We start from the raw sequence: 44,245 nt of genomic DNA, 5'->3' as shown, positions 1-44,245 counted from the left end.
TTTGGTGGATGCCTTGGCATGCACAGGCGAAGAAGGACGTGATACGCTGCGATAAGCTACGGGGAGGTGCGAATACCCTTTGATCCGTAGATTTCCGAATGGGGCAACCCACCTTAGATTGCTAGAAAATTAAGCTGCTTTCATAAAAGCGGTTTAATTTTCTAGTAATCACAAATAAGGTATCTACACCTGAATAAAATAGGGTGTAAGAAGCGAACGCAGGGAACTGAAACATCTAAGTACCTGTAGGAAAGGACATCAAAAGAGACTCCGTTAGTAGTGGCGAGCGAACGCGGACCAGGCCAGTGGCTTAAGTTAAGAAAAGTAGAATTGATTGGAAAATCAAACCAAAGAGGGTGATAGTCCCGTATACGTAAATCTGATTTAAGTCCTTGAGTAAGGCGGGACACGTGAAATCCTGTCTGAATATGGGTCGACCACGATCCAAGCCTAAGTACTCGTGCATGACCGATAGCGAACCAGTACCGTGAGGGAAAGGTGAAAAGTACCCCGACAAGGGGAGTGAAAAAGAACCTGAAACCGAATGCCTACAAACAGTCGGAGCCCAAGATACGTTCTGGGTGACGGCGTACCTTTTGTATAATGGGTCAGCGACTTAGTCTAACGAGCAAGCTTAAACCGATAGGTGTAGGCGTAGCGAAAGCGAGTCTGAACAGGGCGTTCAGTTCGTTGGATTAGACCCGAAACCGAGTGATCTAGCTATGAGCAGGCTGAAGGTAAGGTAACACTTACTGAAGGGCCGAACCCGTATCTGTTGCAATAGATTGGGATGACTTGTGGCTAGGGGTGAAAGGCCAATCAAACTCGGAAATAGCTGGTTCTCCGCGAAATCTATTTAGGTAGAGCGTTAGTTTTATTCTCCAGGGGGTAGAGCACTGGATGGGCTAGGGGTCCTCACCGGATTACCAAACCTAACCAAACTCCGAATACCTGGAAGAAATAACTGGCAGACACACGGCGGGTGCTAACGTCCGTCGTGGAAAGGGCAACAACCCTAACCACCATCTAAGGTCCCCAAGTTATGGCTAAGTGGGAAAGGATGTGAGGATCCCAAAACAACCAGGATGTTGGCTTAGAAGCAGCCATCATTTAAAGAAAGCGTAACAGCTCACTGGTCTAAATAAGGGTCTTTGCGCCGAAAATGTAACGGGGCTCAAGCCATACACCGAAGCTGTGGATTTACTCTTATGAGTAAGTGGTAGCGGAGCGTTCCGTAAGCCTGTGAAGGGAGACTCGTGAGAGCTCCTGGAGGTATCGGAAGTGAGAATGCTGACATGAGTAACGATAAAGGGAGTGAGAGACTCCCTCGCCGAAAGTCCAAGGGTTCCTGCTTAAAGTTAATCTGAGCAGGGTGAGTCGGCCCCTAAGGCGAGGCCGAAAGGCGTAGTCGATGGGAACCACGTTAATATTCGTGGACCTGTGGGAAGTGACGGATTGCGTAAATTGTAAGGTCTTATTGGATTGATCTTGCAGTGAAGGAATTCCAGGAAATAGCTCCCACGTATAGACCGTACCCGAAACCGACACAGGTGGACAGGTAGAGAATACTAAGGCGCTTGAGAGAACTACGTTGAAGGAACTCGGCAAATTGCACGCGTAACTTCGGAAGAAGCGTGACCCTTTAGCGGGCAACCGTTAAAGGGTGGCACAGACCAGGGGGTAGCGACTGTTTACCAAAAACACAGGGCTCTGCAAAGTCGCAAGACGATGTATAGGGTCTGACGCCTGCCCGGTGCTGGAAGGTTAAGAGGAGATGTGCAAGCATTGAATTGAAGCCCCAGTAAACGGCGGCCGTAACTATAACGGTCCTAAGGTAGCGAAATTCCTTGTCGGGTAAGTTCCGACCTGCACGAATGGCGTAACGACTTCCCCGCTGTCTCCAACGTAGACTCAGTGAAATTGAATTCCCCGTGAAGATGCGGGGTTCCTGCGGTTAGACGGAAAGACCCCGTGCACCTTTACTATAGCTTTACACTGGCATTTGTGGCGATATGTGTAGGATAGGTGGTAGACTTTGAAGCAGGGGCGCAAGCCTTTGTGGAGTCGTCCTTGAAATACCACCCTTATCGACATGGATGTCTAACTGCGGTCCGTTATCCGGATCCAGGACAGTGTATGGTGGGTAGTTTGACTGGGGCGGTCGCCTCCTAAAGAGTAACGGAGGCGCGCGATGGTAGGCTCAGAACGGTCGGAAATCGTTTGTTGAGTGCAATGGCATAAGCCTGCCTGACTGTGAGACTGACAAGTCGAGCAGAGTCGAAAGACGGTCATAGTGATCCGGTGGTCCCGTGTGGAAGGGCCATCGCTCAACGGATAAAAGGTACGCCGGGGATAACAGGCTGATGACCCCCAAGAGTCCATATCGACGGGGTTGTTTGGCACCTCGATGTCGACTCATCGCATCCTGGGGCTGGAGCAGGTCCCAAGGGTATGGCTGTTCGCCATTTAAAGCGGTACGTGAGTTGGGTTCAGAACGTCGTGAGACAGTTCGGTCCCTATCTGCCGTGGGTGTAGGAATATTGACAGGATCTGTCCCTAGTACGAGAGGACCGGGATGGACGTATCTCTGGTGGACCTGTTGTGGCGCCAGCCGCATAGCAGGGTAGCTATATACGGACGGGATAACCGCTGAAGGCATCTAAGCGGGAAACCCACCTGAAAACGAGTATTCCCTGAGAACCGTGGTAGACCACCACGTTGATAGGTCAGGTGTGGAAGTATGGTAACATATGAAGCTTACTGATACTAATCGTTCGATAGGCTTGATCGTTCTCATTCCCTCTATTCATTTAAAAAAACAAAACAAATTAAAATAGCAATAAGACAACTTCTCTTTCCTTTCTATGCTTTTCGCTGACTTGGTGGTTATGGCGGAGCGCCTGCACCCGATCCCATCCCGAACTCGGCCGTGAAACGTTCCAGCGCTGATGGTACTTTGTCTTAAGGCACGGGAGAGTAAGTCGCTGCCAGGTCTGCTAAGCGCATAGAAAGAATTCTTCAACACTCTTCAAAAAAATATCTAAAAATCGTCGTATCCTTTCTGCGACAATTCTTCCGTGACGCGGGGTGGAGCAGCCCGGTAGCTCGTCAGGCTCATAACCTGAAGGCCGCAGGTTCAAATCCTGCCCCCGCAACCAGTCTCGGATCAATAAGTTTGTATCAATAAAATAATCCTTAAAATAAACGCGACAAGAGATCGGTAGGCGATCCAACACAAAAAAAGACTCCTTCCTCTTTGGAGCGGTGTTGTTGGGGGAATAATAAAAAACCACTGGAAAAAGATCCTTCTCAGGTGAGACATCCGTTTTGAAGGCATGATGCATCATGAGGGAAAATATCCAGGTCACTTCAAATCAATGTACTAGACGTCAAGAGAGAAGCGGGAAGAGGATCCGTTTCAGATGAGACGTCCGTTTTGAAGGCATGGATGCGTCATGAGGGAAAATACCCAGGTCGCTTCAAATCAATGTACCGAGACGCCAAGAGAGAAGCGGGAAGAGGATCCGTCTCAGATGAGACGTCCGTTTTGATGGCATGGTGCATCATGAGGGAAAATACCCAGGTCGCTTCAAAGAAAAAGGGTCTTTAATAAAAAAGCTGCACACGTGGTGCAGCTTTTGTAAAGCTGGTTTTACTTTGTAGAGTTCTTAAAGGTTGATCAGCCTCTTTTGTCTCAAAATCGAAATTTTACAATGTGTAAGAATGAGACCGTCTCTTATGACCATAATATCCAGAAATGCTGGCAATTACAGCACCAAGAAGGCTCGCAAAAAAACTCCACAATCCAATCTTAGAAGCTGTGCTTATGGCTTTATCCGCAATTGCAAAACTGTTTTGGGCTCCTTTATGAGTAGGAGCATTCTGCGAGAGAGCTTCTACCTGTTTGTTCAGTGATTGAATAGCTTCTTTAGTTTTTTTGTTCGCTGTTTGATAAATATCAATCGCACGTTCTGCAGTATTTTCTGCTTCAGCTTGTGATAGTCCATTGTTTGTCAGCTGATGGATGACATCGCGACGATCAATCTGGGTGTTCAGCTTTTTAACACGATCCGAAAGGCGTTCGCCGAGTTGTTTAACCAAAAGACGATAGTTAGAAGGATCATTCTTAAAAGATGTGATGGTAGAACGAAGGTCTTTGACTGATTCTCTATAAGCGTTATAGAGATTGTCCGGATTGAGGGCTGGAATATCACTTTTATTTAAAAGTGCCTGTAAGTCATTGCTGAGTTTGTTAAAATCAAACAGAGCATTCCTTTTATCGTTGAAAAAATCCTCAAAATTTTTACGGTCTGTGAGAGGAACAAGTTTGCCACCTTCTGAACTAAAATCACTGATCGCTTGTTTCGTTGTTGTTGCAACTCCTGAAACAGTCTTAGCGCCTAAATGAGCCGCGCCAGAAAGTAAAATTGCACTTTGGAGCGCCACCAAAAGCATAAAAAGGGCCCAGGTCAAAAAACCGTGAAGCGCCCCTGAGTGATCCGAAAAACGACCAGCAACATAACCTCCAAGACCAAAGCTTAGACAAAAAATAAAAATTGAACTCACCCCAACAGAGAGAAAACTCTTCTCTAGTGAAAAGGGAGAAAAAAAGGTCATTTGGTTTAAGCCTAAGGCTGCTAATAAAAATGAAAAACAAACCGATGTTGCTAAAAGCGTTAGTAATCCAGCAAAAATCGAGGACCAAGATAAAACAGACGGTCTATAGTGACAATTCTCCGTCTCTAAAGAAAATTCGCCTGTAAAATGTCGCTCTAAGGGATGCTTCGTTGGGATCCGCGTTTCCATATCTCTCTCTCCTTCAATAATTCTTAAACTTAAAATGAGAAAAACCAATGCAAGTTCCAAAAAAAATGAAAAAAGGAAAAAACAAACTGAAATCAAAATGCTAAAAAGCTTAAGAAGGAGACAAAATAATACGCAGCAAGTATAGCCTATCTCACTCCGCACTGTGAAAAAAGAAAATCACACAAACAATATTGCTCAGACTTCTTCAAAAGGAGAAACCATACAAAAAAACATAAAAATGAAAAAAAACAAAAACTGTCAACTCGCTGAGCATTTTAAAGTAAGCAACAGATAACAGAAAAATAATCCAAATATACAATAATTAAATATCAAATAAGAAATATACGTTCATTTGGTAAAATGACTACTTTCATCCAAACGTTCCAAAAAAATGTTTTTTACTAAAATAGTCAAAAAATAGTCATGAAGTTTTTTTAAAAGAAATTTCAAATGGATGCATGTTATTTTATTTTGGCTATGCTCAAACGATCGCTGAGAATTCCGTGTAGAGATTTAGCTGTAAGCTGTGTTATTTAGATAAATAATAGAAAAATAGATGGTGCAGTTTTGTGCCAAGCGGGAATGTAGGGGGGAGTTTTGAGAGCTTTTCCGTGATTGTATAGAGAAATCTACTTTTAGTAGTGGGTGTAATTTAGGTTATTTAATTGCTTTCAAAACTAAGCATATTAAGTGTGAAGCTGTAATCAATTTTCAAGAGTAGCACAAATCCTAGCATTGTACTCAGTCTATTGTGATTGCGCAATGTATGAGTCGATTAAACAAAAAGGAGGAGTTTTATTATGTATCAGATTGATTACAATAGTTATCGTTCTGTAAAAAGCTTTAATCGTCGTGTTCGTTTTCTCGTTATGCATTACACTGCAATTGATTTTAAACAGTCGGTTGCAATTCTTACAGGTACTAAGGTTAGCGCACATTATCTTGTTCCTGATCCTTTGGAGAAAACGTATATTGAAGCGGGATTTAAAGATATGCGTATTTTTAATTTGGTTGATGAAAATGAATGTGCGTGGCATGCTGGTGTTAGCTCATGGGCTGGGAGAAGCAATCTGAATGATACATCTATTGGAATTGAAATAGTCAGTGTGGTGACTGATGATATGAATGGAATGCCTATATTTCCTCCCTATAATCCTATGCAAATTGATGCGGTTAAAGAACTTGCATTAAATATTCTACAACGTTATCCCGATATTACGCCAATCAATGTTGTTGGTCATAGTGATATTGCTCCTGTTAGAAAAAGCGATCCAGGTGCAGCTTTTCCATGGAAAGAGCTTTATACAGTAGGTGTAGGAGCGTGGTATGATGATGAATTGAAGAATTGCTATCAAGCGCAATTCTGTAAGAGTCTTCCTGCTAAAGCGGATATTATTGCTAAATTTAAGCAATATGGGTATGATACTTCAATTGCAAAAACAGAAGATGGATATAAGGCATTAATCCGAGCATTTCAGCTTCATTTCCGGCAAAGCAATTATGATGGGATTTTGGATGCCGAAACAGCAGCGGTTCTTTATGCATTGGTAGACAAATATTTTTCTTAAAATAATTTAGTTCATTTTCATTCAAATATTTGCGATTACGATAACAGTGAGTTGAGGGGGTTAATTTATTGATATTTGGCGGAGAGAGAGGGATTTGAACCCCCGATAGAGTTACCCCTATGCCGCATTTCGAGTGCGGTGCTTTCAACCACTCAGCCATCTCTCCATATCTTAGGATACAATAAATTCTATCTATCTTGTTTAATTTAATGACGGTGTGATAATCTCCAATTTCTTCGAATACAAGTTCTTTTTTTGCTTTTTAATGGGCTTTTCTTGACATAGAATAGAAATTCTATCATATATATTTACGTTTGAGCGTGAAGTAATTTGCGCATATTTGTGTTTTGTAGGTGTTTTCTATACCTTTTGAAACCATTAAGACTGATAAAAAGCAGCCTATTTTCTCTGTTGATAAAGTAAAATAAGAGCTGGATCGAACGAAAGGATAAAAAATGTTCGCAGTCATTAAAACTGGTGGTAAGCAATATCGTGTTGCTGAAAACCAGGTCATAAGAGTTGAGAAAGTTATTGGTGATGTGGGGAGTGTTATTGAATTAAACAATATATTGATGCTCCATGAAGGCGATAACATGACTGTTGGTACGCCTGTTGTTGCGGGCGCTTTGGTGACGGCTGAAATTGTAGAGCAGGGCCGTGCGCGTAAAGTTATTGCATTCAAAAAACGTCGTCGTCAAAATTCAAAGCGTACTCGTGGTCATCGCCAGGAATTGACAACGTTGCGTATTTTAGAAGTTTTAAGTGATGCTTCCAAAGTGCAAAAAATAGCTGAAAAGCCCGTTAACAAGAAAGTAAAAGAATCAAAAGAAACGAAAGCTTCTGCTTCTCTTAGCAAAACTGCTAAAAAAACGACTGAAAAAAAGGCTACGACAAAAAAGGTAGCTTCCAAGGCATCAAAAGGTGAAAAGAATTAAAGGAAGACAGTTATGGCACATAAAAAAGCAGGAGGTTCTTCGCGCAATGGACGCGATTCGGAATCAAAACGTCTTGGCGTTAAAAAATTTGGTGGGGAAGCCGTTATTGCTGGAAACATTATTGTTCGTCAGCGTGGTACACGTTGGCATCCTGGTGATAATGTTGGTATTGGAAAAGATCACACTCTTTTTGCTCTTTCAAATGGAATAGTTTCTTTTCGCAAAAAAGCAAGTAACCGTTCTTATGTTTCAGTTATTCCTATGGCAGAAACTGCAAAATAAGCAAGATATAAACATATATAGGATTTAAGCTTGCACGTTATTTCTCTACAGGTAGAGTGTAAGCCTTTGGAGAGGTGGCCGAGTGGTTGAAGGCGCACGCCTGGAACGCGTGTATATGGGAAACCATATCGAGGGTTCGAATCCCTCTCTCTCCGCCAAATATCAATAAAATCATGTGTTATCTAAAGGCTAGGGACTTTTGATCTTACTCTGTTTTTTCTGTCCTATCCTTCATTTTAAATGGCTTCTCTTTGTTTTCTTAGACATTTGCATGTAGGGCAATGCTATGCTCTCTTTTGTTTAATAAAGATTGCTTCCATTTCGGAAACTGTAACACCAACGTTAGCAGGACGTATTGCTGCTGATTTCTCATTCCTGAATTGATTTTAAATATCCACTGCATTGCCTGTTTTACGCAATAAATTGCCAAAACTTTCTTTAACGAGCTTATTTCCATTTTTCTCACGCATAAATATTTTATTTTCTAATAGAACCATTTTGTCAATTCAGTGTGCAGTACTCTGAATGCTCTACAGAAATATTTTTTGTAAAAGGTAAGAAGCTAAAAATAGTAGTCTTTGGTCTATAAAATTGAGAGAGCATATTTTACGTCTATAATAAAATTATGGAAAGTTTGAGGGGCAGTTATGCTTTCTATATTGCTTGCATTCCTTGATATTTTCATCTTGCTGAAGATATTAAAGGTGGTTTAGCGCTTGATAAGAGGCATTTGGTTATGAAATCATAGGTGTTTCTTAGCTAAACTTCTTGGTGAATTGTTGGCCAATATGATGTTTCAGCAGATTTTGCCGACGAGGATATAGAGTGGTTTGATGTTGAGTCTATTAATCGAGAACTTTTGTTAATAAAGCGGAGCAAAATCTGATCTATATAGCTTGATGCAGCTTCGGTTTATGATCAAAAAGGAATATTCCTCGTGCTGACTTTATCACCAGAGGCATTTTACATATATTACGAAAATACCAGTTATTTTTTCTATTGTAAGGGAGGAAGTTTTGATGAATATCAGATTTATTGTTTCATTTGTAGGAACAAGATTATAGACAATATAGGTGGTTCATTGTGATCAATCACGTGCTTTCGATATAGGAAGTCCATCGTGAAAAGAGTAGAAACAGGCTCCTCTGTGATTATCAATGAAGTCTTCATCAAGCTATCGATATTCCTTCATTTCTTTATGCATCTATATAAATGATGCTAAAAAGACTCCATTATATTATATACTCTTTGAATGTCAGTACAAAATTGCGGTACCTTTTTAATCAGTTCACCATAAGAAGGCATAGTAATTGCTGCATCTATTGTCGATATTAGATCTGCTATTTGTGTTTTTGGAGTCATGCCATTAGGAGAAGTAAGGAACTTTTTTGCATACTGAAACATTGGGTTTGTAAGTTCATTGGACGTTTTTTGCGCCAAAACGAAAATATTTTCTTTCCAGTTATAATTATAGCGTAGCGTGTGTATGTGTGTTGGTAAATTTGCCCATGCCATCTCTTTATTATAATCACCTTGTAATAAGTTTGCATAACGCCCACACAAAGTCATAAGTATGTGACGGTGGCGCACGGGATGAAATCTTGAAAAGAAATCATCGTAACCACGAGAGTATATATATTCTGATGCTTTTTGCATCTTGTCAGCATGTTCGGAATTTTCGTATTTTGTGCTCACATACTTTTCGTAGAGTGCATCATATTGATCTAAATTATCTACATTCGTACATCCAAATAATATGAAAGTAGATAATAAAATTATAAATCTGACGATGTGTATCATGATACTCCCCCTTTTTTCTATTACATAATCGATTCGTTTAGCTGATACAATTATGCGTAGTTAGCGTTTAGAGGGGTAAATTGAGATATAAACACAATGTTTAGTGTTTTGTGTTGATGTTGAGAGTATGCTTTATTTAGTATTGAATGACTTTATTCCATTTAATCGTGTTGTCTCTAAAACTGAGTGTATTGATTCTGTATTTCTTGCAAATACAGCTTTTTTATTATCTATAGGGTGTATTTCTGATATCAGAAATACACCTTAGACTCCAAAATACCCCTTAAGCGCAATCTGCCAAAAGCGGGACGTGGCCGTGTCAAAAGCATTCCGAATAATATTACGCATATTTTGAAAGAGGCCGTGATTAAAGCCGCTGAGAATGCAGAAAATAAAGAATGATGGTATTTCTTCATTTAGAAAAACAAGCTGTCAGTTGCAGAGTCGTTTATTTATCTCTTCTTGGCAAGGTTTTATCGTTACAGGTTATGGATAAAAATAGTTATGCTATAAAATGATAGGGTGTGTAGCAATAGCTTCTTTGTTTAATGATGACATGGCGAATTAAGATTGTTCTTAAGCTTATTCCTATTTTACAGGTAAGATATTGGTTTGTATAGCTTGGGGAGGTAGAGAATTGGGTAAGATCAGCTTCTTTGTTTGATAGCTGTTTAAAGAGCTGTCAGTTTATGATGGGTGGATTTCTGGCACTATTCTGTACGCTCGTTAGTTTTAGAATTCTCTTGATGAGAGTTTTTGGAAGAAATTAAATCTGCGGTAGAATCCTATGATTTTTAAAGGGCTTATTATAAGCGAGGTGAGTCATCGATTCAGTCGAAAGATGATCGTATAGATTTTCAGTTTTGTGGGTTTGATTGTAATGTCGCGGCTATCAAATTGATAGGTTGATTTTTGCGGAGTTGGGTTGATGAGATCGAGTCTGTTAAGGATACAGCTTGGTAAACGCTGATAGCAACTTTGCATGAAGAAGGAGAAGGATAACGTGCAGAGTTATGGAGCACATGGATCCTTTATGGGAATATGCTTCTGTTGAGAGACCGTTGCGCTTTTTCGAACGTGAGGCTGATGTGCATGCTGCATCTTGCCTCAGTGGATGTACAATTAAATATGCATTCTATACTGGCTCTTCTTTAATATATCTGGAGAGAAAAAACTTTATTGTTATCAGTCCAAATTTGGAAAGACGAATTTTAAAGCATAAAAAACAAAGTGAATACTTATTTCTGCAAAAAGATAGTTTACAAATAAGGTAATCAAGATTAATAAAAAACAGATTGATTATAATAAAGGCAGTTTTAAGCTCAAATTCGATTTTTGATTATTAATAAGTCGCCTTATACAATTTATTGAGGAAAGACATGGCAGAAAATTCAACTTTTAATCCTACATTTGAAGAAGAAAATGTTGTAACAAGTAAAATAACGAATTCTGTCGAAAGCCGAAAAGAAATTGGGAGGTTAGCAGAGCGTGTTTCTGGAGATCCGAAAATATTAGCTTCAGATCTAGATATGATACAGAGAAGTTTAGCTCTTGGTGAACGTGATGAACGAGATAAACGTTATATGGAGCATGTTGTTAAGTCTTTAAAAGCTCGATTAAAGGAAAAGTACCAAGTTGAAGACGATTCCAGTCTTTTTAAAGAAATTGATAATTATGTTAGTTTGGTTAGACAAGAACAGAATGAAAAAGTAGTTGCAGCAAAAAGTATAACGAGGAACTCTATTGAGAGTCGAAAAGAAATAGAGAGGTTATCAAAACGTGTTTCTGTGGATTCGGAGATATTAGCTTCAGATTTAGATATGATACAGAGAAGTTTAACTCTTGGTGAACGTGATGAACAAGATAAACGTTATATGGAGTATATTGTTAAGTCTTTAAAAGCTCGATTAAGGGAAGAGTATCAAGTTGAAGACGATTCCAGTCTTTTTAAAGAAATTGATAATTATGTTAGTTTGGTTAGACAAGAACAGAATGAAAAAGTAGTTGCAGCAAAAAGTATAACGAGGAACTCTATTGAGAGTCGAAAAGAAATTGAGAGGTTATCAAAACGTCTTTCCGGAGATTCGAAAGCTTCGAAAATATTAGCTTCAGATTTGGATATGATACAGAGAAGTTTAACTCTTGGTGAACGTGATGAACAAGATAAACGTTATATGGAGTATATTGTTAAGTCTTTAAAAGCTCGATTAAGGGAAGAGTATCAAGTTGAAGACGATTCCAGTCTTTTTAAAGAAATTGATAATTATGTCAGTTTTCTGAGACAAGAGCATAGTGAAAAGGTAGTTGCAGCAAATGAAAGTCGCAAAAAAATTGAGAGGTTATTAGAACGTCTTTCCGGAGATTCGAAAGCTTCGAAAATATTAGCTTCAGATTTGGATATGATACAGAGAAGTTTAACTCTTGGTGAACGTGATGAACAAGATAAACGTTATATGGAGCGTATTGTTAAGTCTTTAAAAGCTCGATTAAGGGAAAAGTATCAAGTTGAAGACGATTCCAGTCTTTTTAAAGAAATTGATAATTATGTCAGTTTTCTGAGACAAGAGCATAGTGAAAAGGCAGTTGCAGCAAAAAGTATAACAAGGAACTCTATTGAAAGTCGCAAAGAAATTGAGAGGTTATCAAAACGTCTTTCCGGAGATTCGAAAGCTTCGAAAATATTAGCTTCAGATTTGGATATGATACAGAGAGGTTTAGCTCTTGGTGAACATAATGGACGAGATAAAATTTATATGGAGCATATCATAAAGTCTTTAAAGAATCGATTAAAGGAAAGATATTACGTTAAAGAGAATTCCAGTCTTTTTAAAGAAATTGATAATTATGTTAGTTTGGTTAGACAAGAACAGAATGAAAAAGTAGTTGCAGCAAAAAGTATAACGAGGAACTCTATTGAGAGTCGAAAAGAAATTGAGAGGTTATCAAAACGTCTTTCCGGAGATTCGAAAGCTTCGAAAATATTAGCTTCAGATTTGGATATGATACAGAGAAGTTTAACTCTTGGTGAACGTGATGAACAAGATAAACGTTATATGGAGTATATTGTTAAGTCTTTAAAAGCTCGATTAAGGGAAGAGTATCAAGTTGAAGACAATTCCAGTCTTTTTAAAGAAATTGATAATTATGTTAGTTTTCTGAGACGAGAATATAGTGAAAACGGAGTAAAAATTTCTAGTCAAGCTGAGAGAAATGCCAACGTATCGGCAAATAGAGAACGCAGAGTTGGTAATTTCAAAGTAAAAATGCCTTCTTGTTTCAGGTAAAAATGTAAAATCCTACATTTTTTGTATTCATGGGGGGCAAATACTTTTATTTATTTCGATTTTAATAATCTAAAGCGTAATAATTCTTTAAATAAAAATTGATTTATAATATGCTTTATCAAAAGGTATTGCGAAATCTTATTTGCATCCCTTAAAATTAGTAAAAACAATAAGTTATATGTTGCTAAAAAGCACACGGTGCCCAAAAGAGGATTCGAACCTCCACGCCTTGCGGCACAGGTACCTGAAACCTGCGCGTCTACCAATTCCGCCATTTGGGCTATAAAATTCATCTAAGGTTATGAAATTCTTCTGTCAATGTCATTGCACTTAAATTTTGTCAAATCTTTCAAAAATAGTTTCATTTGCAGTCTCTTGGGGTAACTTTATATACTTTTTTAGATCTCTTATATTTTATGTGTTCTTGTAAAAATGAATTGAAAGATATGTATTTCATGAATTCTAAAATAGAGACCTGCTTCTACTTCAGAAATCAAATTCTTCAAGGGTATCAAGAAGAATGAAGCTGTGCAGAAAAGTACTAGAAATGCTTTGGAAATCGGTACAAGGTATTCTTAATATATTAGGAGATATTGATCTAGAAATTTTAAGTTTCGATTCTTTATTTTACAAACCCTTTTAGGATTTTATAGGTCAAATCAAACCTCTCTTTCACTAAGCAAGTCTAAAGTAATTGATAATAATTATAGGGATTTGCTCAAAATATTAGCATATCATTCAATAAAGCGAGACAAATTACAAAAATTATTAAGAAAACCAAAGAAGTGTGTCAGAAACGAAAATACTCCAAGTTCATTATTTAAAAACGATGGCTACGGTTTTTAAAAGTAAGGTTTATATTTTTTATAGTCATGGAGAGAGCTGTTATTGGACATATTCATTTGAAAGAATTTTCTCTATATGCATTTTAGGAGTTTAAGGCATAATGATTTCTTTTGATTTAATTGTTGAATCACTATTGAATTCATAAATAATAGGAATTCCGGTTTCTAATTCCTGCAACATGATTTCTTCATTATTGAGACCTTCAAGTGCCATAATAAGAGCACGAAGAGAATTACCGTGTGCTACGATAAGAACAGTTTGAGAACGTAAAATATGAGGTTGAATATGATGAAGATAATAGGGCCAAACACGTGCACCAGTATCGCGCAAACTTTCTCCATTAGGGGGAGCAATCGTGTAAGAACGACGCCAGATGTGCACTTGTTCGTCTCCCCATTTTTGACGTGCTTCATCTTTATTCAAGCCGGACAAATCACCGTAATCTCGTTCATTCAATGCTGTATTTTTCACTAAGTGAAGATTTGATTGCCCTAATTGTTCTAAAATATGCTCTGCAGTTTTTTGAGCACGCTGTAAGACAGATGTATAAGCAGTATCAAATTTAAATCCGGCTGCTTTTAAATTTTTCCCTGCTGTTATTGCTTCTTTATTGCCTTTTTCTGTCAACGCTGGATTTTTCCAGCCAGTGAAGCGATTTTCTAGGTTCCATTCGCTTTGTCCGTGACGAATTAATACAAGTGTGCGCCCCACGTTGAAATTCCTATAATGATTGTTGATTATGAAAATTAATCTTTTAATCCTAGAACATCAAGCATTGAATAAAGGCCATTTTTACGTTCTTTTGCCCATAGTGCTGCTTTTAATGCACCATAAGCAAAAATAGAACGTTTTTGCGCAAAGTGTGAAAGAACAATGCGTTCATTTAAACCTGCAAAAGTAACACTGTGATCGCCAATAACTGTTCCTCCTCGTGAGCAGATAAAGCCAATAGTGCCTTTTTTACGTTTACCTGTATAGCCATTGCGTTCGCTAATACTGACATCTTTAAGTGTAACATTGCGTCCTTTAGCTGCTGCATCGCCAAGAAGAATGGCAGTCCCAGAGGGAGCATCAACTTTTTCAGCATGATGCATTTCATAAATTTCAATATCAAAATCGTCAGCCTCTAACGCTTTAGCTGCTTTCTTTACAAGATTGGCTAAAAGATTAATGCCAAAACTCATATTTCCAGATTTGACAATGGTTGTGTGTTCTGCAAAGGCAGCAATTTGTTCTTCCTCTTTTTTATTAAATCCAGTCGTTCCAATAATGTGGATAAGACCTTTTTGGGCTGCATAATCTGCATAAATGATAGTAGCTGCTGGTTGAGAAAAATCTAAAATACACTCTGCCTTAGAAAAGGCCTCTTCAAAATCATCAGTGATGCGAATGTTCAGTGAGTTTGAACCAATCAATATGCTCGCATCTTTTCCTACAAAAGGTGATCCTTTGCGTACAATTGCAGCACTCAGTTTTACATCTTGCCTACCTTGGAGCGCTGTAATCAGTTCTCTTCCCATTTTTCCATTAGCACCAACGACTGCAAGGCGCATATTTTTCTCCTTATAATATTCTACTTTTAAATTATAGGCAAAGTTTCTTTTTTTTCAACTGTTTTTTTATTTATATAAGGATAAGGAAACATCTTTATATAGTGTTTTATTACAGATTGCTGAGTTATTTTTTCTCTTATTTTGTTATTTTAGTTGTTATAATGATACCCTAAATTTGCTTTTGAAAGATTATTATTTCCTTTTAAAAAAGGGAATCTTCATTTGATATTAAAGAGATAGAAGTTTCCAATCTTTTTAGAAAGAATGGTAGTGAAACAATGATGAGAGTTTCAGAGATAAGCTTTGCATAAAAGGTATAGGATTGTTTAAAGCGGATAGAATATTTATGTATTACAACGGATCTAAGCGAGAAAGTAATCTCTCGTTAATAATGAATATATGTTTTTCAATGATTGATTTGATTTATACTGTTGTTTTCATAAGCGCTTTTGTTGGAAAATTGAAGAAAAACTTTCTTTATATGAAGGCAGTTTTTAAGAATGGTATGCAATGGTTCAATAGATATCACTTTTAATAAAAGATTAGACTATATGCTTCTAGTTAAAAGTCGAGATCAGTATAATGAGAACTAGGCGCAATTCCCCGAATGCGATCCATTAAAAGAGGTCGAAAAGAAGGACGAGATTTAATTCGCGTATACCATTCACGAGCTGCAGGAAAAAGTTTCCAGTCAATTTCTGCTAAAAAGTCAAGTACTGAAATAGAAGCTGCAGCTGCTAAATCGGCATAAGATAGTTCAGATCCAGCAAGCCAATCACGGGATGCACAAAGCCACTCTAGGTAATTCATATGTGGCGGAATATTAGCGCGAGCATTGCGTAAAATTTGCGAGTTAGGTGCTCCACCACCAAGAGTTAATGGCATTTCACGTTTATAGATTCGTTCTCGTACAATATGGCGGGTCGCTTCATTTTCAAATTTGTTTAAAAACCACTCAACAAGGCGGCGTACTTCGGCTCGCTCTAAAGAAGTTTCGGGGAAAAATCTCTTTTCTTGCCGTAAACTACCACGTGTTTCGTCTAAATACTCGTAGATTACAATGGCACCTGATAATGGAACTTCACGTTCAGCAAGAAGGACTGGTAAATGTCCTGCTGGATTAAGTGCAAGAAACTCACTCCTCCTTGCCCATTCATGTTCTTCAATGAGTTGAGTAGCCACAACATATTCTTCAAGAACAATGCGTATAAAACGGGAAGCAGAAGAGAGAGGATAATGGAAAAGTGTTAGCATAATTTATACGATCAGATAAAGTCGATGGATTCTTTCAAATAATAAAATATTTTTATAAAAACGTTTGGCTATAAGCGCAAGACTATTAACCATTACTAGCTATATTTATAATACATTGATTAAAGATATATTGTTATGTAATGGCTTGTATAATAGCTGCGCGTAATTCTTCTAAACCAGAAGCTTTTTCCGCTGAAGTTACTAGAATTTCAGGATAAGCTGCTGGATGTTTAAGAAGTTTGGTTTTTGTCATTGTTATTAAAGCTTCAAGCGTATTGAATTTTATTTTATCACTTTTTGTTAAAACAATTTGATAAGAGACCGCTGCTTTGTCAAGGAGATTAAGGGTGTCAGTATCGTTTTTTTTTATTCCATGACGTGAATCAATCAAAACATAAACACGTTTGAGTGTTGTACGACCGCGTAAATAGTCAAAAATTAAATGTGTCCATGCATTAATGAGATTTTTTGGAGCTTCAGCAAAACCATAACCTGGCATATCTACAAATGCTACAGGAGGAAGATTGTGTGTTTGTTCATTAAAACCATCGGGTATGAAGTAATTTAATTCTTGGGTACGTCCTGGTGTATTAGACGTACGCGCTAAATTTTTTTGTTGAACTAATGCATTGATAAGAGAAGATTTTCCAACATTGGAGCGTCCTGCAAATGCAATTTCTGGTGGTCCTTCGGGTGGTAGAAATTTCATTGTAGGTACACCACGAATGAAAATCCAATTGCGGACAAAAAGTCCAGAAAGGTCAGGATATTGCGTCATTTGTTTATTTCTTTTTTAGAATCTTTTTGCACAATAGCTTTCAGATTATCAAAAAATTCAATTTTGACGCCTTGACATTTCATGATGATACTTTGCTGAATAATTGATAATATATTGTTCCATGCCCAATAGATGACAAGGCCAGCTGGGAAAGAAGCAAGCATAATGGTGAAGATAATCGGCATCCATCTAAAAACGATAACTTGTGTTGGATCTTGAGGAAGCGGATTCATCTGCATTTGTAGGAACATTGTTATCCCCATAATTAAAGGCCATGCTCCTAGAATAAGAAATGTTGGTACAGCATAAGGCAATAAGCCAAATAAATTAAAAATAGAAGTTGGATCAGGTGCTGCTAAGTCTTGAATCCACCCAAAGAAAGGTGCATGTCGCATTTCAATGGTAATATAAAGAACTTTATAGAGAGCAAAAAATATAGGGAATTGAATCAGTATGGGCCAGCAACCTGCAAAAGGATTAATTTTTTTAGTTTTATACAATTCTATGATTGCTTGTTGTTGTTTATTCCGATCATCTGCGTACTTTTCTTTAATTTCTAGCATCATTGGCTGTATAAGTTTTAGACGTGCTATAGACTTATAAGATTTATGAGCAAGTGGGAATAAAAGTATTTTTAAAAGTACTGTGATAAGAAGGATAGCAACCCCAAAATTTTCTGTATATTTATAAAGTATGTCAATAAGAGCAAACATCGGTTTGGTAATGAAATCGAACCAACCCCAGTCAATGAGAAGACTAAATTTATTAATTTTTAATTGATTTTGATAGTGATTAATGATTTCAACTCGCTTTGCACCAGCAAAAAGACGGTTGGTAATGGTTTTTGTTTCATGGGGTGGAACTGTTAAGAGCGCACTTTGCAGATCAGATTGATAATGGGTATTTAATCGATCAAAATAAACAAAACGGCTTGTATATTCTGTGTCTTGTGGAGGAATAACTGCTACAGCCCAGTATTTATCGGTTATACCAATCCACCCTCTTGTAATGTTAGGGAAAATCACACTTTTCTGACCATTTTGAGGATTAGGGCTAAGTTCTGCTAAAGCTGTATATTTTTCAGTTTTAAGCGAGTCACCGGCAATACCAATCATACCTTCATGAAGTAAATAGGTTGCATTTGTATCTTCTGGTGGAGCAGCGCGTGCAATTCGAGCATAAGACGAAAGATATACAGGGCTACTACTTTCATTGCTAATAGAATCTTTAATGGTAAACATGTAATGTTCATCGACTGAAAAAGTGCGGTGAAAAATTTGTCCCTGTCCATTATTATAGACTAAGGTGATGGGTGTTGAGGGTGTTAATGTTGTATTATCACCTTCAAGTTGCCATTTTGTATTGGATTGTGGCAAGGCCTGTGCTGGTAAGGATGAACTCGTAAAACCGAATTCAGCAAAATAAGTTGTTGGAAGCCCGTTAGGATTCAACAGAATAATTTCAGGTGATTTTTTATCTACTTTGAGGCGATATTTTTTGAGCAGAAGATCGTCAAATTTCCCACCAACAAGATTAATAGAGCCTTCAAGTTCATTGGTTTTGATCAAAACACGGTTTGTTTTGGCTAATTCTGCTTTACGGACTTCAGGTGTTATAGGACGATTGGCTACAGGTACTGTGTCATTTGTCGATGCATTATGAGAAAAATATGGATCATTTGTGGGAAGTGCTGCATTATGGTTTGATAATTTTTGTGTAGTTATTTTTGATTCTTGTAATTTTGCTTGTTGAGGAACAATGTACAAAAAATGCCATGCAACGAAAACCACAAAAGATAGCCCAATGGCGATAAAAAAATTACGATTATATTCCATCTATATTATCCTACTGCCGTTGTGTTTTTCGTTTTATTCGTCGGCTTAATTCATTAATGAGAGATGTGAAAGGTGCATGGAGAACATTACGATGGCCAATAATAACATAATCAGTTCCTGCTTCCATCTCATTTACTAGTCCAACTCGAACAGCTTCGCGCAGACGTCTTTTAATACGATTACGTTGGACAGCGTTGCCATTTTTTCGTGTGACAGCAAAGCCTACACGTGCGGTAAGAGGACCTTTGGTTTTTGCTGTTTGTTCACGGGGCTTTATTTCAAGTAAAAACAAAGGACCACGCCGCTTTTCTCCTGTGCGTGCAGCCAAAAAATCTACTCTCTTGCGAATGCGACAAGGGTGCTTTTGTTTCATATAAAAGATTCTTTGCAGTTTTGCTAAATGCTTATTCTATAAATCTGTATATTTGATCTTTATATACAAAAGCAAATATTCTGGTTCATTGGTGAAATTGATAATTAAGCAGATAGCCGCTTGCGACCACGAGCACGCCGAGCTGCAATAATTTTACGTCCACTAGCGGTTGCCATACGAGCACGGAAACCATGACGACGTTTACGAATAAGCTTAGAGGGTTGGTAAGTACGTTTCATTTATTTAAATACCGTGGTGTACGGCCCTTCTTGGTTCTATTATATACTTGATAAATAAATTCATTTATCAAAAATTTCTAAAGTGAACACCGTTTTCAATAAAAGAAAACATGAAAAAAGTCAATTGTAGAGTCTTTGTTAGAAATGTGAAAACAAACTGTTATTGAATGTGCATTGAGTTCGTCGTTTTATCGAGAAAATGATGATATAATTTGGATATGCAATAAATTCACGTGCATTTATAATGCGTCCTAAACGACCAAGAGTCGAGAGTTTAACAAGTTTTTCTACTTTTTCAGATAAAAGTTTATCAAATTTTAAGCAGCAGAAAGATTATCTTGTGCTCTTATTGACGTATCTTTTTGCGATCAGCATATGCTCTTTGTGTCCAAATAAGCTTCATAGATTATTTATTTCTATTTAGTTTACTTTGGTTGCTAGGCACCATTTTTCTGCTTCTGCTTTGAAGCCTTCAGAAGATATTATAGGGCCTGCATTAGTAGAATTTATTCTAAGTTGCACCTGTTTTCTAAACCATAAATTATGTGCACTTTTTTCTTTTTGTTCTTTTACAATATCACGCATGTAATCTCGCAACAGTTGTACATCAGATCTATCATATGCTTTTGCTGCTTTGGAAAATTTATTTTTTAGTCCATCATCAATGGGAAAGTTCACTGTTGTTTCAGTGATTTCACTCCTACGTTCTGTAGGACAATATAATTAAAATGTAACACATTAGAATATGATCAAAGAAAATGATCAATTATCCTATCATTAATTTATCTTCGTTTTTATATGATAATGAAAAATTGAAATAATTGAAATGTAAGATAAATTCTGTATTGTTTTTGTATTAAGAAAGAAGGATTTTATTTTTCATAGTTTTATATTTTAAAATTGTTTGTTTTCAAATTATCGGATGCATTGTGCTTTTGAATACAGTATCATTGTTTTTAATAAGAGAGAAATTAGGTAGGCGGTTAATTTGAAAATTTTTCATCCTTATTGCCGTATTATCTAGCATTTGTACAGAGAGGAAAGAGCGTGGTTTCTATTACACGCGAGGCAATCCGCAAAGAATTACATAAAGTTAAAGGCCCTAATTTTGAGAGTGATATTGTATCATTAGGACTTCTTTCAGAAATATTTATTGTTGATGGAAAGGTCTTCTTTTCGATTACTGTTCCTGATGGATGTCTGCAGGAATTTGAATCATTGCGTTGTACTGCTGAAGAAGTTGTGTCTGCTATGGAAGGCGTTAAAAGCGTTATAGTTACGCTTACAGCAGAAAAAAAATCGAAGACATTTTCTTCTCAGGTCAATAAAAATACAACTGTTCATGGGCCAAAACGTAAAGTAGGTGGTGCTTTACTCAGGAAGACACCGATAGAAGGTGTGCGACATGTCCTTGCAGTTGCTTCTGGAAAAGGAGGCGTTGGTAAATCTATAATGGCGATGAATATTGCATTAGCTTTACAAGATGCTGGTTTTAAAACGGGGTTAATGGATGCAGATATTTATGGTCCCTCTCTGCCACGTTTGACAGGACTTGTTAATCAACAACCAGAAATGATTCATGGTAAAAAGCTACAACCTCTTGAAAAATTTGGTCTCAAATTAATGTCGATGGGTTTTTTGATTGAAGAAGAAAAACCGATAGTATGGCGTGGGCCTATGGTAATGGCTGCGGTAACTCAATTACTGAGAGATGTTTTATGGGGGCCTCTTGATGTTTTGGTAGTTGATATGCCTCCAGGGACAGGAGATACGCAATTAACGCTTGTTCAACAGGTTCAGTTAACAGGGGCATTGATTGTTTCGACTCCACAAGATTTGGCTTTGATTGATGCGCGTAAGGCTATAGAAATGTTTATGAAAGTTGAAGTTCCTATTTTAGGGGTTATTGAGAATATGAGTTATTTTATTGCTCCTGATACTGGAAGACGCTATGATATTTTCGGTTATGGTGGAGCACGATCAGAAGCAGAAAGTCGGGGAATTCCTTTTTTGGCAGAAGTACCACTTGATCCAGTTTTACGATCTTCTTCAGATGATGGGGTGCCCATTTTTGTTGCTGATCCTGGAGGAGAACATGCCCAACTTTATCGTACAATAATTCACCAGGTGAAAGATAAACTTTCTTGAATTTTTATTTTTTCGTATGGTTCATTGAGACCGAATAATGATGAAACCTAAGGGAGTATTTTTATGAAAGCGACAGTGGATGGACGTCTTATTGTTGGGTTAGATGTTCCAGATATGAAGCAAGCAGAAAAAGTAGTTACACAATTAGGTGATTATATCAGTTTTTATAAAATTGGTTATCAATTTGTTTTTTCTGGAGGGATGGAATTCGTTAGAGATCTTATTCAAGCGCGAAAAAAAGTCTTTTTTGATATGAAACTCCTAGATATTGATTATACGATTGCGAAAGCTGTAGAAAATATTGCAAAATTGGGCGTTTCAATGCTAACGATTCATGCTTATCCAACAGCTATGCAAGCAGCTGTTTCAGCTGCTCAAGGAAGTGACTTATGTTTGTTGGGGGTGACGGTATTGACATCAATGGATGAAGTTGATCTGAAAAATGCCGGTTATAAAGAGAATATAGCAGATTTGACAGTTAAAAGAGCTGAACAAGCTCGAGAAGCAAGGATGGGTGGAATTGTTGCATCAGCCCGTGAAGCAGCCAATTTGCGGAAGATTATTGGAACTGATATGGCCTTAGTAACGCCAGGGATTCGTCCTGCAGGAAGTGATAAGGGTGATCAAAAACGTGTGATGACTCCGAGGGAAGCATTAGATGCTGGTGCAAGCCATCTTGTGGTAGCACGGCCGATTGTTCAGGCGATTAATCCTTTAGCTGCCGCTAAAGCAATTTTAGCAGAAATGGCTGGTCATCATCAGTGAAAGCTATCGGTGTAATCTTGTAGAATAAGAGAAGACCTAGGCTAGGATAAAGGAAGAGCATGAGTGAAAAGGCGTATTTTATAGGTTCTCACGCTTATTCTGCACCTGTTATGGAACAAGGGCTTTATTTGGTAGCAACCCCTATTGGCAATCTTGCAGATATAACCATTCGTGCTTTACAAGTTCTTGCAGGAGTTGATCTTTTAGCTTGTGAAGATACACGAGTAACGCGTATTTTATTGGATCATTATGGTATTCAGAGAAAACTCTTTCTTTATCATGAGCATAATGCACAAAAAGCACGATTGAAGTTGTTAGCAGCGTTGGCAGAAAATAAAACGGTGGCACTTGTATCAGATGCTGGAACTCCTCTTATTTCTGATCCTGGATTTAGATTGGTAGAAGAAGCACGGAAAGCAGGTCATAAAATTATTCCGATTCCTGGTGCATCAGCTCTTTTAGCAGCGCTTATAACGACAGGTCTTCCTACGGACAGTTTTTTCTTTGCAGGCTTTTTGAGTACAAAAAAAACGCAACGTCAGAAGCAGTTAGAACGATTAAAGGCTGTGCCTGCAACTTTAGTTTTTTATGAATCGCCTCACCGCCTTTTAGAAGCGTTACAAGATATGGTTCTTATTTTTACAGCTGATCGTCCAGCGGCCATATGTCGTGAATTAACCAAAAAATTTGAAACAGTGGATGTTTCTACTTTAGGAAATTTAGTTGAAAACTATCAAAAGAAAGATCGTATTCGTGGGGAAATTGTTGTACTGGTTGGAGAAGAAACCAATTCTTTCGAAGCAATAAGCCCTCATGAAATTGATAAGATATTGCTAGACTTAGCAGGTGTTCATCCTGCAGCCAAAGCGGCTGCTTTAGCTGCAAAAAAAACAGGGTATAAAAAACAGGAACTTTTTCAGCGTTTAACTCTTTTAAAGGGAAAAAGAGATGAATCAACAAAAACGTAGACGAGTCTCTTTTTATTGGGGTATTCGTGCAGAAAAATTGGCAGCTTGGTGGTTGCATTTGAAAGGATTTCGTATTGTTCAAAGGCGTTTTAAAACAAAATGTGGTGAAATTGATTTAATAGCAAGACGTGGAAATCTTGTTTTAATTGTTGAAGTTAAAGCACGTTCAACATTGGCTGAAGCAATGACTGCTGTTTGTCGAACAAGTGAAAAGCGTATTGAGGCGACAGCTGATATTTGGCTTGCTCAACAAAAGGATCGTTCCCTTTTATGTGTGCGTTTTGATTTGATTGCAATTTTGCCATGGTGTTGGCCTCATCATGTGCCGGCATTTTTTGAGCCTTCTCAATAAATATATTTCACCATAGTTGCCAAAGCTATTCTGTCTTATATGCCTATAGACTGAGAGAGAAGAAGAGATATTTCTCAAGATGAGGACAAGTATGGATGATTATGAAAAGTTTGCAACGGGATTACTCGTTGTTTTTGGAATGCTGATTATTAGTGGTTTAATGGCAGCGCATATTGTGGCTATGAATAAACCGGGCTTTTTGTTTGCATTATTGGCGGCTATTATTGGTTGGTTTTCTGCTTTTTCAATTTTATTAGATAAACCTAAAATTTATTTAGGAATGATTATTCTTGCTATTTTATCTGTTGCTGCTTCTATTGGCTATTATATTCAATGAAACAGATCACGCTAAAGTGATTTTTATGTGTATGCTCGCCTATCTGTTAGGATGCATTGTATACACAGATAAGAGATTTTTAAAGATAGGAACAGAAAAAGAGTATGTTCATTTTTTCATCACGCTATAATGTTTAGATTAAGCTATAGAGGTTTTTATAGAACAAAGTTTGTTTTCGAAGAAATGATCTATTTTTATTGGAAAGAACTTTGCGTGAATCTTGGGTAGTAATAAGCTTTATTTATGATGACGAGGATGAGAAATAGAAATGAGAATTGGTTTTCTTGGGACAGGTACAATTAGTGCTGCAATGGTGGATGGTTTAATGGCAAGTACTTTTGATGTACAGTCAATTATCGTTTCTCCGCGTAATGCACAGAGGGCAAAGCATCTTGCGCGTATGTATGAGAAGGTGACAATTGCAGAAAATAACCAAAAATTATTGGACGTGAGTGATTGTGTTTTTCTGTGTTTGCCCAATCAAGTTGCAGAAGAGGTCTTACGTAGTCTTTCTTTTCGTTCGAATCAGCTTGTTGTGTCTGTTCTTGCGATGGCGCCAATGGCAGAAGTTGAGGAATGGATCAATCATAAAGTTTATCGTGCTGTTCCTTTGCCTTTTATTGCAGAATGCAAAAATGTAACGCCATTCTATCCGGACCATCCGTTTTTACGCACGATGTTTAATGCGTTAGGGCGCGCGCTCGTCCTTCATGAAGAAAATCAGTTTAATCTTTTCATGACGGCAGGCTCATTGATGGGGGTTTATTTTAATTTTATAGAAACAGCGCATCAGTGGTTGGTAAACAAGGGATTAGATCCGCTTTATTCAGCAAATTTTCTTGCCATGATGTTTGGTAATCTTTCCGATGAAATGCGCAAGCAAATAGAAGACAATCATTCAACAGCTGTTAATTTTTCTTCCTTTGAAAGAGAGTTTTCAACGAAAGGAGGAACCAATGAATTTTTATCAAATTGCTTTTCTCATCATGGTGGGCAACATGCTTTAACAATGGCTCTTGAGAAAACTTTGCAAAAAATAAAAGCTTGTTGATAAACTCAATAAAAACTTGATTAATCATTTTTTATTTGATACCAATAGCCGCAGTGATAGGTTGAATTCTATTTTATTTATTCAATAGGCATGATGTCGCTCTGTCACTCGCTGCGTAGAACAGCATGTCCCTTTTTTATTTTTTCGTTATGGGGACGATATTATGGGTACAAGTTTACTTACAAATAAATCTGCAATGACTGCATTGCAAACTTTACGTAACATTGATGCTAACTTAGATCGCTCGAAAGATCGCGTTTCGACAGGATTGCGTATCAACAATGCTTCTGAAAACACTGCATATTGGTCGATTTCATCAATGATGAGACATGACAGTAACACGATGAGTGCTATTGTAGATGCAATTAATCTGGGTAAAGAACAAGTTGGTATTGCTGATACAGCAATTGGTCTTACCAAAGAAGCTCTTGATGATATTCAAAAATCAATGGTTTCTGCTCGTGAAAAGGGTAGCGATGACATTTCTAAGATTCAAGACTCTGTTATAGGAAATATGAAAAATATTTCTAATGCAGTTCAATCAGCTTCTTTTGGTGGAAAGAATATTCTCTCCAATGGAGGTCAGACTGTTGGTATGGCAGGAGGGTATCGTCGTGAAGGTACCGCTGTTTATGTTGATATGATTGATGTTGGTGGTCCAGAATTGAATTTTGGTGTTATTGGTCCTGATGGTGCGATTGATATGACTCAAGGTGTCTTGTCAGGTATCTTTGGAACCAGTGAAGGAGATGCCATTGAGAAGGGAATTGAAACCTTCGGTACTGCGCATACTAAGTTTAAGGAATTAGAAGATGTTGCAGTGAAGGCAAAGACTGCTCTTGCTAAGGCAGAAGCTGTGCTTGCTGCCAATCCTGAGGATGAGGCTGCTAAAAAGGCTGTACAAGACGCTAAAAAGGCTGTAGAAGACGCTGATAAGAAGGTGGGTGAGGGCAAAAAAGAATACGATAAAGCAAAAGGTGTATTCCAAAGTGTGCTTCGTGGTATGACTTTAGCTGATTTTACTGGATTGAAAGGTCTGGGTGAGTTGCACTCAGATATACAACGTATGATTTTGACGAGCGTTCAGAATACAGTGCGTGATGCAGTTAATGTAACTTTGACTGCAGGTTCTAAAATTGGAGCTGCTGTTAATTTGGTGAATATTCAGTTAAACTTTGTTAAAAAGTTGCTTGATAATATTGAAGTAGGTATTGGTGCACTTGTTGATGCTGATATGAATGCAGAATCTGCTAAATTGGCTGCTTTGCAAGTTCAGCAACAGCTTGGTATTCAGGCTCTTTCCATAGCTAATCAAGGAAGTCAGAATATTTTAGCTTTGTTTCGTAATTAGTAATTCATTGAGTAGAGTTTAGTAAATGTAGAGTAGAAAGGCCATGCACTGCATGGCCTTTTTTATGTCTTTTAAAGAGAGACAATAATGAAGTTGGGTTGATTACGAGCACTTATCTAAAGCTTATATTTGAAGATATGATGTACAATGTTATTCGCTTTGTTTTAGGAATTGAGTTTATCAATCTTGCACTATTAAAAATATTAAGAATTTTTTTGAATAAAATGCATTCTTAATTGAATTTAGAATATCCAATTTTTCTGGCAGAGATCTTTCATTACATATTTTTATAAATAGGTCCTTCATTTCCCTGTGGACAGGTCCAATGGATATTTTGATTAGGATCTTTTATATCGCAAGTTTTGCAATGTATGCAGTTTGAAGCATTAATCATATAAGTTTCATGATCATCCTGTTTGATCCATTCATAGACGGCGGCAGGACAGTAGCGTGTTGAAGGACCTCCATAGATTGCATATTCAGAGTTTTTTTGTTTTTCTATGGAAATTATTTTGAGATGGCAAGGTTGGTTCTTTTCGTGGTGTGTATTTGAAAGAGCGACACTAGAAAGACGATCAAAGGTTACAATACCATCTGGTTTAGGATAAGCAATAGGATAAAATTTTTCTTCGGGTTCAAGACATGCATAATCTTCTTTTCCATGAGGAAGTGTTTTAAATAAAGAAAAACCGAAAAATTGTTGCCACCATAAATCAAGACCCGCTAGCATGATACCATATTTTGTCCCGTATTTTGTCCAGAGTGGTTTAACATTCCGGACTGTATAAAGATCTTTGCCAATAGGACCTTTGCGCCAGTGGTCTTCAATTTCTGTAACTTCATCATGGGCCCGACCTTGGGTAAGAGCTGTGGCGATTTTTTCAGCTGCTAATATCCCAGATAATATAGCATTATGTGAACCTTTGATACGGGGTACATTGACGAAACCGGCAGAACAGCCAATCAGCGCTCCACCAGGAAAGGTGAGTTTTGGAACAGATTGCCATCCTCCTTCACTGATGGTGCGAGCACCATAAGCAAGACGTTTTGCACCTTTAAAAAGCTCATAGAGTTTAGGATGCGTTTTAAAACGTTGAAACTCTTCAAAAGGAGAGAGATAAGGATTTTTATAATCCAAATGCACAACAAAACCAACAGAAACCAAATTTTCTGCCTGGTGGTAGAGGAAGCCTCCACCACCAGTATAATTATCCAATGGCCAACCGGCAAAATGTTGAATTAAACCAAGTTTGTGCTTTTGAGGATCAATTTCCCATAATTCTTTAAGTCCGAGACCAAATTTTTGTGGTTCCCTCTCTTTGCTGAGATTAAATTTTTGTATAAGTTTCTTAGCAAGGGAGCCACGTACTCCTTCTGCAATGAGGGTATATTTTGCCAATAGAGCTGTACCTGGTATATAATTTGTTCCAGGAGTTCCATCTTTTTCAATACCCATATCTGATGTAAGGATACCAATAACAGCTCCATGATCATTGCAGAGAATATCGGATGCTGGAAAGCCAGGATAAATTTCAACGCCCAATTCTTCAGCTTTTTTGCTTAGCCAACGACAGACAGTTCCGAGCGAAACAATATAGCATCCATTATTTGATAAAATTGGAGGGCGGAGAATATTGGGAAATATTTGGGCATTTTTTGATGTAAGTAGAAAAAATTGATCTCTACTGATCGGTGTTGTGAAAGGGTGATTTTGTTCGTTTCTCCATTCTGGCAAAAGTGTATCGATTCCAATGGGATCAATCACTGCTCCTGACAAAATATGTGCTCCGATTTCTGTGCTTTTTTCAAGTATTATAATAGAAAGTTCAGGATTGATCTGTTTTAGACGGATAGCAGCAGAAAGTCCTGCTGGCCCTCCACCTACGATAACAATATCGCATTCTATTGTTTCACGCTGGGTATGTCTCTCTGCACTCATGATTTACAAAGCTTTTTCCAGTTCAGGAATAATATGATGAAGATCACCTACAAGAACGTAATCAGCAATATGCATAATGGGTGCTTCCTCATCATTATTAATAGCAACAATGGTTTGCGCATCCATTATTCCCGCTAGATGTTGGATAGCACCAGAGATACCAATAGCAATATAGAGCTTAGGAGCAACGACTTTTCCTGTTTGTCCGATTTGCCAATCATTAGGGGCATAGCCTGCATCGACGGCTGCTCGGCTTGCTCCTAAGGCAGCACCGAGCTTGGTTGCAAGCGGTAAAAGGAGTGCTTTAAACTGTTTTTCCGAACCGAGACCTCGTCCACCTGATACAATAATACGTGCTGACGTAAGATCTGGACGATCACTTTTGTTTATTTCTTCTTTGACAAAGAAAGAAAGATTTGGATGAGGAGCTGGTATTATTGTTTTAATAGGGGCAACATTTCCTTTAGGTGTTGGCGGGAAAGAAGCTGTACGCACTGTTATAATTTTTTGACGATCATTTGTACGTACAGTTTCAATAGCATTACCAGCATATATTGGTCGCTTGAAGGTATCAGGTGAGACAACAGCGATAATGTCTGAAATTTGCATGAGATCAAGAAGAGCAGCGACGCGCGGCATGACATTTTTTCCAGTGGTTGTTGAAGCTGCCATGATCACGTCATAAGCAGGTGCTTGTTCAACAATTGTCGCTGCCATGGGTTCAGCTAATTGATATGCTAAATAGTCAGCTTCGGCGACAAGTACCTGTCGAACGCCAACCAATTGAGCACATTGTTCTGCAACAGCATGAACTTTCATACCACAAACAAGAATGTCGATATCATTCCCAATGGATTGAGCAGCAGTGAGAGCTTTCGCTGTTTCTTCTGCTAAGGAATGATTATTGTGTTCAGCTAATAAAAGAATTGCCATAAGTTGTTGCCCTTTTATGCGTTATTACTTTTGATCATTTGTTAGCGCATTTTAAATGCAATTTGTTTTTTTGAGTGCACTAATAAGTTCAGTGACATTTGCTACTTTTATACCAGCTTGACGGGGTTTGGGTTCTTCAACACTGAGCGTTGTGAGACGCTTTTGCGTATCGACACAAAGATGAGCAATATCCTTTTGTTCAATGGGTTTCTTTTTAGCTTTTATAATATTAGGCAGGGAGGTATAGCGTGGCTCATTAAGCCGTAAATCAACAGTCATAACCATGGGAAGAGGAAGGCAAATAGTTTGTGTGCCGTTATCTACTTCTCGGGTGATTTGAGCTTGTCCATTTTCTATATTTAAATATGAAGCGAAAGTTGCTTGTCCCCAACCAAGAAGGCCTGCGAGCATTTGGCCAGTTTGATTGCATTCATCATCAATGGCTTGTTTCCCTAAAAAGACCATATCTGGTTTTTCTTCAAGAATAATAACTTTTAAAGTTTTAGCAATTGCTAAGGGTTCGAGTATTTCATCAGTTTTTACGAGAATAGCGCGATCTGCTCCCATTGCAAGTCCTGTTCGTAAGGTTTCTTGCGCTGCCTCTGGCCCAATTGAAACAAGAATAATTTCTGAAATTTTTCCAGCTTCTTTTTGTCGAATTGCTTCTTCTACAGCGATTTCATCAAAAGGGTTCATAGACATTTTAACATGGGATAAATCAACACCTGTGCTATCAGATTTAACACGTATTTTGATATTGTGATCAATAACACGTTTGACAGCGACAATTATTTTCATGATGATCCTCTTTGTTTATATGCCTATGAGTTTATAGTAATAATTATGGGAAACCAAATCATTTAAAATTGAATTTTATCATAGCTCTTTTTATTTATATAAGCTTCTCTGTATTTATTTGTATTTTTCTCTCTATTTTTAACGCATAGTTTTTGTTTCGTCTCAATATTTATTCTATTTGGTTATAAAAATAGGTTTAGCCTCCTTAATTTTATACAATTATTTTCAATTTTTTTACTATTCTTAAAACTCTATTTACTAAAATAGGTCACATTTTTCATTAATTAATATGATTCATATTGAATGTAGGTAAGGGGTGGGATCTGTGAGTATTAAACACGATGTTCTGAAGCCAGTTAAGCATAAACATTGTTCTCCTTCTACTGTTAATAAAATTCAGGAAATACAAGCACCTTATGGAATAAGAATGTCAGATATTTCTGCTAAGTTACGGTATGTTTATGAAAAAATGCAGATAAAAAAAGCGCATAATCGGTTGGCTAAGCAGGGCCCTGTAGATGATAGTATAGAGTCTTATTTAAATGAAATTAGTCGGGCTATTTTGGCTGAGCATTACGCTCGAAATCAGAAAGAAGAAAAACTTTTTGAAGATTTAGAGCAAATTAAAATACTGGTTCAAACTCTTCTTTGTGAAAAAGAAAATTTACAAAAAACAATCATAAAACAATGTAAATCCTCTTCACAATCAATTAATGCAGTTGTGTACTATCTTGCACATATAGTGCGTGAAAAAAATAAGAATTCTCAATCTTATGAAACGTCCAATATTTTGAAAAAAGATAAAATGCAGCCAGGACAAAAAAATACCGATGATGTATCAGAACAAGAGGATATAAGTTCCTTATCAACGAGTTCTACAGAATCATTGAAAAATTCTCTAACAGATAAAAATTCATCCGATGTTCACTTCTTAAGTGGTTTCTTTACAGGGGTTCGGCGTGCATTTTCTTTCAAAGAATAGTTTTTAGAATATACTTTTACGTTATTATGTAATCTTGTCTATTATTAGTTTTAGTGTGTTGCTCTTCAGTTACATGAAGAATATAAGAGATGTGTTATGAACGCTCATGTATATCTTTGCGGCAATATGTATGATGTCAAAGTTGTCTTATAAAGATAAAGATAAAAAATATTGAAAGAAAAAATTAAAAACAAATCTTAAATTTTTGAATATTTTGAATTAGTGAGTATTTATTTACCAATTGCTGAATTGTCATTGAGTATGCTGATTTTAATTAGCATGGGGGCGGTCGTTGGTTTTTTTTCAGGTCTTTTTGGAATTGGTGGTGGTTTTTTAATTACGCCTTTATTGATTTTCTATAATATTCCTCCTACCATTGCTGTTGGAACAGGAGCTAATCAGGTAATTGCGTCATCTGTAACGGGAGCAATTACGCATTTCAAAAAACGTACTCTTGACATTAAACTTGGTATTCTTTTGGTGATTGGAGGAGGAATTGGATCTTTGGTCGGTATTCAAGTTTTTTCTCTTCTCAGAAAATTAGGGCAGTTAGACTTTATGATTTCACTTCTTTATGTCTTCCTTCTTGGAAGTATTGGAAGTTTGATGATGGTTGAAAGTTTATGTGCTATGATGCGACGATGCAAAAAAGAAAAGGTCACTTCTCATTCTCCTCGTTATTATAATTGGATCGATCGATTGCCATTTAAAGTTTATTTTCAAGCGTCGATGATTTATGTAAGTATTATTCCAGTTTTAGGAATTGGTTTTGTTGTAGGGTTATTGTCTTCCATTATGGGCGTTGGTGGGGGATTCATTACAGTGCCGGCACTGATTTATCTTTTACACGTTCCGACCAGTGTGGTGGTTGGAACTTCGCTTTTTCAGATGACATTTGTATCAGCTTTTACCACCGTTCTGCAAAGTGTAAGTAACCAGTCGGTTGATATTGTTTTAGCTTTTTTACTTACGATTGGAGGGGGAATCGGAGCCCAATACGGAATAAGGACTGGACAAAAGTTAAAAGCAGAACAATTACGTCTGGCACTTGCGTTTCTTGTTATAATTGTGTGTATGCGCTTAGCTTTCCAGTTATTTATACGCCCTGATAATCTTTTTTCTCTTGTTATTCTTATGGGATGATAATGGATAAATTTTTCCTCTTATTTATCATGTCAAGCTGGTTTTGTGTTGTTTCTTTCTCTATAGAGGCACAGGGCAGTGAGGAAGTTGGATCAGAAGAGAAGGAGGTTATGCAGATTATTGTTACAACAAATACGATTACAGTTGGGGCAAATTTTTCTGGTCATGATCTTTATATTGCTGGTGTTTTGGAAAATATGAATCCGTTATTCCGCCAACAAAATCGTTACGATGTTATAGTTAGTTTAGAAGGGCAAACTCGATCGATCATTGTAAGAGAAAAGAAACGTAAGTTAGGAATATGGGTTAATGCAGATTCCGTAACTTTTAAAAATGCTCCTCTATTTTATTCAATGGCAACAACGCGTGAAATAGAGAATATCACTGATGCTGAGAGTTATAAACGTTTAGGTCTAGGATTACCTTATTTTTTTCTTTCAACCAATGAAAAAGATCAAGAAAAAATACAAAGTTTTCGTAGTGAGTTGATAAATTTGCAGAAAGCTAAAAATCTCTATCATGAAGAAGTGGGTGGTGTTTATTTTGGTTCTGGTTCCTTATTTACAGCACATTTTCAATTGCCTGCAAATGTTCCTGTTGGACGTTATCATGTGAATGCTTACCTTTTCCGTGATGGGCAGTATGTAAGTAGTGCGACAACTACTCTTGAAATTGTTAAAGCACATGTTGTCTATACCATTTTTCATGAAGCACGCAAACACAGCTTTTGGTATGGAATAGCTGCTGTTCTTGTTGCTGTCATTACAGGATTTTTGTGCCGTTTTGCTTTTCGGAAAGAGTAGAATAAAGAAAAAACTGTAAGGCGTTTAATTTTTCTGTTGAATGATGATATAAGAAAAAAGATAATAATATTTTATTGCTTAAATATAAACTTCTTTTTCTGAACAATGCTTCCATCAATCAATATTTGTATGCGATAAGAGTGAATGTGGTGTTGATATTAAAATAACATGGAAGAAATTTAAAAAATTATAATTCCTGTTGTCGGTAAAGATTTAAAAGTCTATCTTTCCTAAAAAAGATGAAAAGGGTTTCATCCAAGAAGATGTGTTATGGACAAAAAGAATGAAAACATATGTCATCTTATCAGTATAGTTTAGTCTATCATCAATATAAGCGAATTGAAGAATACGATGGATTTGTTTCTTGAAAAATCAGTAGCAACAAATGCGGCAGAGTTTAGTGTTTCTGAAATAGCAGGAGCTTTAAAACGTATTGTTGAAGAAAAGTTTGGTTATGTACGTGTGCGTGGCGAAATATCAGGTTATCGTGGTGTACACGCTTCAGGGCATGCCTATTTTGCTTTAAAAGACGATAAAGCTCGATTAGAAGCTGTTATTTGGCGAGGTGTGATAGAAAAACTCCAATTTCCTCCTGAGGAAGGAATGGAAGTGGTTGCTGTAGGTAAGTTAACAACTTATCAGGGATCATCAAAATATCAAATTATTATTGACTCTCTTGAGCCAACAGGGGTTGGCGCTTTGATGACTCTTTTAGAAAATCGTAAGAAAAAATTTGCAGACGAAGGCTTGTTTGATGAGGCGAAGAAAAAAAAATTGCCTTATATGCCTCGTGTTATAGGAGTCGTGACGTCACCAACAGGAGCTGTTATCCGTGATATTATTCATCGTATATCAGACCGTTTTCCTTTACATATTTTTGTTTGGCCTGTACGGGTCCAGGGAGAGACTAGCGGTCAAGAAGTAGCTGCTGCTATTGCTGGGTTTAACGCTCTACCTTTAGAAAGTGCTATCTCTAAGCCTGATCTTATTATTGTGGCGCGTGGTGGGGGCAGTTTAGAAGACCTATGGGGATTTAATGACGAAGCAGTTGTCCGTGCTGTTAGTGTATCTGCTATTCCAATTATTTCTGCAGTTGGGCACGAAACAGATTGGACACTCATTGATTATGTTGCAGATTGGCGAGCACCAACTCCTACAGGAGCAGCGGAAAAAGCTGTACCAGTTAAATTCGATCTTGAAACACACTTAGCTTCACTTAGCTTACGCTTTCGCGTAGGAGCGGCGCGTTATTTTAGTTTTTATAAACAAAAATTATCTGCTGTTGTACGAGGTCTTCCTACTGCTGATCAGTTATTTGCTTTGCCGCGGCGTAGTTTTGATGAAATTTCAAGTCGGTTACAACGTGCTCTTTGTGTTAATTATGATAAAAAACGTTTTTATTTTTATACACTTGTTATCCGACTTTCCCCACGTTTGTTGAATACTAAAAAAGCACAACAAAATACAAAAGAGTATACAGTACGCCTTCATCATGCTTTTTTACGTAATGTTGAAAAAAAACGTGCCCAAATAAAAATGGCATTTAGACTTTTAAAAAGTACATCTTATCAAAGTATTTTAGAGCGTGGTTTTGTTTTAGCCTTAAGGCAAGAGAATAAACCAATTAAACGATTAGCACAGTTTCCTAAAACAGGACAGATAAGCTTACGATTTTTTGATGGTGAAATTAATGTTTCAACTTGTAATTCTATGTCTAAGAGCGTTCCAAAACCGAAGAAGCGATTAAAACAGTGGCAGGATGATGATCAAGGAACGCTTTTTTGATAGGGTGAATATTCATGCTTGATAAAGGTCTTCTTATGGGTAAAGATGGAAAAATTCGTTGTTCGTGGGCAGGGACTGATCCACTTTATTGTGCTTATCATGATGATATATGGGGAAAGCCTGTTTTTGATGATCGTCTTTTGTTTGCACAAATTTGTCTTGAAGGCTTTCAAGCAGGACTTGCTTGGTTAACAATTTTAAGAAAAATATCCAATTTTTATGATGCTTTTGATGGTTTTGATTTTGAAAAGATTGCACAGTATGATGAAAAAAAAATAGAAATATTGATGCAAGATAAAGGCATTATTCGCCATCGAGGTAAAATTAGATCAGTTGTTAATAATGCTCTCAAAGCTCAGGAAATTATAGCAGAATGGAACAGTTTATCTCATTATTTTTGGTCTTTTCAGACACTACAGTCTGAACAATATGAGAAGACAGATTGTCAGACATGGAAAACTAATTCTGTAACGCCTGCGTCTATCCGTCTTTCTAAAGATTTAAAAAAGCGTGGTTGGATATTTGTTGGCCCTATTACTTGTTACGCTTTTATGCAGGCAGTAGGGATTGTTAATGATCATCTTGAAGGATGTTTTTGTCGATAAATTTGCACAATATTTAAATGTTTATGTAGGGTGTATGAGATCTTTTCAGTTGATAAATTAATATTTTAAGAAGAAATTTTGCATCTAAGCTTAAAAAAATCTCTCTTCACTAGAGTGCTTAATTAGGGGAGGGATATTGATGTAGTGCATAATTTAATATTTAGAATTTTATGATATTTCTGAAAGAGAATAAATATTAAAATTAAAAAGAGTATGTTTTTGTGAAACTCTATGATAAATTTATTTTTCAATGAATAAAATACATTGAATTGTATGTTGTTTTTTGATTACGGTAATTTGGGGAAGTGATCAGAGAGATTGGTGTTCTGTATTTTATAGCGTTTTGAAGACTTAAAATGCAAAGATGGCTTGTTTTTTAGTTTGGTCTTTAAAAGTTAGGTCGCTTTTAGTCGAAGCAGTTATTCAAAAAGATTTGATATATTTACAATACCAAAATATCATGCTACGGTCGTGCTTAATTATCAAAAAGAGATTTGGATATGGTGAGTAAAGTGTTTTTTATAATGCAATGAAGAAATAAGTTTTATTGATTAAGAAAGTAATAACTATGTATACAGAGATACTTGTGTTATGTTTACTTAGTGTTTTCTGATGTAAATTCATTGATTTATATGTAAGCGGCTGATCTATATAATAAAATTCTGGAAGGAAAGTCCATGAATATGAAAAAGAATATATTGAAAGCGAGCTGTTTTTTTGTTTCTGTTCTTGTATCTATAAGCATTTTTGAGCAAAAAACACTAGCAAAAACACCTGTTGATACGTTTGTAATGGCTTGGAATCTTGATGCAATTAAAACGTTTGATCCAGCACAAATCAATGATGTTTATAGTCATGAAATTATTCTCAATATTTGCTCTAGTTTGGCTGATTCTTCTCCCAATGATGCAACTAAGATTATTCCTAGTTTAGCAAAGAGTTGGGATGTTTCAGGTGAAAATAATACAGTAATTACCTTTCATTTGCGTGATGATTTGAAGTTTTCTGATGGTCGATCTGCTAATGCTCATGATTTTGTTTGGAGTATGAAACGGATTGTTGAATTGGATATGGCAGGTGCAACGGCATTTAAAGAGTATGGTATTACCAAACAAACAGTTGATGATGCTATTCAAGCATTAGATGAAAAAACTGTCGTGATGAAATTTGATAAGCCATATTCAGCAGAGCTCATTCTTAATAGTATTGCTGCTAATCGTGTTGCTCTTTTGCTTGATCGTGAAACAATTCTGAAACACGAAAAGAATGGTGATATGGGCAGCCAATATCTAGCGACTCATTCAGCTTGTGTTGGACCCTATCAGTTAATCGATTGGCGTGCAGGAGAAGCAGTATTGTTAGGTGCTAATCCTCATTATTGGGGGGGAAAAACCGAAACTCAAAAAAATTCTGATCCGCCATGTTGCTGAGCCAAGTACACAACGTTTATTGCTAGAAAAAAAAGATGTTGATGTCGCTCGTGATTTGACGGTGGATATTTTAGAAGATCTTCAAGAAAAAACAGATGTTAAGGTTGAAAAAGTATTGCAGTCAGCCATGTTTTATTGGGGATTTAATATGACACATCCTATTTTATCCAATGAAAAAGTGCGTTTGGCTCTGCGTTATCTTATTGATTATGAAGGGCTTGGTAAAACAGTGTTGAAAGGTACTGGTATTCCTCGTGCTAGTTTTATGCCTATCGGAAGTTTAGGTGCTTTAAATGAAAAAGAAGGATTGCCTTTTAAGCTTGATCTTGAAAAAGCTAAGCAGCTTCTAACTGAGGCAGGGTATCCAAACGGATTTGAAATAAGTGTTCTTATAGGAACTTCTAATTCTTTGCAGATTGTTCAATCCATTCAAGATAATGCAGCAAAGGTTGGTATTCGTCTGAACATTAAGCGTCTTGCAGGAACACAGCTTTTTTCAAAAGCTTATGCACGTGCTTTTGAAACAATTATTTTGGGATGGAATAGTGAGTCTGTAGATCCTCATACGACAGCTTCACGGATTGTTTTCAACCCTGATAATCAGTTTGAGTCTAAAAATACAGCTTATCCTAGTTGGCAACATGGGTATTTTGATGAAGAGATGAATCAAAAAGTTCAAGACGCTTTGTTTGAAAAAGATCAAACAAAACGGGCACGAAGATATGTCGATTTACAAAATGAATTTATGCAAAAAGGACCTTATGCTTTTCTGTATCAGAAATATAATGTTGTAGCCATCTCCCCTGTTATTAAAAAATGGAGTTGGAATAGTGCATCGCGCATTTTCTATCATACAATTGAAAAATAAATACATATTGGATTATGCGATGTGTAAAGGGTAAGTAATTCGCGCAATCGAGTAAAAGTATATTTCTCTATACATAGAACCTGAAAAATAAGGTGCTGTCTTATAATTGAATAATCATCATCGATTTTTGTTTGAAAGGGTTGGTACAATAAAAAATGCAAACTGAATGGCTGTATAAGAAAATGTTTAAGAGAATTTATGCTTTATTAGGATCAATTGTTTTTTTTAGTGGATTAATGCCAATAATGTTGCATGCATCCCCTAAAAATACATTAGTGATGGCATGGAGTATTGATTCGATTACCAGTTTTGATCCAGCACAATCTGTAGAAGTTGTAACGAGTGAGTTATTGACGAATATTTGCAGTGCATTGGTACAGTATGATCCACATAACTCTACAGAAATTCAGCCTGCTATGGCCAAATCTTGGGATGTTTTGGATGATGGGAAAAAAATCATTTTTCATCTTCGTGATGATTTAAAATTTGATGATGGAACATTAGCAACTGCACAAGATCTTGCTTGGTCAATGCAACGGGTTGTTAAATTAGGATTGAGTTATGCTCAATCTTTAAAAGATTACGGATTTACTGAAGATAATGTTGAAACAAAGATCCAAGCTCTTGATGATAAAACTTTACAAATGCAATTTGATAAACTTTATCCTTTGCGTCTTATATTGACTGTAATTGGACAATCTTATGCTTCTGCTTTGCTGAATCGGCAGAAACTCGAAATGCATGCTGTTAATAATGATATGGGAAATAAATATTTAGCGACTCATTCAGCGTGTGTTGGGCCTTATAAATTAGTACGTTGGGCTCCCGGAGAGCGCGTTGTTTTAGAAGCAACACAACATTATTGGGGAGACGCGCCGAAAATTGAGCGGATTTTAATACTTCATGTGGCTGAATCAGCAAGTCAGAGGTTCCTTTTGGAAAAGGGTGTTGTAGATATATCCCGTGATCTCTCTTCAGAAGATATATTGGATATTGAGAAACAAGAGGGGCCTCTTGCAATTCATCGTGTTTTACGTCCACAGTCTGTTTATCTTTCGTTGAATAATAAGAATGTAATTTTTGCCAATGAAAAAGTGCGTTTGGCATTTCGTTATCTAGTCGATTATGATACGCTCGGTAAAACTGTTTTAAAAGGGATTGCTATTCCTCGTGCAAGTTATATGCCGTTGGGGATACCAGGCGCTTTAGATGAAAAAGAGGGTGTGCCATTTAAGTTGGATTTGAAAAAAGCAAAACAGTTAATTAAAGAGGCGGGCTATGTAAATGGCTTTAAGGCCAATCTTTTAATTGGCAGTTTGTCCTATATGTCATCTGTTGCACAAATTATTCAAGAAAATGCTCGTAAAATTGGGATTGAACTTTCCATTGAAAAAATGTCACAAGCTCAATTATTAAATCGTGTTCGTGGTGGAAATTATGATATTGCTATTATGAGTTGGAATACAGCTGACCCTGATGGGCATGCATCTTCATGGCATCATGTTTTTAATCCTGATCCGACATTTACTAAACCGTATAATATGCATTTGGCTTGGCGGGCTGGATATTATGATGCAAAGGCAAATAAAATGGTGATGGATGCTTTATTTGAAGAGGATAAAAGTAAACGCTTCGAGCAATATCGAGAACTACAAAATTATATTTTAAATCACGGTCCTATGGCTTATTTATTCCAGACATATTATACTATTGGAGTAGGACCTGCAGTGAAAAAATGGGTCTGGAATAGTTTCAGGCTTTATTATAATAAAGCTGAAAAATATATGTAATCAAATGATGAACGAAGTCATATGTAATGTATGGTTAAAATTTATTTGACTGTAGGGCGAGAAATATCGCTAAACTTATGTTTCATAAGTTGGTAGGGAAATATTATGATAACTTCATCATTGTCAAAAACGGATATAGCAGCATCGCCGAATCAGAAAAATTTCTATATGTCGGCCTTTTTTTTCAAAATTTTTAAACTTTTTATTTCGGTATTTGTTACGTTAATTGGCTTAATAACCATTACTTTTTTTATTGGTCGCCTTCTTCCTTTAGATCCTGTTATTGCTATTCTTGGAGATAATATTAGTCAAGAAGCTTACGATAAAATGTTCTATCGTTTGGGCCTTGATAAGCCATTGATCATTCAATATTGGACCTATCTTCAAAATATTTTTTTGTTTGATTTTGGAGATTCTTTGATTTCAGGGCGTCCTATTTTAGAAGATATCATGCATGTATTTCCTCCAACGCTGGAATTAGCAACAGTTGCTATTATTATTGGTACAAGCTTTGGTATTCCATTTGGTATCATTGCAGCAATGTACCGTAATTCACCCATTGATTATTTTGTACGTCTTTTTACACTGTGTGTTTACTCAACGCCAACTTTTTGGCTTGGATTGATGGCGTTATTGGTATTTTACAATAAGCTTGATTGGATTGGTGGTCCAGGACGTATTGATTTTATTTATGAATATTCTTTTGAAGCTAAGACGGGGTTTTTTCTTTTGGATACTGCAATGCAAGGGCAATGGGAAGCTTTTGGCAATGTTTTCAGTCATATTATTATGCCTGCTTTAATTCTAGCTTTTGGTGCTATGGCTTATATTAGCCGTATGACACGTGGATTTATGATTGAACAACTCAATCAAGAATATATTATTACTGCACGTGTTAAAGGATTATCATGGCGACAAACAGTTTGGAAGCATGCTTTTCGCAATGCTGCTGTTCAGATTATTACTGTTGTTGGACTTTCTTATGCTTTTTTATTAGAAGGTGCTGTGTTAACAGAAACTGTTTTTGCTTGGCCTGGATTTGGACGTTATTTAACGAGTGCACTTTTGGCAGGTGATATGAATGCGGTTGTAGCTTGTACACTACTTATAGGGTGCTTTTTTATTGTTATTAATTTACTTTCTGATTTATTTTATAATATTTTCGATCCAAGGACACGTTAAATTATGGCAATATTGCACAAAAACGAACCCCAATTAAAACATTGGTCAAATAAGCCTGTTCCACAGTCAGTTATTCAGGCAAATATACAAAAATTTTATTATTCGTTAATCCGATTTTTTCGTAATATTTCTGCTTTATTGGGTTTTATTATTATTTTTTCTATTATTGTATGTGCGATTTTTGCACCTTGGATTGCTACCCATGATGTTGTAAGCAATGATCTTGCTCATCGACTTCTTCCACCATCTTCATCGCATTATTTAGGAACAGATGAATTAGGACGTGATATTTTTAGTCGCTTAATTTTTGGTATGCGTATTACCCTTTATATTGTTTTTCTAACTACCATTATTGTGGCACCTATAGGACTCATTGTAGGGACAACAGCCGGTTATATAGGAGGATGGGTTGATACTATTTTGATGCGTATTGTTGATATTTTTCTTGCTTTTCCAAGTTTGATTTTAGCACTTGCTTTTTCGGCTGTTTTAGGACCAGGTATTGAAAATGCTGCAATTGCGATTTCAATTGCAGCATGGCCACCAATTGCACGTTTAGCGCGTGCTGAAACTTTGACAATACGCTTATCTGATTATGTTTCTGCCGTTCGTCTACAGGGAGCATCTTCTTTTCGAATTATTCTATTCCATATTGCACCGATGTGTATTCCCTCGGTAATTGTACGGTTAACGTTGAATATGTCTGCGATTATTTTAACGGCTGCCGGTCTTGGTTTTTTAGGATTAGGCGCTCAGCCACCCAGTCCTGAATGGGGAGCTATGCTTTCAACTGGTCGTGAATTTATGATGACAAGTTGGTGGTTGGCGGCAGTTCCCGGTTGTGCAATATTGCTTACGAGCTTGGGTTTTAATCTTTTAGGTGATGGACTTCGTGATATATTGGACCCGCGCAATGAGTAAAAAATTATTAGAGATAGAAGATTTACACATTTCATTTCCTATAACAGGTGGTATTTCAGATGTTGTGCGTGGTGTTAGCTTTTCTGCTGTGAGAGAAAAAATTGGAATTGTTGGAGAATCTGGATCCGGAAAATCAATAACTGGACGTGCGATTTTAAAACTAAATCCGAAGTCAGCAATCGTTAAAGCTAAAAAAATGCGTTTTGATGATATAGATTTGTTATCTGCGAATGAGTCTCAGATGCGTACTATTCGGGGAAAACGTATTGCAATGATTTTACAAGATCCAAAATATTCGCTTAATCCGTTAATGCGAATTGGGGATCAGATCATAGAAGCTTACCGTGTTCATTATCGTGTTTCAAAAATGGATGCGTGGAAACAGACAATTTCTATGCTCGAATCTGTTCATATTCGTAATCCTGAACATGTTATGCGGTTATTTCCTCATGAAATATCAGGTGGAATGGGGCAGCGGGTTATGATTGCTATGATGCTTATTTCAAAACCTGATTTAGTCATTGCTGATGAGCCAACATCCGCACTTGATATCACAGTTAGATCTCAGGTTTTAACGGTGCTGGATGAGCTTGTAACAAAATCTGGAATGGGACTTATTTTCATTAGTCATGATTTGAATGTGATTGCTAATTTTTGTGATCGTGTTTTGGTTATGTATGCTGGTCGTATCTTAGAAGAATTGTCAGCATCTGATTTATCTCGTGCACGTCATCCCTACACAAAAGCTTTGTTGGCAAGCTTGCCACGGCTTGATAATCCAGTTGATGTTTTAGCTGTTCCTGAGCGAGATCCTAGTTGGTTAGATGGGCCTGCAATTGTTCATGGTGTTGAAAGAGGTTAGTATGACCAATTATGAAAATATTGTTGATGTTTCTGATTTATCTGTAACCTTCGGACGTGGTTATCGAGCAACGCCAGTTGTGAAAAATGTTAATTTTCATATTAAGCGTGGTGAAGCTTATGGTTTGATTGGTGAATCAGGGTGCGGTAAATCAACTATTTTAAATGCATTAGTTGGGTTAGTTCCCTGTTCGAGTGGACAGGTCATTTTTGATGGAAAAGAAGTACCGCAGAAAAAAGATAAGGCTTTTCTACGTCGTATTCAAATGGTCTTTCAAGATCCTTATGCATCGCTTCATCCACGAAAAATGATTTATACTGCTCTTTCTGAAGCTCTCTCCATCCATAACATGGATAATAAAGAAGAACGGATACAGAATGTTTTGGATTCTGTTGGTTTAGGTTCTTCATTTTTTTATCGTTATCCACATGAATTATCTGGAGGTCAACGTCAACGTGTTGCTCTTGCGCGTGCTTTGATTATTGAACCAGCAGTTTTGTTACTTGATGAACCAACATCTGCATTGGATGTATCTGTGCAGGCTGAAATTTTAAATTTATTAAAATCATTACGACAAGAAAAACATTTGACTTATTTAATGGTTTCTCATGATCTTGCTGTTATTGCACATATATGCGATCGTGCTGGGATTATGCACAAAGGTGTAATTGTTGAGGAGTTAAGCAATAGCGATTTGCGTCATTTACACGCAAAAGATGACTATACAAAGATGTTTTTTAAATCCAGTATTGAGGCTATTGTTCATAGAGAAGAGAGAGCATTATAAGTCTTATGAGGAGATCAACTTTCTTTTTTAGATAGCTTTTTTCAAAACTAGGAATTTTAAAAGTATAGGGTGAAAAGTTAATTTGAATGATCAGGTTATGTTCTGTGTATATGATTATACATGACTTCATTATAAATCCGAGCAATTAATTCTGAACAACTCGTATTATTCTTTGTGCTCATACTGCTTTTAATCATTTTATTATAAAAATTGAAAATAAAAAATACAGAAAAATAATTGTTTCATTTTTCCATATAATTACATTAAGTCCTTGAGTGATGAAAGAATAGTATTACTATAAAATTTTTTTAAGAAAAATTTATGTATTTTTTATTGCTTTCTATTCATTGATTATAAAAAGTTATTTATAATAATTCAGCAAAATTAATTGGAGTTATATGATGAAAATTTTTCTAAAAAATGTCATAAAATAAATATTGGTAGCGGAGGAGGGATTCGAACCCCCGACACAAGGATTATGATTCCTCTGCTCTAACCTACTGAGCTACTCCGCCAAAACAGATAAATCTGATTAAGTCATTTTATCTTTTGTGGATACTAAGAGGTAGAATAGTAAGATGTCAAGCATCGTTTTTAAGCTTTTCTCTTGTTATTCTGTTTCATCCCGGATATGGAATGAATTGAAAGTATAAATTTTATATAATTGACAAAATAAGGCATAAAAAATGGCGCCACGTGTAGCGGTTTTAGGGTGCGGTTATTGGGGTAAAAATCATATACAGACCCTTCAAACTCTTGGAGTTTTAGCAGCAGTTTCTGATACTGATGCTGATCGCGCTGCACATTTTGCAAATACGTATGGTGTTATAGCTATTACACCCGATGAGCTTTTTACTCATAAAGATATTGATGCACTTGTTCTAGCTTTACC

General features: G+C 36.8%; 34 protein-coding genes, 5 tRNA genes, 2 rRNA genes and 2 pseudogenes (2 of these 43 only partly in view). 27 read left to right on the top strand and 16 right to left on the bottom strand.

All coding sequences use genetic code 11. The features are described from left to right. The 3 genes from BA1379B_RS04930 to BA1379B_RS04920 form a co-directional block, all read left to right on the top strand. Positions 1 to 2,791 (top strand): 23S ribosomal RNA (locus BA1379B_RS04930) (it extends 20 nt beyond the left edge of the window). Between the two features lie 87 nt (positions 2,792 to 2,878). Continuing rightward, positions 2,879 to 2,993: ribosomal RNA gene (gene rrf, locus BA1379B_RS04925) — 5S ribosomal RNA — on the top strand. Positions 2,994 to 3,081: 88 nt separating this feature from the next. Continuing rightward, a tRNA-Met gene (locus BA1379B_RS04920) sits at positions 3,082 to 3,158 on the top strand. Positions 3,159 to 3,708: 550 nt separating this feature from the next. Here BA1379B_RS04920 and BA1379B_RS04915 read toward each other — a convergent pair. Continuing rightward, positions 3,709 to 4,806, bottom strand: coding sequence for a TIGR04086 family membrane protein (locus BA1379B_RS04915; protein WP_078692454.1), 1,098 nt, complete (start codon positions 4,804 to 4,806; stop codon positions 3,709 to 3,711). Positions 4,807 to 5,606: 800 nt separating this feature from the next. Between BA1379B_RS04915 and BA1379B_RS04910 the strand changes: the two genes are divergently transcribed. Further along, entirely contained in the window at positions 5,607 to 6,374 is a 768-nt protein-coding gene (locus BA1379B_RS04910) for an N-acetylmuramoyl-L-alanine amidase (protein WP_035006829.1), read from the top strand. A 76-nt stretch (positions 6,375 to 6,450) separates the two neighbouring features. Here BA1379B_RS04910 and BA1379B_RS04905 read toward each other — a convergent pair. Next, positions 6,451 to 6,540, bottom strand: a tRNA-Ser gene (locus tag BA1379B_RS04905). A 289-nt stretch (positions 6,541 to 6,829) separates the two neighbouring features. Between BA1379B_RS04905 and rplU the strand changes: the two genes are divergently transcribed. The 3 genes from rplU to BA1379B_RS04890 all read left to right on the top strand — a co-directional run bounded on the left by rplU (position 6,830) and on the right by BA1379B_RS04890 (position 7,749). Continuing rightward, positions 6,830 to 7,309 carry a 50S ribosomal protein L21 gene (rplU, locus tag BA1379B_RS04900; RefSeq protein ID WP_078692453.1) on the top strand — a complete coding sequence of 160 codons (480 nt, stop codon included), beginning with the start codon at positions 6,830 to 6,832 and terminating at the stop codon, positions 7,307 to 7,309. Between the two features lie 12 nt (positions 7,310 to 7,321). Then, positions 7,322 to 7,591: a 50S ribosomal protein L27 gene (gene rpmA / locus BA1379B_RS04895; RefSeq protein WP_035006833.1), complete on the top strand. Its 270-nt coding sequence runs from the start codon at positions 7,322 to 7,324 to the stop codon at positions 7,589 to 7,591. Positions 7,592 to 7,659: 68 nt separating this feature from the next. Next, positions 7,660 to 7,749 (top strand) — tRNA-Ser (locus BA1379B_RS04890). 1,060 nt (positions 7,750 to 8,809) lie between these two features. On the opposite strand, the gene BA1379B_RS04885 is transcribed toward BA1379B_RS04890, so the two are convergent. Beyond that, positions 8,810 to 9,391 (bottom strand): hypothetical protein, encoded by a 582-nt coding sequence (locus BA1379B_RS04885; protein ID WP_035006835.1) that lies wholly within the window; start codon positions 9,389 to 9,391, stop codon positions 8,810 to 8,812. A 1,379-nt stretch (positions 9,392 to 10,770) separates the two neighbouring features. Between BA1379B_RS04885 and BA1379B_RS04870 the strand changes: the two genes are divergently transcribed. Next, positions 10,771 to 12,675, top strand: coding sequence for a hypothetical protein (locus BA1379B_RS04870; RefSeq protein WP_078692452.1), 1,905 nt, complete (start codon positions 10,771 to 10,773; stop codon positions 12,673 to 12,675). Between the two features lie 199 nt (positions 12,676 to 12,874). On the opposite strand, the gene BA1379B_RS04865 is transcribed toward BA1379B_RS04870, so the two are convergent. The 9 genes from BA1379B_RS04865 to BA1379B_RS04815 all read right to left on the bottom strand — a co-directional run bounded on the left by BA1379B_RS04865 (position 12,875) and on the right by BA1379B_RS04815 (position 20,231). Beyond that, positions 12,875 to 12,956: transfer RNA gene (locus BA1379B_RS04865), tRNA-Leu, on the bottom strand. Between the two features lie 655 nt (positions 12,957 to 13,611). Beyond that, on the bottom strand, positions 13,612 to 14,232 hold the full coding sequence (locus BA1379B_RS04860) for a 2,3-bisphosphoglycerate-dependent phosphoglycerate mutase (RefSeq protein ID WP_078692451.1): 621 nt from the start codon (positions 14,230 to 14,232) through the stop codon (positions 13,612 to 13,614). Between the two features lie 35 nt (positions 14,233 to 14,267). Next, the gene (gene dapB / locus BA1379B_RS04855; RefSeq protein ID WP_078692450.1) at positions 14,268 to 15,074 is read right to left on the bottom strand and encodes a 4-hydroxy-tetrahydrodipicolinate reductase; all 807 of its coding nucleotides are present in this window, start codon (positions 15,072 to 15,074) and stop codon (positions 14,268 to 14,270) included. Positions 15,075 to 15,635: 561 nt separating this feature from the next. After that, positions 15,636 to 16,328: a glutathione S-transferase family protein gene (locus BA1379B_RS04845; protein WP_078673954.1), complete on the bottom strand. Its 693-nt coding sequence runs from the start codon at positions 16,326 to 16,328 to the stop codon at positions 15,636 to 15,638. Positions 16,329 to 16,461: 133 nt separating this feature from the next. Next, positions 16,462 to 17,106 carry a ribosome biogenesis GTP-binding protein YihA/YsxC gene (gene yihA, locus BA1379B_RS04840; protein ID WP_035006852.1) on the bottom strand — a complete coding sequence of 215 codons (645 nt, stop codon included), beginning with the start codon at positions 17,104 to 17,106 and terminating at the stop codon, positions 16,462 to 16,464. Beyond that, on the bottom strand, positions 17,103 to 18,941 hold the full coding sequence (gene yidC, locus BA1379B_RS04835) for a membrane protein insertase YidC (RefSeq protein WP_078692449.1): 1,839 nt from the start codon (positions 18,939 to 18,941) through the stop codon (positions 17,103 to 17,105). The genes yihA and yidC overlap by 4 nt, the downstream gene beginning before the upstream one ends. Before the next feature lie 10 nt (positions 18,942 to 18,951). Then, positions 18,952 to 19,314 (bottom strand): ribonuclease P protein component, encoded by a 363-nt coding sequence (gene rnpA, locus BA1379B_RS04830; protein ID WP_035006856.1) that lies wholly within the window; start codon positions 19,312 to 19,314, stop codon positions 18,952 to 18,954. 104 nt (positions 19,315 to 19,418) lie between these two features. Beyond that, a complete protein-coding gene (gene rpmH / locus BA1379B_RS04825) occupies positions 19,419 to 19,553 on the bottom strand; it encodes a 50S ribosomal protein L34 (RefSeq protein ID WP_078673950.1) in 135 nt (44 codons plus the stop codon). Between the two features lie 420 nt (positions 19,554 to 19,973). Then, positions 19,974 to 20,231, bottom strand: coding sequence for a hypothetical protein (locus tag BA1379B_RS04815; protein ID WP_236829042.1), 258 nt, complete (start codon positions 20,229 to 20,231; stop codon positions 19,974 to 19,976). Between the two features lie 369 nt (positions 20,232 to 20,600). Between BA1379B_RS04815 and BA1379B_RS04810 the strand changes: the two genes are divergently transcribed. The 7 genes from BA1379B_RS04810 (at position 20,601) to BA1379B_RS07095 (ending at position 26,525) form a co-directional block, all read left to right on the top strand. Next, a complete protein-coding gene (locus BA1379B_RS04810) occupies positions 20,601 to 21,701 on the top strand; it encodes an Mrp/NBP35 family ATP-binding protein (protein ID WP_035006860.1) in 1,101 nt (366 codons plus the stop codon). A gap of 63 nt (positions 21,702 to 21,764) precedes the next feature. Continuing rightward, positions 21,765 to 22,466, top strand: coding sequence for an orotidine-5'-phosphate decarboxylase (pyrF, locus tag BA1379B_RS04805; RefSeq protein WP_078692447.1), 702 nt, complete (start codon positions 21,765 to 21,767; stop codon positions 22,464 to 22,466). A gap of 59 nt (positions 22,467 to 22,525) precedes the next feature. Next, on the top strand, positions 22,526 to 23,434 hold the full coding sequence (rsmI, locus tag BA1379B_RS04800; RefSeq protein WP_078692446.1) for a 16S rRNA (cytidine(1402)-2'-O)-methyltransferase: 909 nt from the start codon (positions 22,526 to 22,528) through the stop codon (positions 23,432 to 23,434). After that, a complete protein-coding gene (locus tag BA1379B_RS04795; protein ID WP_078692445.1) occupies positions 23,415 to 23,786 on the top strand; it encodes a YraN family protein in 372 nt (123 codons plus the stop codon). The genes rsmI and BA1379B_RS04795 overlap by 20 nt, the downstream gene beginning before the upstream one ends. Positions 23,787 to 23,877: 91 nt before the next feature. Continuing rightward, positions 23,878 to 24,123 (top strand): hypothetical protein, encoded by a 246-nt coding sequence (locus BA1379B_RS04790; protein WP_078673945.1) that lies wholly within the window; start codon positions 23,878 to 23,880, stop codon positions 24,121 to 24,123. Between the two features lie 268 nt (positions 24,124 to 24,391). Next, a complete protein-coding gene (locus BA1379B_RS04785) occupies positions 24,392 to 25,174 on the top strand; it encodes a pyrroline-5-carboxylate reductase (RefSeq protein ID WP_035006868.1) in 783 nt (260 codons plus the stop codon). A 163-nt stretch (positions 25,175 to 25,337) separates the two neighbouring features. Further along, complete coding sequence (locus BA1379B_RS07095) at positions 25,338 to 26,525, top strand: flagellin N-terminal helical domain-containing protein (RefSeq protein ID WP_078692444.1); 1,188 nt, start codon at positions 25,338 to 25,340, stop codon at positions 26,523 to 26,525. A 277-nt stretch (positions 26,526 to 26,802) separates the two neighbouring features. Here the strand turns inward: BA1379B_RS07095 and BA1379B_RS04775 are convergent, their stop codons facing one another. Genes BA1379B_RS04775 through BA1379B_RS04765 form a run of 3 tightly spaced genes read right to left on the bottom strand, consistent with a single transcriptional unit; the run spans position 26,803 to position 30,195 of the window. Continuing rightward, complete coding sequence (locus BA1379B_RS04775) at positions 26,803 to 28,464, bottom strand: electron transfer flavoprotein-ubiquinone oxidoreductase (RefSeq protein WP_078692443.1); 1,662 nt, start codon at positions 28,462 to 28,464, stop codon at positions 26,803 to 26,805. A gap of 3 nt (positions 28,465 to 28,467) precedes the next feature. Beyond that, positions 28,468 to 29,397: an electron transfer flavoprotein subunit alpha/FixB family protein gene (locus tag BA1379B_RS04770; protein WP_078692442.1), complete on the bottom strand. Its 930-nt coding sequence runs from the start codon at positions 29,395 to 29,397 to the stop codon at positions 28,468 to 28,470. Between the two features lie 51 nt (positions 29,398 to 29,448). Further along, positions 29,449 to 30,195 carry an electron transfer flavoprotein subunit beta/FixA family protein gene (locus tag BA1379B_RS04765; RefSeq protein ID WP_035006877.1) on the bottom strand — a complete coding sequence of 249 codons (747 nt, stop codon included), beginning with the start codon at positions 30,193 to 30,195 and terminating at the stop codon, positions 29,449 to 29,451. Between the two features lie 325 nt (positions 30,196 to 30,520). Here BA1379B_RS04765 and BA1379B_RS04760 point away from each other — a divergent pair, with 325 nt between their 5' ends. The 11 genes and pseudogenes from BA1379B_RS04760 to BA1379B_RS04710 all read left to right on the top strand — a co-directional run bounded on the left by BA1379B_RS04760 (position 30,521) and on the right by BA1379B_RS04710 (position 43,353). Beyond that, positions 30,521 to 31,177 carry a hypothetical protein gene (locus BA1379B_RS04760; protein ID WP_078692441.1) on the top strand — a complete coding sequence of 219 codons (657 nt, stop codon included), beginning with the start codon at positions 30,521 to 30,523 and terminating at the stop codon, positions 31,175 to 31,177. Between the two features lie 222 nt (positions 31,178 to 31,399). Continuing rightward, the gene (locus tag BA1379B_RS04755) at positions 31,400 to 32,320 is read left to right on the top strand and encodes a sulfite exporter TauE/SafE family protein (RefSeq protein ID WP_078673938.1); all 921 of its coding nucleotides are present in this window, start codon (positions 31,400 to 31,402) and stop codon (positions 32,318 to 32,320) included. A 2-nt stretch (positions 32,321 to 32,322) separates the two neighbouring features. Continuing rightward, positions 32,323 to 33,123, top strand: coding sequence for a TIGR02186 family protein (locus BA1379B_RS04750; RefSeq protein ID WP_035006880.1), 801 nt, complete (start codon positions 32,323 to 32,325; stop codon positions 33,121 to 33,123). Between the two features lie 351 nt (positions 33,124 to 33,474). After that, positions 33,475 to 34,908 (top strand): exodeoxyribonuclease VII large subunit, encoded by a 1,434-nt coding sequence (gene xseA, locus BA1379B_RS04745; RefSeq protein WP_078692440.1) that lies wholly within the window; start codon positions 33,475 to 33,477, stop codon positions 34,906 to 34,908. Further along, positions 34,886 to 35,513: pseudogene (locus tag BA1379B_RS04740) on the top strand (DNA-3-methyladenine glycosylase I). The gene xseA and the pseudogene BA1379B_RS04740 overlap by 23 nt, the downstream one beginning before the upstream one ends. A gap of 677 nt (positions 35,514 to 36,190) precedes the next feature. Continuing rightward, a pseudogene (locus tag BA1379B_RS04735) lies at positions 36,191 to 37,811 on the top strand (ABC transporter substrate-binding protein). Positions 37,812 to 37,993: 182 nt separating this feature from the next. Beyond that, entirely contained in the window at positions 37,994 to 39,601 is a 1,608-nt protein-coding gene (locus BA1379B_RS04730; RefSeq protein WP_035007378.1) for an ABC transporter substrate-binding protein, read from the top strand. Between the two features lie 168 nt (positions 39,602 to 39,769). After that, entirely contained in the window at positions 39,770 to 40,783 is a 1,014-nt protein-coding gene (locus BA1379B_RS04725) for an ABC transporter permease (protein WP_371441550.1), read from the top strand. A 3-nt stretch (positions 40,784 to 40,786) separates the two neighbouring features. After that, complete coding sequence (locus BA1379B_RS04720) at positions 40,787 to 41,704, top strand: ABC transporter permease (RefSeq protein WP_078692439.1); 918 nt, start codon at positions 40,787 to 40,789, stop codon at positions 41,702 to 41,704. Further along, a complete protein-coding gene (locus tag BA1379B_RS04715) occupies positions 41,697 to 42,566 on the top strand; it encodes an ABC transporter ATP-binding protein (protein WP_078692438.1) in 870 nt (289 codons plus the stop codon). The genes BA1379B_RS04720 and BA1379B_RS04715 overlap by 8 nt, the downstream gene beginning before the upstream one ends. 1 nt (position 42,567) lies before the next feature. Beyond that, a complete protein-coding gene (locus tag BA1379B_RS04710; RefSeq protein ID WP_035006889.1) occupies positions 42,568 to 43,353 on the top strand; it encodes an ABC transporter ATP-binding protein in 786 nt (261 codons plus the stop codon). 438 nt (positions 43,354 to 43,791) lie between these two features. Here the strand turns inward: BA1379B_RS04710 and BA1379B_RS04705 are convergent. Continuing rightward, positions 43,792 to 43,868, bottom strand: a tRNA-Met gene (locus BA1379B_RS04705). Positions 43,869 to 44,039: 171 nt separating this feature from the next. Here BA1379B_RS04705 and BA1379B_RS04700 point away from each other — a divergent pair. Next, a protein-coding gene (locus tag BA1379B_RS04700; RefSeq protein WP_078673930.1) for a Gfo/Idh/MocA family protein crosses the window boundary here: on the top strand, positions 44,040 to 44,245 show its beginning. 751 nt of this gene lie beyond the right edge of the window; only the first 206 of its 957 coding nucleotides appear in the window; it begins with the start codon at positions 44,040 to 44,042; its stop codon lies off the right edge, out of view.

Origin of the sequence: Bartonella sp. A1379B (assembly GCF_002022485.1) — a bacterium.
In the GTDB taxonomy this organism is placed as follows: domain Bacteria; phylum Pseudomonadota; class Alphaproteobacteria; order Rhizobiales; family Rhizobiaceae; genus Bartonella; species Bartonella rochalimae.
The sequence above is the reverse complement of the archived record's forward strand: the minus strand, read 5'-3'. Positions and strand labels throughout refer to the sequence as shown.

What these genes read in the sequence shown, in the direction of transcription:
- rpmA (WP_035006833.1), top strand. Translation starts at nt 7,322, where the DNA reads ATGGCACATAAAAAAGCAGGAGGTTCTTCGCGCAATGGACGCGATTCG.
- BA1379B_RS04790 (WP_078673945.1), top strand. Translation starts at nt 23,878, where the DNA reads ATGGATGATTATGAAAAGTTTGCAACGGGATTACTCGTTGTTTTTGGA.
- rpmH (WP_078673950.1), bottom strand. Translation starts at nt 19,553, where the DNA reads ATGAAACGTACTTACCAACCCTCTAAGCTTATTCGTAAACGTCGTCAT.
- BA1379B_RS04845 (WP_078673954.1), bottom strand. Translation starts at nt 16,328, where the DNA reads ATGCTAACACTTTTCCATTATCCTCTCTCTTCTGCTTCCCGTTTTATA.
- rplU (WP_078692453.1), top strand. Translation starts at nt 6,830, where the DNA reads ATGTTCGCAGTCATTAAAACTGGTGGTAAGCAATATCGTGTTGCTGAA.
- yihA (WP_035006852.1), bottom strand. Translation starts at nt 17,106, where the DNA reads ATGACGCAATATCCTGACCTTTCTGGACTTTTTGTCCGCAATTGGATT.
- BA1379B_RS04730 (WP_035007378.1), top strand. Translation starts at nt 37,994, where the DNA reads ATGTTTAAGAGAATTTATGCTTTATTAGGATCAATTGTTTTTTTTAGT.
- BA1379B_RS04775 (WP_078692443.1), bottom strand. Translation starts at nt 28,464, where the DNA reads ATGAGTGCAGAGAGACATACCCAGCGTGAAACAATAGAATGCGATATT.
- BA1379B_RS04750 (WP_035006880.1), top strand. Translation starts at nt 32,323, where the DNA reads ATGGATAAATTTTTCCTCTTATTTATCATGTCAAGCTGGTTTTGTGTT.
- BA1379B_RS04765 (WP_035006877.1), bottom strand. Translation starts at nt 30,195, where the DNA reads ATGAAAATAATTGTCGCTGTCAAACGTGTTATTGATCACAATATCAAA.
- BA1379B_RS04715 (WP_078692438.1), top strand. Translation starts at nt 41,697, where the DNA reads ATGAGTAAAAAATTATTAGAGATAGAAGATTTACACATTTCATTTCCT.
- BA1379B_RS04770 (WP_078692442.1), bottom strand. Translation starts at nt 29,397, where the DNA reads ATGGCAATTCTTTTATTAGCTGAACACAATAATCATTCCTTAGCAGAA.
- BA1379B_RS04725 (WP_371441550.1), top strand. Translation starts at nt 39,770, where the DNA reads ATGTCGGCCTTTTTTTTCAAAATTTTTAAACTTTTTATTTCGGTATTT.
- rsmI (WP_078692446.1), top strand. Translation starts at nt 22,526, where the DNA reads ATGAGTGAAAAGGCGTATTTTATAGGTTCTCACGCTTATTCTGCACCT.
- BA1379B_RS04885 (WP_035006835.1), bottom strand. Translation starts at nt 9,391, where the DNA reads ATGATACACATCGTCAGATTTATAATTTTATTATCTACTTTCATATTA.
- pyrF (WP_078692447.1), top strand. Translation starts at nt 21,765, where the DNA reads ATGAAAGCGACAGTGGATGGACGTCTTATTGTTGGGTTAGATGTTCCA.
- rnpA (WP_035006856.1), bottom strand. Translation starts at nt 19,314, where the DNA reads ATGAAACAAAAGCACCCTTGTCGCATTCGCAAGAGAGTAGATTTTTTG.
- BA1379B_RS04915 (WP_078692454.1), bottom strand. Translation starts at nt 4,806, where the DNA reads ATGGAAACGCGGATCCCAACGAAGCATCCCTTAGAGCGACATTTTACA.
- BA1379B_RS04785 (WP_035006868.1), top strand. Translation starts at nt 24,392, where the DNA reads ATGAGAATTGGTTTTCTTGGGACAGGTACAATTAGTGCTGCAATGGTG.
- BA1379B_RS04870 (WP_078692452.1), top strand. Translation starts at nt 10,771, where the DNA reads ATGGCAGAAAATTCAACTTTTAATCCTACATTTGAAGAAGAAAATGTT.
- dapB (WP_078692450.1), bottom strand. Translation starts at nt 15,074, where the DNA reads ATGCGCCTTGCAGTCGTTGGTGCTAATGGAAAAATGGGAAGAGAACTG.
- BA1379B_RS04710 (WP_035006889.1), top strand. Translation starts at nt 42,568, where the DNA reads ATGACCAATTATGAAAATATTGTTGATGTTTCTGATTTATCTGTAACC.
- BA1379B_RS04795 (WP_078692445.1), top strand. Translation starts at nt 23,415, where the DNA reads ATGAATCAACAAAAACGTAGACGAGTCTCTTTTTATTGGGGTATTCGT.
- yidC (WP_078692449.1), bottom strand. Translation starts at nt 18,941, where the DNA reads ATGGAATATAATCGTAATTTTTTTATCGCCATTGGGCTATCTTTTGTG.
- BA1379B_RS04720 (WP_078692439.1), top strand. Translation starts at nt 40,787, where the DNA reads ATGGCAATATTGCACAAAAACGAACCCCAATTAAAACATTGGTCAAAT.
- xseA (WP_078692440.1), top strand. Translation starts at nt 33,475, where the DNA reads ATGGATTTGTTTCTTGAAAAATCAGTAGCAACAAATGCGGCAGAGTTT.
- BA1379B_RS07095 (WP_078692444.1), top strand. Translation starts at nt 25,338, where the DNA reads ATGGGTACAAGTTTACTTACAAATAAATCTGCAATGACTGCATTGCAA.
- BA1379B_RS04910 (WP_035006829.1), top strand. Translation starts at nt 5,607, where the DNA reads ATGTATCAGATTGATTACAATAGTTATCGTTCTGTAAAAAGCTTTAAT.